The organism is Eubacterium sp. BL-380-WT-2B, from assembly GCF_009696115.1.
Classification (GTDB): domain Bacteria; phylum Bacillota; class Clostridia; order Eubacteriales; family Eubacteriaceae; genus Eubacterium; species Eubacterium callanderi.
This window is the reverse complement of sequence record NZ_VUMP01000008.1, coordinates 1-55,493: the sequence shown is the minus strand read 5'-3', so window position 1 is coordinate 55,493 and position 55,493 is coordinate 1. Positions and strand designations below refer to the sequence as shown.

General features: G+C 51.0%; 63 protein-coding genes, 2 tRNA genes, 1 pseudogene and 1 riboswitch (1 of these 67 running past the window's edge). Of the genes and pseudogenes, 9 read left to right on the top strand and 57 right to left on the bottom strand.

The window, feature by feature from the left end; all coding sequences use genetic code 11:
• The 11 genes from FYJ53_RS16325 to FYJ53_RS16275 form a co-directional block, all read right to left on the bottom strand.
• A protein-coding gene (locus FYJ53_RS16325) for a nitrate/nitrite transporter (protein ID WP_013381129.1) crosses the window boundary here: on the bottom strand, positions 1-503 show its 5' end (the start). It extends 772 nt beyond the left edge of the window; 503 of the gene's 1,275 nt are visible here — the first part of the coding sequence; its start codon is at positions 501-503; the stop codon falls past the left edge of the window.
• Positions 504-552: 49 nt separating this feature from the next.
• Entirely contained in the window at positions 553-1,857 is a 1,305-nt protein-coding gene (locus FYJ53_RS16320) for a nitrate/nitrite transporter (RefSeq protein WP_013381130.1), read from the bottom strand.
• Positions 1,858-1,934: 77 nt separating this feature from the next.
• Entirely contained in the window at positions 1,935-3,341 is a 1,407-nt protein-coding gene (locus tag FYJ53_RS16315; protein WP_148429346.1) for a trimethylamine methyltransferase family protein, read from the bottom strand.
• 221 nt (positions 3,342-3,562) lie between these two features.
• Complete coding sequence (locus tag FYJ53_RS16310) at positions 3,563-4,264, bottom strand: GntR family transcriptional regulator (RefSeq protein ID WP_013381132.1); 702 nt, start codon at positions 4,262-4,264, stop codon at positions 3,563-3,565.
• Positions 4,261-4,977 (bottom strand): GntR family transcriptional regulator, encoded by a 717-nt coding sequence (locus FYJ53_RS16305; RefSeq protein ID WP_013381133.1) that lies wholly within the window; start codon positions 4,975-4,977, stop codon positions 4,261-4,263. Before FYJ53_RS16305 ends, FYJ53_RS16310 begins: the two co-directional genes overlap by 4 nt.
• Positions 4,950-5,594, bottom strand: coding sequence for a B12-binding domain-containing protein (locus FYJ53_RS16300; RefSeq protein WP_177190813.1), 645 nt, complete (start codon positions 5,592-5,594; stop codon positions 4,950-4,952). Before FYJ53_RS16300 ends, FYJ53_RS16305 begins: the two co-directional genes overlap by 28 nt.
• Positions 5,595-5,740: 146 nt before the next feature.
• Positions 5,741-6,574 (bottom strand): energy-coupling factor ABC transporter ATP-binding protein, encoded by an 834-nt coding sequence (locus FYJ53_RS16295; protein ID WP_013381135.1) that lies wholly within the window; start codon positions 6,572-6,574, stop codon positions 5,741-5,743.
• Positions 6,575-6,585: 11 nt separating this feature from the next.
• Positions 6,586-7,473, bottom strand: coding sequence for a cobalt ECF transporter T component CbiQ (cbiQ, locus tag FYJ53_RS16290; protein WP_148429348.1), 888 nt, complete (start codon positions 7,471-7,473; stop codon positions 6,586-6,588).
• 80 nt (positions 7,474-7,553) lie between these two features.
• Positions 7,554-7,874: an energy-coupling factor ABC transporter substrate-binding protein gene (locus FYJ53_RS16285; protein ID WP_013381137.1), complete on the bottom strand. Its 321-nt coding sequence runs from the start codon at positions 7,872-7,874 to the stop codon at positions 7,554-7,556.
• Between the two features lies 1 nt (position 7,875).
• Entirely contained in the window at positions 7,876-8,628 is a 753-nt protein-coding gene (locus tag FYJ53_RS16280) for an energy-coupling factor ABC transporter permease (RefSeq protein ID WP_154557488.1), read from the bottom strand.
• A gap of 148 nt (positions 8,629-8,776) precedes the next feature.
• A riboswitch (cobalamin riboswitch) is annotated at positions 8,777-8,894 on the bottom strand.
• A gap of 154 nt (positions 8,895-9,048) precedes the next feature.
• Positions 9,049-9,759: a TetR/AcrR family transcriptional regulator gene (locus FYJ53_RS16275; protein WP_090414304.1), complete on the bottom strand. Its 711-nt coding sequence runs from the start codon at positions 9,757-9,759 to the stop codon at positions 9,049-9,051.
• Positions 9,760-9,922: 163 nt separating this feature from the next.
• Here FYJ53_RS16275 and FYJ53_RS16270 point away from each other — a divergent pair, with 163 nt between their 5' ends.
• Positions 9,923-11,080 carry a uroporphyrinogen decarboxylase family protein gene (locus FYJ53_RS16270; protein WP_227930335.1) on the top strand — a complete coding sequence of 386 codons (1,158 nt, stop codon included), beginning with the start codon at positions 9,923-9,925 and terminating at the stop codon, positions 11,078-11,080.
• A gap of 8 nt (positions 11,081-11,088) precedes the next feature.
• Complete coding sequence (locus FYJ53_RS21695) at positions 11,089-11,223, top strand: hypothetical protein (protein WP_256168571.1); 135 nt, start codon at positions 11,089-11,091, stop codon at positions 11,221-11,223.
• Between the two features lie 61 nt (positions 11,224-11,284).
• Here the strand turns inward: FYJ53_RS21695 and FYJ53_RS16265 are convergent, their stop codons facing one another.
• The 7 genes from FYJ53_RS16265 to FYJ53_RS16235 are packed head-to-tail and all read right to left on the bottom strand — an operon-like array spanning position 11,285 to position 15,930.
• A complete protein-coding gene (locus FYJ53_RS16265; protein ID WP_013381142.1) occupies positions 11,285-11,671 on the bottom strand; it encodes a VOC family protein in 387 nt (128 codons plus the stop codon).
• Positions 11,672-11,685: 14 nt separating this feature from the next.
• Positions 11,686-12,432 carry a DNA repair protein RecO gene (gene recO, locus FYJ53_RS16260; RefSeq protein WP_013381143.1) on the bottom strand — a complete coding sequence of 249 codons (747 nt, stop codon included), beginning with the start codon at positions 12,430-12,432 and terminating at the stop codon, positions 11,686-11,688.
• A gap of 3 nt (positions 12,433-12,435) precedes the next feature.
• Positions 12,436-13,350, bottom strand: coding sequence for a GTPase Era (gene era / locus FYJ53_RS16255; protein ID WP_148429351.1), 915 nt, complete (start codon positions 13,348-13,350; stop codon positions 12,436-12,438).
• Positions 13,351-13,371: 21 nt separating this feature from the next.
• Positions 13,372-13,749, bottom strand: coding sequence for a diacylglycerol kinase family protein (locus FYJ53_RS16250; RefSeq protein ID WP_013381145.1), 378 nt, complete (start codon positions 13,747-13,749; stop codon positions 13,372-13,374).
• A gap of 28 nt (positions 13,750-13,777) precedes the next feature.
• Positions 13,778-14,248, bottom strand: coding sequence for an rRNA maturation RNase YbeY (gene ybeY, locus FYJ53_RS16245; protein WP_013381146.1), 471 nt, complete (start codon positions 14,246-14,248; stop codon positions 13,778-13,780).
• Between the two features lie 33 nt (positions 14,249-14,281).
• Entirely contained in the window at positions 14,282-15,283 is a 1,002-nt protein-coding gene (locus FYJ53_RS16240; RefSeq protein ID WP_090414298.1) for a PhoH family protein, read from the bottom strand.
• 17 nt (positions 15,284-15,300) lie between these two features.
• On the bottom strand, positions 15,301-15,930 hold the full coding sequence (locus FYJ53_RS16235; protein ID WP_013381148.1) for a histidine phosphatase family protein: 630 nt from the start codon (positions 15,928-15,930) through the stop codon (positions 15,301-15,303).
• A gap of 156 nt (positions 15,931-16,086) precedes the next feature.
• Here FYJ53_RS16235 and FYJ53_RS16230 point away from each other — a divergent pair, with 156 nt between their 5' ends.
• The gene (locus tag FYJ53_RS16230; RefSeq protein ID WP_013381149.1) at positions 16,087-16,992 is read left to right on the top strand and encodes a DMT family transporter; all 906 of its coding nucleotides are present in this window, start codon (positions 16,087-16,089) and stop codon (positions 16,990-16,992) included.
• A 382-nt stretch (positions 16,993-17,374) separates the two neighbouring features.
• Here the strand turns inward: FYJ53_RS16230 and FYJ53_RS21540 are convergent.
• Positions 17,375-17,590: pseudogene (locus tag FYJ53_RS21540) on the bottom strand (macro domain-containing protein); the annotation flags it as partial.
• A gap of 12 nt (positions 17,591-17,602) precedes the next feature.
• Positions 17,603-17,809 (bottom strand): appr-1-p processing enzyme family domain protein, encoded by a 207-nt coding sequence (locus tag FYJ53_RS21535; RefSeq protein ID WP_013381151.1) that lies wholly within the window; start codon positions 17,807-17,809, stop codon positions 17,603-17,605.
• Between the two features lie 273 nt (positions 17,810-18,082).
• On the opposite strand from FYJ53_RS21535, the gene FYJ53_RS16220 reads away from it, so the two are divergent.
• Positions 18,083-18,418 (top strand): helix-turn-helix domain-containing protein, encoded by a 336-nt coding sequence (locus FYJ53_RS16220; RefSeq protein WP_154557487.1) that lies wholly within the window; start codon positions 18,083-18,085, stop codon positions 18,416-18,418.
• Between the two features lie 48 nt (positions 18,419-18,466).
• Here the strand turns inward: FYJ53_RS16220 and FYJ53_RS16215 are convergent, their stop codons facing one another.
• The 16 genes from FYJ53_RS16215 to FYJ53_RS16140 form a co-directional block, all read right to left on the bottom strand.
• Positions 18,467-18,724, bottom strand: a complete 258-nt coding sequence (locus tag FYJ53_RS16215; protein WP_090414294.1) for a hypothetical protein — start codon at positions 18,722-18,724, stop codon at positions 18,467-18,469.
• Positions 18,725-19,105: 381 nt separating this feature from the next.
• Positions 19,106-20,458 carry a butyryl-CoA:acetate CoA-transferase gene (locus tag FYJ53_RS16210; RefSeq protein ID WP_154557486.1) on the bottom strand — a complete coding sequence of 451 codons (1,353 nt, stop codon included), beginning with the start codon at positions 20,456-20,458 and terminating at the stop codon, positions 19,106-19,108.
• Between the two features lie 313 nt (positions 20,459-20,771).
• Positions 20,772-21,506, bottom strand: coding sequence for a hypothetical protein (locus FYJ53_RS16205; protein ID WP_148429357.1), 735 nt, complete (start codon positions 21,504-21,506; stop codon positions 20,772-20,774).
• A 111-nt stretch (positions 21,507-21,617) separates the two neighbouring features.
• The gene (locus FYJ53_RS16200; protein ID WP_148429360.1) at positions 21,618-21,881 is read right to left on the bottom strand and encodes a hypothetical protein; all 264 of its coding nucleotides are present in this window, start codon (positions 21,879-21,881) and stop codon (positions 21,618-21,620) included.
• A gap of 17 nt (positions 21,882-21,898) precedes the next feature.
• The gene (locus FYJ53_RS16195; RefSeq protein ID WP_148429362.1) at positions 21,899-22,318 is read right to left on the bottom strand and encodes a hypothetical protein; all 420 of its coding nucleotides are present in this window, start codon (positions 22,316-22,318) and stop codon (positions 21,899-21,901) included.
• 72 nt (positions 22,319-22,390) lie between these two features.
• The gene (locus FYJ53_RS16190; protein WP_038351213.1) at positions 22,391-22,765 is read right to left on the bottom strand and encodes a DUF2089 domain-containing protein; all 375 of its coding nucleotides are present in this window, start codon (positions 22,763-22,765) and stop codon (positions 22,391-22,393) included.
• Positions 22,766-22,968: 203 nt separating this feature from the next.
• Positions 22,969-23,505 carry a hypothetical protein gene (locus FYJ53_RS16185; protein WP_013381160.1) on the bottom strand — a complete coding sequence of 179 codons (537 nt, stop codon included), beginning with the start codon at positions 23,503-23,505 and terminating at the stop codon, positions 22,969-22,971.
• 193 nt (positions 23,506-23,698) lie between these two features.
• Complete coding sequence (locus FYJ53_RS16180) at positions 23,699-24,568, bottom strand: class II fructose-bisphosphate aldolase (RefSeq protein ID WP_090414286.1); 870 nt, start codon at positions 24,566-24,568, stop codon at positions 23,699-23,701.
• A 2-nt stretch (positions 24,569-24,570) separates the two neighbouring features.
• Complete coding sequence (locus FYJ53_RS16175) at positions 24,571-24,942, bottom strand: DUF1667 domain-containing protein (RefSeq protein WP_038351206.1); 372 nt, start codon at positions 24,940-24,942, stop codon at positions 24,571-24,573.
• Between the two features lie 4 nt (positions 24,943-24,946).
• Positions 24,947-26,203: an NAD(P)/FAD-dependent oxidoreductase gene (locus FYJ53_RS16170; RefSeq protein WP_148429364.1), complete on the bottom strand. Its 1,257-nt coding sequence runs from the start codon at positions 26,201-26,203 to the stop codon at positions 24,947-24,949.
• A gap of 13 nt (positions 26,204-26,216) precedes the next feature.
• Positions 26,217-27,665, bottom strand: a complete 1,449-nt coding sequence (locus FYJ53_RS16165) for an NAD(P)/FAD-dependent oxidoreductase (protein ID WP_148429366.1) — start codon at positions 27,663-27,665, stop codon at positions 26,217-26,219.
• A 183-nt stretch (positions 27,666-27,848) separates the two neighbouring features.
• Positions 27,849-28,607, bottom strand: a complete 759-nt coding sequence (locus FYJ53_RS16160) for an SDR family NAD(P)-dependent oxidoreductase (protein WP_148429368.1) — start codon at positions 28,605-28,607, stop codon at positions 27,849-27,851.
• Between the two features lie 265 nt (positions 28,608-28,872).
• A complete protein-coding gene (locus FYJ53_RS16155) occupies positions 28,873-30,372 on the bottom strand; it encodes an FGGY-family carbohydrate kinase (RefSeq protein ID WP_148429369.1) in 1,500 nt (499 codons plus the stop codon).
• A 211-nt stretch (positions 30,373-30,583) separates the two neighbouring features.
• On the bottom strand, positions 30,584-31,138 hold the full coding sequence (locus FYJ53_RS16150) for a glycerol-3-phosphate responsive antiterminator (protein ID WP_148429371.1): 555 nt from the start codon (positions 31,136-31,138) through the stop codon (positions 30,584-30,586).
• A 231-nt stretch (positions 31,139-31,369) separates the two neighbouring features.
• Positions 31,370-32,854 carry a glycerol kinase GlpK gene (gene glpK, locus FYJ53_RS16145; RefSeq protein WP_013381169.1) on the bottom strand — a complete coding sequence of 495 codons (1,485 nt, stop codon included), beginning with the start codon at positions 32,852-32,854 and terminating at the stop codon, positions 31,370-31,372.
• A 310-nt stretch (positions 32,855-33,164) separates the two neighbouring features.
• Positions 33,165-33,932 carry a ZIP family metal transporter gene (locus FYJ53_RS16140; RefSeq protein WP_013381171.1) on the bottom strand — a complete coding sequence of 256 codons (768 nt, stop codon included), beginning with the start codon at positions 33,930-33,932 and terminating at the stop codon, positions 33,165-33,167.
• Positions 33,933-34,071: 139 nt separating this feature from the next.
• Here FYJ53_RS16140 and FYJ53_RS16135 point away from each other — a divergent pair, with 139 nt between their 5' ends.
• The gene (locus tag FYJ53_RS16135) at positions 34,072-34,392 is read left to right on the top strand and encodes a nucleoside triphosphate pyrophosphohydrolase (RefSeq protein ID WP_013381172.1); all 321 of its coding nucleotides are present in this window, start codon (positions 34,072-34,074) and stop codon (positions 34,390-34,392) included.
• 281 nt (positions 34,393-34,673) lie between these two features.
• Here FYJ53_RS16135 and FYJ53_RS16130 read toward each other — a convergent pair whose 3' ends face one another.
• Genes FYJ53_RS16130 through rplS form a run of 5 tightly spaced genes read right to left on the bottom strand, consistent with a single transcriptional unit; the run spans position 34,674 to position 37,607 of the window.
• Positions 34,674-35,045, bottom strand: coding sequence for a YraN family protein (locus FYJ53_RS16130; protein WP_148429373.1), 372 nt, complete (start codon positions 35,043-35,045; stop codon positions 34,674-34,676).
• Between the two features lie 20 nt (positions 35,046-35,065).
• Positions 35,066-35,854: a ribonuclease HII gene (locus FYJ53_RS16125; RefSeq protein WP_148429375.1), complete on the bottom strand. Its 789-nt coding sequence runs from the start codon at positions 35,852-35,854 to the stop codon at positions 35,066-35,068.
• Positions 35,841-36,671 carry a ribosome biogenesis GTPase YlqF gene (gene ylqF / locus FYJ53_RS16120; RefSeq protein ID WP_013381175.1) on the bottom strand — a complete coding sequence of 277 codons (831 nt, stop codon included), beginning with the start codon at positions 36,669-36,671 and terminating at the stop codon, positions 35,841-35,843. The genes FYJ53_RS16125 and ylqF overlap by 14 nt, the downstream gene beginning before the upstream one ends.
• A gap of 1 nt (position 36,672) precedes the next feature.
• Entirely contained in the window at positions 36,673-37,212 is a 540-nt protein-coding gene (lepB, locus tag FYJ53_RS16115) for a signal peptidase I (protein WP_013381176.1), read from the bottom strand.
• Between the two features lie 53 nt (positions 37,213-37,265).
• Positions 37,266-37,607, bottom strand: coding sequence for a 50S ribosomal protein L19 (gene rplS, locus FYJ53_RS16110; protein ID WP_013381177.1), 342 nt, complete (start codon positions 37,605-37,607; stop codon positions 37,266-37,268).
• A gap of 274 nt (positions 37,608-37,881) precedes the next feature.
• Between rplS and FYJ53_RS16105 the strand changes: the two genes are divergently transcribed.
• Positions 37,882-38,322, top strand: coding sequence for a GNAT family N-acetyltransferase (locus FYJ53_RS16105; protein WP_013381178.1), 441 nt, complete (start codon positions 37,882-37,884; stop codon positions 38,320-38,322).
• Between the two features lie 63 nt (positions 38,323-38,385).
• On the opposite strand, the gene trmD is transcribed toward FYJ53_RS16105, so the two are convergent.
• The 14 genes from trmD to FYJ53_RS16035 all read right to left on the bottom strand — a co-directional run bounded on the left by trmD (position 38,386) and on the right by FYJ53_RS16035 (position 50,858).
• Positions 38,386-39,075 carry a tRNA (guanosine(37)-N1)-methyltransferase TrmD gene (trmD, locus tag FYJ53_RS16100; RefSeq protein WP_013381179.1) on the bottom strand — a complete coding sequence of 230 codons (690 nt, stop codon included), beginning with the start codon at positions 39,073-39,075 and terminating at the stop codon, positions 38,386-38,388.
• Positions 39,072-39,590: a ribosome maturation factor RimM gene (rimM, locus tag FYJ53_RS16095; RefSeq protein WP_081474230.1), complete on the bottom strand. Its 519-nt coding sequence runs from the start codon at positions 39,588-39,590 to the stop codon at positions 39,072-39,074. The genes trmD and rimM overlap by 4 nt, the downstream gene beginning before the upstream one ends.
• Positions 39,591-39,658: 68 nt before the next feature.
• Positions 39,659-39,889 carry a KH domain-containing protein gene (locus FYJ53_RS16090; protein ID WP_013381181.1) on the bottom strand — a complete coding sequence of 77 codons (231 nt, stop codon included), beginning with the start codon at positions 39,887-39,889 and terminating at the stop codon, positions 39,659-39,661.
• Positions 39,890-39,904: 15 nt separating this feature from the next.
• Positions 39,905-40,150 (bottom strand): 30S ribosomal protein S16, encoded by a 246-nt coding sequence (gene rpsP / locus FYJ53_RS16085; protein ID WP_013381182.1) that lies wholly within the window; start codon positions 40,148-40,150, stop codon positions 39,905-39,907.
• A gap of 49 nt (positions 40,151-40,199) precedes the next feature.
• A complete protein-coding gene (gene ffh / locus FYJ53_RS16080) occupies positions 40,200-41,546 on the bottom strand; it encodes a signal recognition particle protein (protein WP_154557485.1) in 1,347 nt (448 codons plus the stop codon).
• Positions 41,547-41,554: 8 nt separating this feature from the next.
• On the bottom strand, positions 41,555-41,920 hold the full coding sequence (gene ylxM, locus FYJ53_RS16075; protein ID WP_041689894.1) for a YlxM family DNA-binding protein: 366 nt from the start codon (positions 41,918-41,920) through the stop codon (positions 41,555-41,557).
• Between the two features lie 161 nt (positions 41,921-42,081).
• Positions 42,082-43,017: a signal recognition particle-docking protein FtsY gene (ftsY, locus tag FYJ53_RS16070; RefSeq protein WP_013381186.1), complete on the bottom strand. Its 936-nt coding sequence runs from the start codon at positions 43,015-43,017 to the stop codon at positions 42,082-42,084.
• A 97-nt stretch (positions 43,018-43,114) separates the two neighbouring features.
• Positions 43,115-46,693 (bottom strand): chromosome segregation protein SMC, encoded by a 3,579-nt coding sequence (gene smc, locus FYJ53_RS16065; RefSeq protein WP_154557484.1) that lies wholly within the window; start codon positions 46,691-46,693, stop codon positions 43,115-43,117.
• Between the two features lie 17 nt (positions 46,694-46,710).
• A complete protein-coding gene (gene rnc, locus FYJ53_RS16060; protein ID WP_013381188.1) occupies positions 46,711-47,379 on the bottom strand; it encodes a ribonuclease III in 669 nt (222 codons plus the stop codon).
• Positions 47,380-47,501: 122 nt separating this feature from the next.
• Positions 47,502-47,726, bottom strand: a complete 225-nt coding sequence (gene acpP / locus FYJ53_RS16055) for an acyl carrier protein (RefSeq protein ID WP_013381190.1) — start codon at positions 47,724-47,726, stop codon at positions 47,502-47,504.
• Positions 47,726-48,742: a phosphate acyltransferase PlsX gene (gene plsX / locus FYJ53_RS16050; RefSeq protein ID WP_090414276.1), complete on the bottom strand. Its 1,017-nt coding sequence runs from the start codon at positions 48,740-48,742 to the stop codon at positions 47,726-47,728. Before plsX ends, acpP begins: the two co-directional genes overlap by 1 nt.
• A gap of 57 nt (positions 48,743-48,799) precedes the next feature.
• Entirely contained in the window at positions 48,800-48,976 is a 177-nt protein-coding gene (gene rpmF / locus FYJ53_RS16045) for a 50S ribosomal protein L32 (RefSeq protein ID WP_013381192.1), read from the bottom strand.
• A gap of 30 nt (positions 48,977-49,006) precedes the next feature.
• A complete protein-coding gene (locus FYJ53_RS16040) occupies positions 49,007-49,477 on the bottom strand; it encodes a DUF177 domain-containing protein (protein ID WP_090414274.1) in 471 nt (156 codons plus the stop codon).
• A 190-nt stretch (positions 49,478-49,667) separates the two neighbouring features.
• Entirely contained in the window at positions 49,668-50,858 is a 1,191-nt protein-coding gene (locus FYJ53_RS16035; protein ID WP_090414273.1) for an acetate/propionate family kinase, read from the bottom strand.
• Positions 50,859-51,003: 145 nt separating this feature from the next.
• On the opposite strand from FYJ53_RS16035, the gene FYJ53_RS16030 reads away from it, so the two are divergent.
• The 3 genes from FYJ53_RS16030 to FYJ53_RS16020 are packed head-to-tail and all read left to right on the top strand — an operon-like array spanning position 51,004 to position 55,066.
• Positions 51,004-52,245 carry a nucleotidyltransferase family protein gene (locus tag FYJ53_RS16030; RefSeq protein ID WP_148429381.1) on the top strand — a complete coding sequence of 414 codons (1,242 nt, stop codon included), beginning with the start codon at positions 51,004-51,006 and terminating at the stop codon, positions 52,243-52,245.
• A complete protein-coding gene (locus tag FYJ53_RS16025; protein WP_148429383.1) occupies positions 52,242-53,825 on the top strand; it encodes a carboxylesterase/lipase family protein in 1,584 nt (527 codons plus the stop codon). The genes FYJ53_RS16030 and FYJ53_RS16025 overlap by 4 nt, the downstream gene beginning before the upstream one ends.
• Before the next feature lie 11 nt (positions 53,826-53,836).
• Entirely contained in the window at positions 53,837-55,066 is a 1,230-nt protein-coding gene (locus FYJ53_RS16020) for an aminopeptidase (protein WP_148429385.1), read from the top strand.
• A 216-nt stretch (positions 55,067-55,282) separates the two neighbouring features.
• Here FYJ53_RS16020 and FYJ53_RS16015 read toward each other — a convergent pair.
• Together FYJ53_RS16015 and FYJ53_RS16010 are read right to left on the bottom strand one after the other, a co-directional pair.
• A tRNA-Lys gene (locus FYJ53_RS16015) sits at positions 55,283-55,358 on the bottom strand.
• Between the two features lie 8 nt (positions 55,359-55,366).
• Positions 55,367-55,451: transfer RNA gene (locus FYJ53_RS16010), tRNA-Tyr, on the bottom strand.
• Positions 55,452-55,493 lie beyond the last annotated feature (42 nt).

Genomic DNA, 55,493 nt, shown 5'->3' with positions numbered 1-55,493 from the left:
ATAGATAGCGATACAAAGTGTGTAAACATCCAAGCCGCAAAGGTTCCGACAAGCACCTCAAAAAACGAAGCCCCTGCCTCACGTCCTCCATACGCTTTGCTTTCACTGCCTACATTTCGTCCAAACTGTCTTGTCGCTTTAATTAAAGCGGCCCAAAAGGTGAGTGTTGTAGTGATCCCCAGCAACGCATAGATCACAATTGCCACATTGTAGGGTGGAAAGGTGCCAAACCAGAGGTTCAGCAGACCTGTTCCCAGAAAAGAAATTGTCAGAAGTTTTCGCGGTGAAAATTTATCAGCCACAATGCCACCCAGAAAGTATGTCAAAGTTGCTACCCATGCATAACAGCTGAATAAAACACCGAACTGCTCATTCGTCATCGTGAAAGCTTCTAGAAAAGCATTGTAATAACTGCTCCGCATGTAAACCACATAATAGATCGCGTTTCCGCCGGAGCACAATACTATAAACTGCAAAACACTTCTGATCCTTTGCCTTTTCATGATTAACTCCCTTTAATTAAAATCCACTGTTTTTTTCTAACACATGGATTCAGGCCCGGGCGCTTTTTTGTTTGGCCTCTTTGCGAAGACTTTTGGCTTCTTTCTCCTCAACTAAAATCTCTTTAATATTGTTTTTATTGCGATATCTGAAAATCAGACACAATACAACAGACAACAGTCCAAATCCTGCCAGAATCAGCATGGTGTAGCGATAAGCAGTAACGGAGTCATAGGTATCCAGGAAACGGCCGATCACTGGTGGCAGGAAAGCGTCTGACGCGTAAATAATAGTGGCCATAAAACCAAAAGCTGTCCCAGATAAAGACATGGGCACCCGCGCCTCCTTGATAGTTGCGTATTTCTGGCTTCTAAAAGCGCCAGTACACACAATTTCGACTGCGAAAAGGACTAAGAACAGCCAGATATATTCCGGACCTGTTGGCAGGAAGGCGAAAACAACGGCAAAGCCTGTCAGAACAATACTCAGGATTAACAGAACCGCACTCGGTCCAAATTTATCGCCAAACCAGCCGGCGCCCAATCCGCCAAAGGGTTTGAAATAAGCGGTCATAACCCCAACATACCCCATAACAGCGACAGTGGCGCCATAGTTTGAGCCGACAATGTCACCGCAATATGAACCCAGGGTACTCCCGATTGCATAGGCTCCGGCTCCCATCAGAGCACAAATCCAGATATCCACATTTTTCAAACATTGGAGAAGCAGCTTAAAGGGGCTTTCCTCACTAATGACAGCTTCGTCACCCGTACCGTTATCAAAAACAAACAGAGAGATGATCGCCAGAAGAATGAGAATGCCACCGTACATAAAGATGACAAAGCGGAGTCCCGCCGACATAACGGCAAATTTTGTAAACAGAAACACCGCCAATGTCCCGAATATGACTTCAAAAATCGCTTTACCGGCTTCCAGCCCGCCAAAGGCCTTACTCTCACTTCCTACACTCTGTCCAAACTGTCTTGTTGCCTTCAACAGTGCAGCCCAGAAGGTCAAAGTTGTTGTGACGCCCATCAGCGCATAGATTAACAACGCCGTCTCGTATTTCGGAAAGGTGCCAAACCAGATATTGAGCAAGCCGGTTCCCGCAAAAGATATGACCATCAGCACCTTTGTGGAGACCTTATCGGCCACAATCCCTCCCAGAAAATAGGTTGCGACTGCTACCCAGGCATAGCAGCTGAATAAAACGCCAAACTGCTCATTTGTCATTGTGAAGGCTTCCAGAAAGGCTTCATAGAAGCTGCTTCGCATAAAAATAACATAAAAAATTGCATTTCCCCCTGCACAGAGTACAATAAACTGAAGGATGCTTTTTAACTTAGAATTTTTCATTTTTTACTCCTTTTTAATTTAACAAACCGGTGCTTATCAGGCGGCCAGGGTCATCCGGCCGCCCGGTAAGTCCAGTATTAACGGTATTCTTCGGGGATGAGCGTGTCAAGAATTTTTGCCTGCTCCCCGGACATATCAGGCATTGTGTATTCCTCCAGCCGCCGCAGCCATTCCTTTGTGGCCAGCGACTCAGCAGATGGACAACCTGCCTGCATCCAGCTGTTGTGGTTGTCACGGATCGAAAGCTTTGGCATAATAAAATCTCTCCGGTAGGACTTCTGAGTTCTTTCAAAATGCTGTCCCGTCGGCCCTGTCCTTAAAATCGAATCAAACATAATCGTCGAGTCATCAATCTCATACCCCTTTATCAGATGCTTCAAAGATTCTATTTTTTCTTCGTCCAGAATAAACTTCTCATAGCCGATGGAGTTCATAGAGTCCAGCAATCCGCAGGCATGTACCTGGCATTCAACCTTCAGCAGATAAGCGGTCAAAAGATTCATAAATGACTCAGCCCCTGCCTGGTAATCCATAAGCTTAGAATCCGTATTGCTCGTGCCGCTGTGCAGCGGCACACCGTAAAAGTCAGCCATTCTTCTGGAGGTGGCGCAAGCAAGCATGGCCTCTATTCCCCCATAGGCCGCTGCCGAACGCAGCCGCATATCCGACGAGTCAAACTTCCCGCAGTAGACAACCGGCGTGCCAGGATGAGCAAGCTGCGCTAAAACCATAGCTGCCAGAATCATCGCATTGCCCAGAGCATAGACACCGGCCATGGACTGCGGCGTGGTAACGCCAAAGGTCTGCCCCGCGCAGATAATTACCGCCTGCCCCAGCTCGGCGTATGTGATCAGAGCCTCAGACATTGCTGTGGACATCTGCATCGGCCCCATCGTGTCGATAAGCCCGGTTGCGATGATCTGTCTTCTGACATCCTCCAGTCCATAAAAACGGCACATTGTCTCAAGGCTCTCTGTCGCGACAGCTTTGCCTTCCACCAGACCCATCAGAGGCTTCTGGCAGTATTTCAGGGCAATGCCCAAACGGTACTTTTCCCTTGCCTCTCCATGAACATAGGACACGTCAATGACATTCGGGTTTGAGATATCAATGACCTTACTTGTCTCATGCAGCTTGTGAAAATTGACCAGATGTTTATGGTTCGACAGCTCGTACTTCCCATTCTGGCAGACATACATCGGTCCATAGGACGGCGCATTATGCGTAATCTTATTGCCGATGGTAATCTTGTTCCCCAGCCGGTCATACCAGTCATAGGTCTTTGGCAAAGTGGACAGTGCCCTCTCAACAAGCTTTTCATCCATATGGACAATTCCGTTCTCAACCCTGGCCCCGTGTTTTCTGAAAATATCAAATGCCGCTTCACACCGAAAGGACACGCCCACCTCAGATAAGATCTTCAGACTTGTCTCGTGAATACGCTGCACCTCTTCGTCTGTTCCAATTGAATAATTTAATTTCATGATTCTCCCCTAAATTTTAATCATCAATCAACTTAATTTGTCAAGATATTATAAATATCATGTTATACTCAATTGCTATAAAAAAATAATCCTTTTAGAAAACCATCTCCTTTTTATTCAAATATATATAACATGTTATACTCAATTGAATTACACTAATAGTAATTTCTGAAATAAGATTAACATCTTTTGTATGCGTTGTCAAGAAAATTTACAAATTTTTACGAAATCCGAAAATCGATATCGTCACAGCTGGCAAAGCTTACAGAGATACCAGCAAACCGGTTCTGCTTAGTGTAATACTCAATAAGGATTCGGAACATACTGTCCTCCTCCTCCAGATAGAGCTTATCCTTTACCGTCTTGCAGTGGTTATCGACAGACAAATAAAATTTTTTATTGATGTCATAATTGTTAATAACGCCGATACCGTCATTGATCCAGCGCTCCTCATTAAATGAATGGATATTGAGACGTGGATTGTGCAGGATGAAAATCAGCTCATACATAACAGGCAGCTGTCCAAAACAGTGTATACGGGCGATTTTAATACACTTTGCACGACGGTTTGGCCGTACCTTAGTGTACTGCTTCATCTCCTCGAGATCGACCGAATCGACCGAGAGGACTTTTACATCTTTTGGCTCATGCTTCATAGAGGTTCTCTGGTTATAACGCAGGGCGTATACCTCATTTTTGATTTCATTTACAAAATTACCGACTCTCGGCCTAGAGTGGACATAGCCGTTTTGACGCAGCAGTTCAATACTTTTGCGGACTGTTATATTACTCACATTATAGAGCTCACACAGTTCACTGAAGGAGGGCAGCTTTTCCCCGGGCTGAAACGTTTTATCCAGAATTTTATCCTTTAAATCCTCGTAGACAACCTGATAGGTTGTAAACAGTTGTTCATTACTCATACACTAAAAACTCCTTTGATACAGCTCTCATCCGCATTTAAATACAAACGGTCCAGACCAGTGGGGGTTCCCCGGTCATCATAGATTTTTCGCTCCACTAAGAGTACCGAGTCTGTATTTTTACTGTCAATATCCATTTTTTCCTTCAGCCACGCCTCAGGAATAATGCCGTTAATGACAATCTCCTCTCTGAAATCCGTCTGAGAGCCCTTGATCATATCCTTCAGGCCCGTGTAGGTCAAATCCTTCTCATCAATGGGAAGGCCTCTGAAATAAGGGATAAAGCGCCTGTCATACCCAATAATTAACTCATCCCTAAAAATATGCCAGTCCATAAAAACAATCTTACTCTCCCTTGAAACCTTGAGCTCATAAACCAGGTCGATATCAGGCTTGATCATTTTAGCCTTAATCAGCTCCACCCGGTCATACCCGCCGTTGAGAATGCTGTTAATGTCCATATCAATCCGGTACAGATCAGTGGACACACCCTTGACAAAGGAGCCCTTTCCCGCCTTCGTATAGATATAGCCCTCATTCTCCAACAGATTAAGCGTGTTTCTGATGGTCAGCCGGCTCGCACCATACTTCTCACCCAGCTTTTTTTCTGATGGGAGCATCTCATTCCGGGCATAGATCCCACCCAGTATTTTTAAGCGGATATCGTCAGCAATCTGCTGATACTTTACCGATTGGCTCTTTCTTCCATCCATCGTTGACACAGCTTTACACCATCCAAAATATTATTTGCATAACCATCTGCCCCGCAGCATCGGACAATCTCATCATCAATGAAACTGCCCCCGAGAATAATTTTCAAATTCTGCCTCAGCCCTTCGCCTGTTATAACGTCAATGGTCCGCTTAATGTAGTCCACGGCGCTGGTCAGGACAACGCTGATTCCCAAAATATCTGGCTGATACTTGATGATATTCTTTATAAAAATATCGGAGGAGACATCTACTCCCAAGTCAATGATCTTGAAGCCTGAAATAATCGCCCCACTTTTAAAAATCGACTTTCCGATATCATGAATGTCCGACTCTATGGTCCCCAAGAGAATCAGGCCAGAGCTGTTGGTCCGCTCAATCTGGTCATAAAGATGCATCTCTTTTGAGTTGATGATCTGCTCATAGAGAATGCCAGACATCATCAGGTCTGAAAGCGTGGCCTCCCCTGTCTCAAATCCCTTCCCGATTTCCCCAAGCGCAAAATTGACCGCCTCGATAATTTCATAGGGCTTTATGCCGCTCCGCAGCGCCCGTTTAGTCAATTTATTGACGAGCTCCTCATCAAGCTCTACAAAAGCAGTAATTAATTGTTCAATCATTTCCGCCTCACTGGTATTGTAATCTTTTTTAGTATAACATAGCATACTCATAAAAAACAACCACGACAGGCTAAATTGATGACAAAAAAGAACCAGCACATTCAGGGCTGGTTCTTCTGTACATTTTCTGCTTTGGCTGCTGCCCTTTAGGCCTCCAGCAGGTGTTTAAACGCCGCCACATCCTTCGGATAAGCCTGGTCATCCGGGAGCATCCCTTTTGCCACCATGGCGTCGTAAACCTCCAGCATCATAGGCTTTTTCAGGTTGGCCCGTTTCAGGATTTCCGCATCGCTGAAGATTTCGACCGGCGGGGCGTCAGCGATAATCTGCCCGTCACAGAATACCAGGGCGCGCTCTGCCCAGCGATAGGCAAAATCGACATCGTGGGTGGAGATCAGCATGGTTTTTTCCTGAGCGGCCAGCTTCTCAAGCACCTCCTCCAGCATTTCCGCATTCAGCGGGTCCAGGGCCGCGGTGGGCTCATCAAAGACAATGACCTCGGAGTGCATGGCAATGATGTCGGCAATGGTGATCCGCTTTTTTTCTCCACCGCTCAGATAATGGGGCGGTCGGTCCTTAAAATCCGTAATATTCATATATTCCAGAGCTTCATCAACCCGGCGGACCACCTCTTCCCTGGGAAGCTTGAGATTCATAGGACCAAAGGAGACCTCCCCCATGACCGTCGAGGCAATGATCTGATTGTCCGCATCCTGAAAAACGATCCCGATGGACTTCCGCAGCGTATTCAGATCCTTCTTATCCCGGGTGAGCTTCTGACCTTTAAAGTAAATTTCACCGCTGTCCGGTGTGAGCACACCATTAAGGTTCAGGAAAAAAGTCGACTTTCCTGCCCCGTTAGAGCCGATAACCGCAATACGCTCGCCCTTTCCGATGGTCACATCAATGCCCCGAAGGGCCGGCTTATCCCCAGTGTATGCGTACTTTAGATTTTTTATTTCAATGATTGTTTCTTTCATGTTGCCTTCTCCTAGAATTTTAAAATCCAAACAGCTGCCAACAGCAGCACAACCAGCGCCGCCGCCATTAACTGTTCTCTGCGAAGGGGCTTCTCAGCCTCTAAAAACAGCAGATCGCCATCATAGCACCGGGCCTCCATGGCGTCATAATACTGGCTGGCACGCTTCATGGAAACCACAAAAAGATTACTCATGGAGTGACCAAAGGAATAAACCGCAGTCTTAAAGTCGCAGTAACCCAGCCGCGACTCCGCCGAATTTTTCATTTTGACCTGGGTATCCATCAGAATAAAAATATACCGATAGATCATGTTCATCAGCTCAATAACAAGCTTGGGGACATGCACGCGGCGTAAAACCCCAAAGACCTCGGTAGATGGGGTGGACAGAGACATCATATACATGGCGCTGACTGCGCCAAAAGCCTTTCCCCATAAATACAGCGTTGTCATGAGGCTGTCATGGGAAATATAAACATAAAAGAAATGGCAGTTAAGGAACCAGAGGCCAAGAGGCTCACTTGAAAAATTAAAAAGGATAGCAATACTCCCAAGTATAAGAAACGCCACCGGCACTCTCAGAAAGCTCAGGTAATCTCTAAAATGCACACCGCCCATGACCACTGTAACATAGGCCGTGATCAAAATAACCAGAACCGATACATAAAGGTTATTGGCAATGACACAGATGAGCAGAAGCAGCAGGGAAAACCCTACCTTAAAGCCGGGATTCCAGCCGTTGATCTTTGAATTGTAGGCGAGCACATCAATGGAAAAAAACGCCCCACCGTGGGAATGGCTGTGATGTCCGCCGTGTCTGTGGGCGCATTCCCGGTGGCGCAGCCAATATACCAGGCCACATACACACAGAACTGCAAGTGCTACTAAAAATACCTTCACGAACAAGCTCCTTTACTCTAAGGAATTTTTTACTCTTAATCATAAAAAGAGGGCAGGTTGCCCTACCCCCGGAAATGCGATTACAGCTCTGAATCTTCTTTGCCGAGCTTTTTGCGCTCTACCAGACGGCCCATGAAAAAGGCCAGAATGCCAACGCCGATACCGGTCTGGAGACAGAAGATCAGTGATTCAACCTCACCCGGCAGTTCACCGTTGATCAGTGTTTCGAGCACTGGTGTAAACCAAGGCTCATATTCGCCGCCCTGAATTTCTTCGATCATAGTGCTTCCCGCATCATCGGAACCGCCAAACTCTGCGCCCTGAAGGGCAAAAAGCGGAACGACCACCAAAAGTGCGACGATTACCAGCAGAACAATAACTAGTTTTTTATTTTTGCTCATCTTACGCTTCCTCCGCTGCTAAAAATCCAATTGATTTTAACTCTGGGCTCGCATAGGTTTCCAGAGCAATGACAATAATAACCGTTAAAATCCCTTCAATGATGGCCAGCGGCAGCTGTGTAGGGGCAAACACACCCAGGAACTTAACAGCAGAAGCTGCCACGCCGCCTGTTTCTGAGGGATAGGCAAAGGCCAGCTGAATACTGGTGACACAGTAGGTAAACAAGTCACCGATGCAGGCTGCCAGAAACACGCCGATTTTGCGGTTTACCTCCATTTTCTGGCACAGCTTGTAGATCCCAAAGGACACAAATGGACCTGCGATGGCCATGGAAAAGGTGTTGGCACCGAGGGTCGTGAGACCACCGTGAGCCAGAAGGATTGCCTGGAATAATAATACAATAATACCCAGAATACTGACTGCGCTGGGTCCGAATAAAATGGCGCCCAGGCCTGTACCTGTCATGTGCGAGCAGCTGCCCGTAACGGATGGAATCTTTAGAGATGAGATCACGAAGATAAATGCGCCCGCCATCGCAAGTAAGGTGATCGCCCTTCTGTTGCCTGTCAGAGTCTTTTTAATGGAGAAAAAGCCAGCTGCAAGAAAAGGTATACATAAAACACCCCACATAATACAGTAGCCAACTGGTAAATAACCTTCCATGATGTGCATTGCGTTTGCCGCGGGCACAATGCCGAAGACCAACGCCCATGCACCAAGCATGGTCACAACTTGTTTTTGTCTCTTTGTCATTTTCTACCTCCTCAAACTTGTTCCCAATGTACTTTCCCATAAAAAAATCGCTCATCAAAAAAGATAAGCGATGAAAGTACGAAATGGGTGTGCCAAAGATACACACAGCCTCGTCCTTACATTCAGTTATCTCTCGTAACCAAATGCAGCTTAAAATCCTATGGTCAGCAATCTGACTTGACTTTCGTCTTACAGCGGCGGGACCGTTTGGGATTTTCACCCAATTGTGCTCAAACCATCGTGAGGCCGATGGACAACCACAGGACAATAATAACAATGCCGAATTTACATTTATTATATGCTTGTAAGCCTGTTTTGTCAATACCTCTGTTGCATTTATTTGAAAACCATCAGCGTTCCTTATACCCATACCCCTTATAGGTATACTTTGACTCGCCTAACTTTATCATCCAGCCCTTACTAAAGCTTCGCGTCTGGCCGCACCGATAAACTGATTTCAAATACCGGGCTGATCTCAAAGGTAAAACGGCTGACAACCTTCCTCGACTTTTCGATATTTTCATGGATGTAATCCCCATCAGTGAAAAGAAAACTATAGTAGTCAAAGAAGAACCAGTCGACAGCATCCTGGAGCTCCAGATCAATCTGCTTTTCAAGCACATCCCTGAAAACCTGAATTTCCATTCCAACCGTCAGTGATTTCAGATACTCAAAATACCTGCGTTCCTTCAGCCTGGGGTTAATACCCATGTAGGCCTCACCCTCAAGCTCCAGATTAAAGAAATAGTCCCGCAGATCCAGCATGCTTCTTGCAAACAGCGGCAGTTTTGAAACCTCCGCATAAAACCGTGTGACAGAAGCATCTGTAAACAACGCCTTAAAATATGCCCGATAGCCGATCATATCGAACAGCAGCCCCCGGGGCAGACTGCCCAGCTCAGCCTTCCGCTCATCCACACAGAAAACAACATCGTTGCAAAAGTCTTTATAAATCTGAACTGCCAGGTTCTCTTTCGCCCCAAAATAGTAGTTCAAAAGCCCCTGCTTTGTCCGGGCATCGGTGATGATGTCCTTGACTGTTGTCTTATCATAGCCCTTCTGGTAAAAAATCTTTTTGGCGCTCTGGTAAAGGCTCTCCTTTGTCTCGAGACCATTTTTATAGTTTGCCATGGCTCCTCCACGTTTTTTATTTTATTATAGCATCCACCATAAAAAAAATAAAGGAACGAATTTTGAACGTTGACAAATTTTAAAAAAAGGTGTATATTGAACGTATTCAAAATATGTGCACATTTTGTTTAAATCTGTAAAAAATAAGGGAGAACAAAATAAAATGGAAAATGTTCAGGCAAAGCTGGATAATTTTATGCGCGGTGTTCGCGGCGAAAAAATGGACTATGTTCCCATTATGATGGACTTTGAGCCCACCTATATCTGTGAATACACAAAGCAGGACTGTATTCGTTCCTTTTGGGATTACGACGGCTTCATCAAAGGTTATGAACAGGTCATGAAGGACTTTGACATCGACCTGACCCAGAGCGTGGTTTTCCTGCCGCCACAGAAAAACGCCCTGTTGGGATCAAAAGTATGGGTTCAGAACCGTGTCAACGGCTATATGCAGCATCCAGAGGTAACCTCACTGCTTCCGGAGGAATACCCCGAGCTTATCGAAGATCCCATCCACTGCATCGCATCCCGCGTGCTGCCCCGGATGTACACCGAACTGGGGCGTGAAGCCCCTTACAGCACCATGGCCTTTGCCAAGGCGCTGCTCTATGAAAAGAATCAGGTCCACCACTTCTATGATCAGATTTTTGAGAAAACCATGGCTAATGACGCTCTGCTCTACTATGGCACCATGTTCTACGCTCCCTTCGACCTTCTGGCCGACCATCTGCGGGGCATTACCCAGATTTCCATGGACCTGCGGCGGAGAAAGGACGATGTTGAAGCCGCCTGCGACGCGCTGCTAAACGTCATGGCCCGCTATGTCGAAACCACCAGCATGGCGGATGAAAGCGGCTTCCCGCTGGCCTGTACCTGGTCACATCTTCCGCCGATGATCAACCAGAAGCAGTTTGAACGTTTTTACTGGCCCACCTTTAAAAAGCTGTGTGAAATGCTGACCGCCAAAGGCGTTACCCTTTATGTCAACTTCCAGGGCGACTACCGCGACGGCCGGTTCTTCGATTTTTATCAGGAACTGCCCAAAGATAAAATCGTCATTGCCGTGGAATACCAGGATTTTGAACAGGCGACTGCCACTCTTGGCCAGGACCATATGCTCAGCTGCTCCTATCCGCTGAACTATTTTTCAGATTACTCCACCGAGGAGTGCATTGACAAAGCCCGCGAGCTCATGGATATCGGTATGAAAAACGGCCGCTTTTACTTTGGGCTGAACAAATCCGCCCTGGATTTTCATGATGCTGACCCGGATAAGCTGAAAGCTGTATTGAATTTTGTCCGTGAGTACGGACAGTATTGAGGTGAAACATGAAAGATCAATTAACACAGTTGGACAAAGAAATTGTTGAGAGCTACCCTGAAGAATACCGTCCCATGATCGAAAGCAATCTTGAGGTAACAGAGACCGAGCTGGAAATGTTTATTCTCAGCCTGATCATGTAAGGCGGCAAGCTGCAATAAAAAAGCTCCCGGCAGGCCGGGGGCTTTTTTCTGTGCTCTTCGCTTATTTCAGGCGGATAATCTCAATTTTATACCCGTCTGGATCCTTGATGAAATAGTAGCTTTTAACGCCGTTGTCCAGGCCGCTGAGGTCGGTGACGTCGTAGCCTTTGGCTTTGTGCTCTTCATGGCTGGCTTCCAGGTCTTCGACCTCTACCGCCAGATGTCCATAGCCATCGCCAATGACATAAGGCTTTTCAGGGTCGTAGTTGTAGGTAAGCTCCAGGGTGAAATCGGTCTGGCCGTCGCCCAGGTATACCAGGGTAAACTTACCTTCCGGTTTATCCTTTCTGCGGACTTCCTTAAAGCCCAGTGCATCCTGATAGAATGCCAGTGATTTTTCAAGATCCATTACACGGATCATGGTATGTGCCATACGGTATTTTCCCATAATGTTGTTCCTCCTTATAAATTTAAGTCCCGGTAGAAGTCATAGGTTTTGAGGTTTTTCGCCAGCTGGTAGGAAATATAGTGGTTCATCATGTCCATGATGCGCCGCACCACCGCCGGGTCAAACGCCCGCTGTCTTATCGCCTTAATGGGGGTGACGAGGAGATAGACCATCTCCGAGAGCACCTCCGGGGTAAGCCGGTAGCTATAGCCTTCTGTCCGATGACAATTTTCGCATAAAACGCCGTTATTTTCAATACTGAAATGTGTTAAATGTTCGGTGCTGCCGCAGAGCGCGCAGGTGTCAAAAACCGGACGTATGCCGTGCACCTCCGTCAGCTTGAGCTGAAGAGCTGCCACCAGCGCCTCATTGCTCTGACTCTTATCCTCCGATAGATAAAACAGGATGAAATTCACCAGCCGCAGTACAGCCTTATTCCCCTGGTAGTAATCATAAAAGGCGTCCAACAGCTCTAAAACATAGGAAGCCAGAGACATCTTCATCAGATCATTGCGCAGCGGATAAAAAGACTGTATAAGACTGGCCTGATTGATATTGGCAAAATTTTTGCCGGGATAATAGACAAACTCGCTGTAGGCAAAGAGCTGGGTCGCTGCCACCAGCGGGCTGCGGTTCCGCCTTACCCCCTTGGCGATGGCCTTGATCTTTCCCTCCTCCTCCGTGAAAAGAGTGATGATCTTGTCCTGCTCCTGAAAGGGCTGCTCTCGGATCACGATGCCCTTCGTCTTTACCAGTGCCATAAGCTACTCAGTATATCCCAGATCCTTGAGGTCATAGGTTTTCTCACGCCAGTCTGCCCTTACCTTGACCCAGAGCTGAAGGTTAACCGGTGTTTTCAGAAAGAATTCAATATCCTTTCTGGCGTAAGTTCCAATCTTTTTGAGCATGGAGCCCTGCTTTCCAATCAGAATCCCCTTGTGGGTTTTGCGCTCACAGAAAATAGTAGCGTCGATGTCGATGATGTTCTTATCCTCCCGCGCCTTCATTTTTGTGACCTCAACCGCCACGCCGTGGGGCACCTCATCCTTGAGCAGGTGCAAAACCTTTTCGCGGATCAGCTCGCCCACGATAAAGCGTTCGGACTGGTCCACCACCATATCCGGCGGAAAGTACATGGGGCCCGGCTCCAGATGCTTTTTAATGGCTGCCAGAAGCTCCTGTACCCCATCACCGTTCCAGGCCGAAACAGGGATAATACTGTCCAGGAAGGTGTTATCCTGATAGGCCGCAATGGTCTTAAGCAGTTCCTCCTTAGGCACTGTGTCAATCTTGTTGATGATCAGGAGCACCGGTGTCCGGCTGCCTGCAAGCTTATCCAGAATGTACTGGTCACCCGGGCCAATCCTGTCCTCAGGCTCCACCAGAAAGAGCACCACATCCACGTCGGAGATCGTATCCTCGGCAGACTTTAACATAAAGGCTCCCAGCTTGTTCTTTGGCTTGTGCATGCCCGGCGTATCGATAAAGACCATCTGGCTGTCCGCGTCAGTGTGGATGCAGCGGATGGCGTTTCTGGTGGTCTGAGGCTTGTTAGCCGTGATGACCAGCTTTTCCCCCATGATGCTGTTAAGCAGCGTGGACTTGCCCACATTGGGGCGGCCGATGATGCTGATAAAGCCTGATTTAAATGGTTGTTCTGTTTTTTTTGTTTCCTGCATAAATTTTCCTTTACTTTTGTTTTACTTAAAGATAAGTGGTGCGATCATATCCCAGATCTTTGGCAGAAAAATGATCAGCCCCACCACCACAGACACAATGGCCATGAGCAGTACCGCGCCGGCCGCTGTATCCTTGGAGACCTTGGCCAGATGGTGGTATTCCTCGGTGTAGAGGTCCACCAGTGTTTCGACAGCAGTATTAACCACCTCTAAAATAAGTACAAAGCCAATGACAATGACAATGGCCAGCCATTCGGCCTCCGACAATTTGAAAAAGAAGCCGGCCAAAATGGCAAACAGGCCGATCACACTGTGTATCTTCATGTTGGGCTGGGTCTTTAATACATATTTAATACCCTCAAATGCGTACCCAAAACTGCTTGTTAAACGTCGGCGCATTTTCCTCTCCCCCTTAACTGAAAAATGGTCAGTCGTCGCCCATAATGGCCTTTTCCCGGGCGCGCATCACTCTTTTTTCGTCCTCTTCCATATGGTCGTAGCCCAGCAGGTGCAGCACGCTGTGCACACTCAGGTAGCAGATTTCCCGCTCCAGGCTGTGCCCGTACGCCTCTGCCTGCTCCGCTGCCCGCGTGGTTGAAATCACGATGTCCCCCAGCATAACCGGGATTCCCGTCTCATAGGTGAGCATATCCTCATCCTCAGGGAACTCCAGCATGGGAAAGGACAGCACGTCGGTTTCCTTATCAATGTTTCGGTACTCGGCGTTGAGCTCCTGGATTTCCTCAGGTATCACCAGCGAAAAGCTTATCTCACAGGGCACCAGAACATTCTCCTGCTGAAGCGTGATTATAATGTATTCCTCAACCTTTTCATAAACCGATGCGTCGAGCTCGACCCCGCTCCGGTTGTCAATTTCCAAATCCAGTTCTAATGGCAATTTTTCTCTCCTCCTTCTTAAGGCCTGACCATCTTAATCTGGCTGTTCAGCCAGTTCAAGCTCCTGCTTCTTTTCTCTCGCCTTATCATTCCGGTCATAGGCCTCGATGATGCGCTGAACCAGACGGTGGCGCACCACATCGTCCTGTGAGAACTCGATAAAGGCAATGTCCGGAATGCCGCGCAGAATCCTGCGGACCTCCTTAAGGCCGGAGCGCTTGCCGCCGGGCAGGTCAATCTGGGTAATATCCCCGGTCACCACGATTTTAGAGCCCTGGCCAAAACGGGTCAGAAACATTTTCATCTGCTCTGGCGTGGTGTTCTGGGCTTCATCCAGTATAATGTAGGCATTTTCGAGTGTACGTCCGCGCATGTAAGCCAGCGGCGCCACCTCGATAAGCCCTTTTTCCATATTCTTTTCAAAGGCCTCGGCGCCCATGATTTCAAAAAGCGCATCGTACAGCGGACGCAGATAAGGGTCTACCTTATCCTGCAAATCACCAGGCAGGAAGCCCAGCTTTTCACCAGCCTCCACCGCCGGACGGGTCAGGATCAGGCGGTCCACCTCGCCGTTTTTAAAAGCCGTGATCGCCATGGCCATGGCCAGATAGGTTTTGCCTGTGCCTGCCGGGCCAATGCCAAAAACGATGTCGTTATGGCGGATGGCGTCAATATAGCGCTTCTGCCCCAGGGTTTTGCTGCGGATAGGCTTGCCCCGCATGGTATAGCAGATAATGTCATCATTCAGGGCGCTGTATTCCTTCTCCAACCCCTTTGACTGAAGTGTAAGGATATACTCCGTATTATCTTTTGTTATGCCGCCTTGGCTTCCGATGGTGCGGATCATTTCCTCAATGACCCTTACCGCCGCCTCTACCCGCCTGCCCTCGCCGCGGATTTTGAGCGCACTGTCGCGCACCAGGACGTCTACCTTCAGACGCCCCTCGATGAGCTTGATATTTTCGTCATATTTACCGAAAACCTTAGATAGGGTCTCCGGCGATTCAATCATAATGTCCTTTGTAATTTCTTCCAAATGAACCTCCTGATATTTTACGGATTTAGTTTAATACTGTCATAATCTGGTGTGTAAAGTGCCTCCAGCATGCCAAAACCCTCTGGGCAGTCCACCACAGTAATGCTGCCAAGCTTAATATTAAAATGCCATTTCGACTGAAGCGGCAGGTCCAGCAGATTAACCAGCAGACTGTGCACCGTGCCGCCGTGGGCGATGATGAGCACATTTTTATCCGCGTGGGCCTCGGCATACTCGGCTAAAAAAGCGCTCATGCGGTTGTGATATTCAGTATAGTTCTCGCCCCCGGGCAGGGTAACATGGTTGTAGTCGTCCATCCAGCGATCCCACATCTTTTTGTCCAGCGCGATGGCCTCGTCGGCAGTCAGTCCGTCAAAAATACCAAAGTTAAATTCCTTGAGGCGGTCGTCCGGGGTAAAAGACCTGTCCAAACGTTCTGCCACTGCCTCCCCAATTTTGTATGCCCGCGAAATAGGGCTGACATAAATTTCATCAAAGGGAATTTTTGTGTTCAGAGCGACCAGCTCATCCACCAGCATTTCCTTCATCTTAACCCCGAAGTCCGTATAATCGGATTCGGTATGGCCGTTTAGACGGTGTTCTGCGTTGCCGAAGGTTTCTACGTGTCTTACTAAAATATATTTCATTTTTCACCTGACGTGTACATAATTATTTATATCCATTATATACGATTTTACAAAATAGTAAAAGGCAGGAACCGTGAATTTTAAAATTTTACTTATACTTGTACTTTAAATGTATTTTTATTATAATAGACCTTATATCTCAGAAAGGAGCTTTTCATGGACAAAACAAAGAAAACAGGCCTGATGGCGGATCTTGGGCTGCTGGTAGTGGCGGTTGTCTGGGGGACAGGCTTTGTAGCCTCCAAAAACGCCATTGCCGCCACCACTCCCATGATGGTGATGGCGATCCGTTTTACAGTGGCCTTTTTAATAGCGTTTATTGTCTTTTTCAAGCATCTCAGAGGCATTTCGAAGGACACGCTTAAGGCCGGGTGCATTATCGGGTTCTTTCTGTTTACAGCCTTCGCGGCCCAGACCATTGGCCTGCAGTTTATCCAGGCTGGTAAGCAGGCGTTCCTGACCGCCACCAATGTGGTGATGGTACCCTTTATCTTCTGGGCCGTTAAAAAGCATCGTCCTGACCGTTACAATTTTGCCGCTGCCTTTATCATGCTGCTGGGCATTACCCTGCTGACCACAGATTTCAGCACAGGCTTCAGCTTTGGCGCGGGTGACGGCCTTACCCTGCTGTGCGCCTTCCTGTTTGCCTGCCATATCGTCTCGGTGGGCGTGTTCTCAAAGGATCACGACCCCATAGCCCTGACGGTTATTCAGCTGGGCTTTACAGCGCTGGCATCGCTGGTCTATGTCATTTTCTCCGGTGAGCTGACCACTGACATCTCGCCCGCAGGCTGGCTCAACGCCGTCTATTTGGGCCTGTTCAGTACCTTCCTGGCATTCCTGCTTCAGACAGTGGCCCAGAAGTACACCAGCTCGACCCATGCGGCCATTCTCATGAGCCTGGAATCCGTCTTTGGCAGTATCTTCTCCATCATTCTGCTGGGGGATCATTTTACGCTGATGATGGCCATCGGCTGTGTTGTTATTTTTCTTGGTGTCATTACCGCAGAAACCAAATGGGCTTTTCTGCGGCGCGGAGCCGTGAACGACAACCCAGAATAGACCAAAAAGAAGTCTCAAAAACCACGAGACTTCTTTTTTATTCTCAGTTCCAGATTTCGCAGTGGTCAAACTGCCGGTCTGGGTACTCGATGACCCCAGGCCCCAGTTCTCTGGCCGCGCCGGCCACCTCGTCATAGGTACCCACGGACAGGACATGCCGGAGACTTTGGATGATGACCAGTTTTTACACAGCCATCGGCTCTACATCATCAATCTGGACCATGTGCTAGCTGTGCAGCGCCATGCTGAACGACACACAGCTGCCCATCCTGCTAACCTATCCATCATTTTTTCAGCAGAGACTGGTAGATTTTCAAATTCTCGCCCTTATAGACGTTAAATACAACTTTTTTCAGGCTCCTGGCACCCTGCATAAACGCTTTTACTGTCTCCACAGCAATGGCGGCGGCTTTTCCGGTGGGAAATCAAATTCCCCAGTAGAGATACAGTAAAAAGCCAGGCTGCGCAAGCCCTTTTCATCAGCCAGCGCCAGACAGGCCTGATAGCAGTGTCCATCTGTCAGCCCGCCGCTGACAATGGGGCCGACAGTGTGAAGCACCCAATCCGCGGGAAGGTTATAACCCGGGGTGATTTTAGCTGCTCCGGTGGGTTATGGCGTCTCCTGCCGAACCATAAGCTCGTGGCAGGCCTGGCGCAGCTGGACGCTGGCGTAGGTGTGGATGACGTTATCGATACATCTGTAGCTGGGTACAAAGCAGCCTAGCAGCTGACTGTTGGCCGCATTCACAATGGCGTCGGCCTGAAGGGTGGTGATATCGCCCTGCCAAAGGTACAGCCCCTCCTGCACAGGCGCCACCTTTCTTCCCCTGTCTCCAGAATTTTGATATTGTTATATTCTGGCCGCAGAGCGGTGATCAGCCAAAGCATTTACTCGTTTCGGTTTATATTGGCTCCTTTCTTCTTTCCTGTATTGTAATGCACAGAGGACCCTTTGTGAAGCAGGCACAAAATAGTAGCCTGGTTTCCTGAAGGATACCAGGGTTGAAATCTTATCCAAAAGCTGATATACTTTTCTATGCAAGTATCATTAAGATACCAAGCGGTTAATCCAAGGAAAGCTGGTGAAAAAATGAACGACCGACCTCTTCCGGCCTGTCCTGTCGAAACCACGCTGATGCTCATCGGCAGTAAATGTAAGGTTTTAATTTTGCGGGACCTGATGGACGGCACCCGCCGTTTCAGTGAGCTTAAAAAATCCATCGGGACCATTACCCAGAAGGTGCTGACCTCTAACCTGAGGGATATGGAGGCCTGCGGCCTGCTCACCCGCACTGTCTATCCCGAGGTGCCCCCAAGGGTCGAATATACCCTGACCCAGACCGGCTACAGCCTGAAGCCCATTCTCGACTCTATGGTGGACTGGGGAACTGCCTATAAAAACCTGGCCGATTCTGCCAGGCCCTGAAACAAAAAAGAGATGAGGCGCCCTTTTGGCACTTCATCTCTTTTGCGTTTAGATTTTCTGGCAGGTATGCTTCAGTCCTGGCAGTATGGCTCCTGGCTTCTTTGTATATTTTCTGTCTTTCTGTTTTTTAAAGCTGACTTCGATTTTTCCGGTTTGCCCGTTGACAACAGCGGTTTTAAAAATAATGGTGACCCTGCTTTTCCTGGTTTTTTCCACGTTATTCATCACTGCCATATCATGCTCAAGCCTGTCTTGAAATTCTTCCCAGGTTGCATATTCCTTCTTGATTGTATTATCCGTTTTCATTTTAAATTAAAGGCTCCTAACATTCCAACATCACGCGGGACAAATTTGATCATCTGCCTCCGCCGTACTGGCAATCGCCATACAAATGAACTTTTCTCTTTATCTGTCAATATGCGCTTTGGCTGTGTCTATTATTATAGTCGGTTAATCCTTTAAAATCAAGGAATTTCAGATAAAAGTTTCTTTTGTTAGTTATCTGTTTAACAAGGAAATATTTCTGTTCATCATAGGCCGCTGTCTTAGCGGGCTTGCGGATACTGCATCTTTTTACATACATTAAAGCTTTCTTAAACAACGGGATCAAATTCGTCCATATCGGACGCCGGCAATGCGGGCATCCACAAAAAAAGACCAGCCGGTTTAGGCTGGTCCTTAAATGTTTTAGTTATCCTTGTTGGTTCTTCTCCAGATGTGCATTTTTTCGGCTTCTTCGATGAGCTCGTCGCGGAAATCCGGGTGGGCGACGGAAATGATGGCGTCACATTTTTCCCAGGTGGACAGGCCCTTGAGATTAACCTTGCCGTATTCGGTTACCAGGTAGTGGATGTTCGCGCGGGTGTCGGTAACAACGGAGCCTGGCTGCAGGGTCGGTACGATACGGGATTTCATTTCGCCGTCTCTGGTCATAAAGGTGGAGGAGCAGCAGATAAAGCTCTTTCCGCCGTTTGACAGGTAAGCGCCCAGCACAAAGTCGAGCTGTCCGCCGGCGCCGCTGATGTGCTTGATCCCGGAGGATTCTGAGCTGACCTGACCAAAGAGGTCGACGTCAACAGCGTTGTTGATGGACATGAAATTATCAATGGCAGAAATGGAGCGGATATCGTTGGTATAATCTACCGGCGCGCTCATGCACTGCGGATTGTCGTGGATGTAGTCATACAGCTTCTGGGTACCTGCGCCAAAGGCATAGGTCTGGCGGAAGCGGTCGATGTTTTTCTTGGAGCCGTTAATTTTGCCGGCTTTTGCAATATCGACAAAGGCGTCGACGTACATTTCGGTATGAACGCCCAGATCCTTCAGGTCGGATTCGGCGATGAGTGACCCGACAGCGTTTGGCATTCCCCCGATACCAAGCTGGAGGCATGCGCCGTTGGGAATTTCTTCTACAATCAGCTCTGCGACTCTTTTATCAACGTCGGTTGCAGGACCGCCGGCACCCAGCTCTGCCATGAGGGGATTGGGGCCTTCGACGATATTATCAACCTGAGAGATGTGGATGGCTTCTTCAAAGCCGCCAAGGCATCTCGGCATATTTTTATTGACTTCAACGATGATTGTTTTTGCACGTTCGCACATTGCCATCATGTGTGAGGCATTGGGGCCGAAGTTGAAATAACCGTGATCATCCATCGGTGCGACCTGGAACATGGCCACGTCCACATCCTGCTTGGAATCTCTGTAGTATCTCGGCATTTCGGAGTAACGGATTGGTGTGTAGTAAGCGAAGCCCTGGGCAATGGCTTTTCTTTCGACGCCGCTCATGTGCCAGGAATTCCAGGTGATATGGTCTGCCGGGTTTTCAATTTTAAAAATCTCGGGCACCCACATCAGGATACCGCCGCGAATTTTGAGGTCAACCAGGTCGTTTTCGACCATATAGGCTGCCAGTGCCTTGTCCAGCTCTCTTGCTGTGGCGGAGCACCAGCCGTAATCCAGCCAGTCGCCGGATTTTACAACCTTGACCGCTTCTTCTGCCGTTACCAGTTTTTCAGCATATTCTTTAATAAAACTCATTTTTCCCTCCCATTTGGAATTGCTCTTAGTTAAACAATTGTCAATGTTTACTTATCCCTTATTATAACATACTATCCGCTGGTTTTTTAAAAAAAGCGAGAAATTACGTGGAATTTTTTGTCATTCGGGGCTTTTCGCTTATTTCTTTTTACTGCTCCTGCCGCCTTTTTTAATCCAGACCTCTGGCAAACCCCTTAAAAAAGCCTTGAGGAGGTAGAGCCCCGAAAATACAGGCAGGGTGACGGACAGTGACACGCAGGCGCTCTTTACAATTTCAATTTTATACAGATCTGGCAGGCTTTTCGTCATTGAATCAAAAAAACTGTCCGTCCAGTATCATATAAACTATTCCTCCGTAAAGCACCAGACAGACCAGGGCAAAAAGCAGATGCCTCACGTCAAAGGCTGGCCGCGGCATGCGGAACCAGGCAACAAAGCAGGCGCCAGCGGCCATGAGCAGGGTCAGCAGCGGCGTGACCAGAAAATTGTAGTACACAATTACCCCGACTCTTTCCTCCATGCTCACAGCTGCCATGGCCCCTGTCATATAGGCCTGGAGCTGATCGTAAGCAACGACAAAGAGCAGGATCAGAATAATGGCCAGGATCAGGTTCATGATTTTTTTGGAGACCGGCTCAGGGTTGGGGGCGCTGCGCAGCCCCTTATACAAAAATACCCCGCCGAAAAGGAAAAGGCCGCTGGAAGCATTGGCGAGGGAAGCCCGCATAGGGACGACAGCGATAAGGGTGGTGAGGGACGCGCCCAGAGCCACCATCACAATACCCACGGTCAGGTTGAAAACCGACAAATGGGCTTTACGGCGTTTAAAATCATTGGCAATGCCGCCGACCAATCCCTCTAAGAGCACCAGGTACACCCAGAACATGGCCCGGAGATAGCTGGGCACTGCCACCACACCGCCATTCTCTGAAAAGCTTTGATTTGCCGCGCTAAGATATACGGCATAAAAAGCCTCAATCGCCGCGTACAGCAGGATAAACATAATGGCCAGCAGGCCGCCCCGTATACGGTGAATTTCCTGTTTCATTGTTCACACCTCTTTCCAAAACAAAAATACTAAAGCAGCTTTTGCTTTAGTATAGCATTTTGCAATCGTTTTATCGAGGATAAATATTTATCTTGGCCCTGTCCCCATCCGTCAGATGCGGATGGAGACATAGGTGCCGTCCTTAGCCTCGACATGGACGATTTCGAGGCCCTTATACTGCCTTAAAACAGAAACACAGTCCCGCACGACCACCTTAAAATACTCCTTTGTGAGCAGTTCCTGAAAGGGCTCGGGAACCGATTCCCGCATTTTGACAAAGGCCGCCTCCGGTACCAGATTAACGGCCAGCGAGGCCAGCCGCAGCGGAATGGGCAGCCGCAGCCTCAGGCTGCCTTCGTGCACTATAACGCGCATAGGTTCTTCCTCCCGGGTCAGCCGATGTAGACTTTAACGGTTGAGCCGTCGGATGCGCTCACATCCACAATGGTCCCCAGGGTTTCATTATCAATACATTCCAGAATGGCGGTAGTCAGGGCTTCCAGGTCAATTTTCTCAGAGCCTTCCCACTGGATTGGCAGTTTCCCGGTAACCTTGAGCATCTGCTGTACAATTTTAACTGGAAGCTGTACGTTCACCTTGTCCCCCTCCGGGGTGTCCACCACCACCCGCAGCATTTTATCATCGTAGCCTCCTCCTAGGGCGCTCACCGGTTCGACCCAGCCGCCTGCCGGGGCTTCTGCCGGGACTTCGGCCGGGACTGCCTGGCCCAGCGCGTCTAACAGGCCCACTGCCTGCTCGGCAGAAATTTTGCCTTCTTCTACCATTTTTAATATTCTCATTTTTTCTTCCATTGTTATTCCTCTTTTCTGCAGCCCTGTCCGGGTCTGCGTTCAAATTTTAATGCCTGCTTTGCCTTGTCTCTGCTACTCGGTTTCCTTCATCTGTTCCAGCGCTTCCTCGGGCGTGATCTCTCCGTTTTCCAGAGCGTCCAGTATCTCTTTTTTCCGCGCTTCGGAAACCGGCGGCGGACTCTCGGGTTTTCCGCCAAGCTTCTCGATGATCCCGTCCAGACGGGAGCGGACAGTCGGGTAGGAAATCTTCAGTCGTTTTTCCACTTCCTTGATATTACCCCGGCAGACCAGAAAGGTCTCGGCGAAAAACAGATCCTCTGCGGAAAGATAATCGAATTTGCTCAGGCAGAAATCATTTTCGATGGCGGTATCGCAATTTTCGCACTGGAGCTTAACGGCTTTAAGCCTGCCGCCGCACACAGGGCATCGGCTAATTACCTGGTACATCACATCACCTTCTCTCTTTGATATCTATAATATAAACCTAAAAATCAATATTGTCAATTATTATTTTAATAATATTAATATAGCTATTTAAAAAATTAATTTTCTTGTGAAATATCTTAAAAATTTAACTTTCAAAATGAATTTTAAGTCCCAAAAATAAAAAAGCACCCTCACGGATGCTTTTAATCATTTTTTCCCTGGTTCTACTTTTCTTCGTCCTGGTCGTCCTCAATGATTTCGACTTCGACTGTTTCTATGGCTTGCGCGGCGGCCATTTCGGCTTTGGCGTCATCGTTATTGAGCTTGGCGCCCAGGAAGTACAGGCCGGCGAGCACGATAAAGGCCAGGTCCATAAAAACGCCGCTCATGCTGGCGCCGTTAATAATATTGATCACGGTGCTGACAATGGCCAGAACGGCTACGATCCCGCCGAGAACCATTAAAAGCTTGGCTTTTCCGGTGTTCTTGGCAAAGATAACGCCTAAGATGCCAACGACCAGATACAAGATCCCCATTCCCAGCAGCATGCCGCCGCTGATCATGGCCATACGCGCGAGCTCGTCTGTAGAAACCGATGAGCCTGCCTGTGCGAGGGCGTCCTGTACAGCCGGGTCGTTTGCCACAGAGCCCATCATGCTGCTGCCAGCCATGGACAGTGCCCCGGTTAAAGCAGAAAAGGCACCTAAAATAATAAGAATAATTGCTGTAACCTTGATAAAGGTTTTTCCGCTTGCTTTCATATTCAACCTCCTTAAACTGATTGAAAAAGCTCTTTGTTGAAAACAAAGAAGATTAATATCTCTTTAATTATACCGGAACGCCCTTGCCCTGTAAAGTAAAGAATTCTTAAAGAAGCCTGCGTAAAAGCCGCCGGACTGATCGGGGAGGATGCGCCGGCGGCTTTCACAGGGTTTATACTAACAATGATTTGGATTAGGCTTGTTTTGTAAAGATCCCAATGGCATGCTCGGCATGGGCCTGCATTGCGATCCTGGCGGCTTCGGCCAGCTCGTCGTAACGAACCTCGGCCCGGGCCGCGTTTTCCTTTAAAAAGGCCTTGACGGCGTCGCCGCCGGCTAAGGACATATAGGTAAAATAGTTAACCTTGGTAATGCCGTTTTTAATGGCCTCTCTAAAGTCAGCATCGCCGACGCCGGAGCCGCCGTGCATAACCAGAGGCATGTTCACAGCCCTGCGGATTTCCGCGATGCGGCTAAAATCCAGCTTTGGCTCGGCTTCGTACACGCCGTGGGCTGTGCCAAAAGCGATAGCCAGAGCGTCGATGCCTGTGGCCTCCACAAAGGCCTGGGCTTCCCCGGGCTTGGTGTAACAGTCCTCTGGTGTGAGGTCTGCTTCTTCCCCGGAGGTTTCTCCGCCGCCCTCTGGCCGCAGGACGCGGCCCAGCTCTGCCTCGACAGAGACATTATAATTGGCAGCGGCCTGTACCACCGCGCGGGTTCCTGCCACATTTTCATCATAGGGCAGGGCCGAGCCGTCAAACATGACAGAGGTAAAGCCCATTTCCATGGCGGAGAGCAGGTAGTCGATGTCTTCGCCGTGGTCCAGATGCACACAGACGGGTACCTGGGCCGCCTTGGCCATTTCCAGCATGACGGGCCCGATGACCTTGAGGGGCGCAATGCGCTCATGGATCTGGGCATGCTGTAAAATAACCGGCGCATCCAGCTTTTCGGCCGCATCCAGCACCGCGCGGATACTGGCGAGATTAACGGTATTGAAGGCCCCCACCGCGTACTTTTTGGCGTAGGCATCCTTCATGATTTCGTTCAGGGTTACTAACATCTTCAGGCCTGCCCTTCCATCGACTTACAGGCGACAATATCAACGCCGCAGTCCACAATATTCGGGATAATGACCTCGCCCATTTTAACCGGGTGATCCAGGCGCACCGCTTTGATGGCGGTCATGGCGTCCAACATTTTATCCTTTGGCATGGGCTCCTTCGACTTGATGGGGATCAGGCATTCCTGGCCGCCGCAGCGCACCAGAATAGTGCTGGTGAGCATTCTTTCAGGCGCTACCAGTTCCTTTTCGGCAAATTTGATCCCGCGTTTGCAGGTGTTTCCTTCAACCTTTACGACCTTGTCACCGTCCACTGTCACCACCAGGGCGCAGCCAGACGGGCAGGTTGTACAGCACATTGTTACTTCTTTCATATTTTTACGCCTCCTTTACAATCACTACCAGGGGCTCTGTAAGCGCCTCCAGCTGCTCTGCTTTCAGCTTGATTTCTTCCATGATGCTCGGGATAAACTTCCGGTCTTTCCTGCTTTCAAAGACTACCTCGCCGCCGCTTGTGATTACGGCTCTGGCATTGTCCACCGGGCGGCCCACACGGAACTTGACAATGACATGGTCATTTTCACCTTTATAAATTTTTGAAGGCACAGTGTAACGCACAAGCCCTTCCGGCTTAACAGCGATGGCGTCTCCTTCCTTCGCTTTAGCCGCCTTGGCGTAACGGGCAGCGCTCGCGCCGGCCTCCTCTGCCTCCATGGTAACATTGTCGACGAGGTCGTGGACATGGAGCACATTACCGCAAGCAAAAATACCGGCGACGTTTGTTTCAAGCGAGTCGTCGACCAACGGGCCGTTCGTAACCGGGTTCAGCTCTACGCCCGCTTTCTTTGACAACTCATTTTCCGGGATCAGACCAATGGACAGTAAAAGTGTATCGCACTCTATGGTTTCTTCAGTCCCCTCTACCGGCTGAAGGTTTTCGTCAACCTTGGTGACCTCAATGGATTGAACCCGGTCACTGCCGTTGATTTTGGTAACCGTAGTGGACAGGTGCAGCGGAATATTAAAATCGTCCAGACAATTTTTAATATTACGGTACAGGCCGTTGGGGTACGGCATCAGCTCGTACACACCCACAACGTCGATGCCCTCCAGGGTCAGGCGTCTGGCCATGATGAGGCCGATATCGCCGGAGCCCAGAATGACAACCCTGCTGCCCGGTTTAAAGTTTTCCATATTCACATAGCGCTGAGCCAGGCCTGCCGTAAAAACACCGGCCGGTCTTGATCCCGGGATCTTAATTGCCCCTCTTGTTCGCTCGCGGCAGCCCATGGCTAAAACCACGGCTCCCGCATTGAAAATGACTGTGCCTTCTTCATTGATCGCTGTGACCTTGCGGTCTTCTGTAATATCCAGGACCATGGTCTTTAAATAGCAGTCAATACCGGCTTCTTTGGCTTTATTGATAAACAGCTCGGCATATTCCGGCCCTGTCAGCTCCTCTTTAAAGTACTGAAGACCGAAACCGCTGTGAATACACTGGTTTAAGATACCGCCCAGCTCATCGTTTCTCTCGATGACCGCTACCCGGGCGCCGTTTTCCTTTGCTTTAACTGCAGCGCCCAGACCCGCAGGGCCGCCGCCGATAATGACGACATCATAATCTAAAATTTTCATTGCTCTACTCTCCTTAACCCTTCAGTTTTCCAAACAGTACCTGCGAAGCTTTTTCCTCGAAGTGGACTTCTTCTTCTGGAATCCCCAGCTCTCTGGCTAAAATCTGCATGACGCGGTACTGGCAGAAGCCGCTCTGGCAGCGTCCCATACCGGCTCTGGTCCGGCGCTTAACCGCCTCGACTGTCTTAGCGCCCACGCCCTCGTGAATGGCAGCGACGATTTCGCCCTCGGTCACCGTTTCGCAGCGGCAGACGATACGGCCATAGGCCGGGTCTTTTCGGATGAGCGCGTCCTGTTCTTCAACGGAAAGCTTGCTGAAATCCGGCGCGGGCTCACGGTAAGGGTTGTAGCCCTCACGTTTTTTGAGCTCAAGGCCTGCGTCTGCCAGCAGATCGCGGACATACTCGGCAATGGCTGGTGAGGAGGCAGCTCCGGGTGACTGAATACCGGCTGCATGGATGAAGCCTGGCACGGTCTCGGACTCTGCGATGTAAAAGTCGTTGCCGTTGTCCAGCGCTACAGGGCGCTGGCCGGCAAAGGTACGGATAATTTTGCTGATGTCAATATCCGGCACCAGATGTCTGGCGCCAGCGATCAATTCATTAATGCCCTCGGCGTCGTTGGTCACATCTTCTTTGTCGTCCTTCATGGTGGCAGTGGAACCGATGAGGGTGTTGCCAGAGACGGTCGGGATCAGGGCCAGGCCTTTGGTTTCCGGGCTTGGGCACGGGAACATAACCGTGCTGATGGGGGTAGAGAGCTCCTTGTCCAGCACACAGATATTGCCGTGACGGCCCTGCACGCGGTACTCGTGAATGCCTGCCAGGGCGGCCACATCGTCGGCGTGGACACCGGCGGCGTCGACCACGTAGCGGGTTCTGTAATCTCCGGCTGAGGTGTGCACGGTAAAGAGGCCGTCCTCATCCTTGGTAATGCCCAGAACCTCATGGTTTGTCAGAATGTCGGTGCCGTTATCCTTGGCGTTGTCGGCAAAGGCGATGGCGACCTCGAAGGGGTCGATCATGGTGGTGGTGTGGGCCAGCAGCGCCCCCACTGCTGCCGGGTTCATGAACGGCTCGCGGTTTCTGAGCTGCTCGCCGTTGATTTTTTCTACCTGGTCAACCCCATTGACTTTGGCGTTGTCCAAAAGCTCGTCCACCTTTTTCAGGTCGGCGTCGGAATATGCGACGACCAGGGTGCCGGTATGGCGCAGGTCAAAGCCCAGTTCCTTGGAGAGCTTCGGGTACATTCTGGCGCCTGCCGGGTTCAGCTTGGCCTTCAGGGTGCCCGGATGCGGGTCGTACCCCGGGTGGACGACTCCGCCGTTTCCCTTGGTGGCGCCAATGCCCACATCCATTCCCCGCTCCATCAGGGCTGTTTTCACATCATACTTTGCCAGCTCGTGGGCGATCCCGGTACCGGTGATGCCCCCGCCGATAATGATTACATCGTAATTTTTCATTGCAAACTCCTTAACTATACTCTTTAATACTCGTTTAACCAATTAAATAATGCCAGAGCCCAAAACTGCGTCAGAGGCCGTAAGCGCAAGGCGTCTGCCGGATAAGGGCAAGGGCGCATATTGCGCATATGTAACCGCACCCGTTCAGGCAACAACGCAGCGATGGCGGTCTCTGGCCGGTTTTTACCGCATAAGCATGCCGCCAGTGGCGTCCAGCGTGGTCCCCGTCAGGTACCCGGCTGGCTCTGAGGCCATGAACACGACAATGTTTGCGATGTCCTCGGGCTCGGCCACACGGCCCAGAGGGATACGGCTTTCGTAGTAGCCGGGCTTGTTCTCGCGGGATTCCTTTGTCATGTCGGTGGCGACGATACCTAAGGCAATGCCGTTAACCGTGATCCCCCTGGGGGAAAGCTCTCTGGCCATGGAGATGGTCAGGGCGACCATGCCGGCCTTGCTGGCCGCGTAGTGGGCATGGCCGGTGGTGGAGCCGTTAAAAGCAGCCTGGGAATTGATGTTGATAATCCTGCCCGGACGCCCCTTGCCCAGATTGGATTTTGCAAAATACTGAGAGGTTAAAAATGGCCCAGTCAGGTTGACATCCAGTGAACGCTGCCAGTCTTCAAGCGGGATTTCCTGGCACCAGCCCTGGAGCCAGATGCCTGCGTTGTTGACCAGAATGTCCAGATCGCCCAGAAGCCGTTCGGCTTCCTGCATAAAGGCCAGCGTGCTCTCAGAGGACCCGAGATCCGCCGCCAGCGCGGTCGCTTTGACACCGTAGCTTTCTGCTTCCTTTGCCACTTCTTCGATGGCAGCTCCCATACGGCTGGCGCAGATGACGAGGTTAACCCCTTCCTTTGCCAGTCCCAGTGCAATGGCCCGTCCCACACCCCTGGAGGCTCCGGTGACCACTGCGTTTTTTCCTTTTAATTTTAAATCCATTTTTGCACCCCTTTTTTGTCAATTGGAAATTGAAAGTGGAAAACGGACGGCTTGGTGCTGTCCTTTTCCATTTTCAGTTTTCAACTTTTCTGTGAGGGATGGTGTGCCGGACCGGCACGCCATCCCCTTTCAATTGTTTACAGATAATCCAGAAATTTTTATTTCAAACTTGGAGCATTTCTGGATTATCTGCATTTGCTTCATTGCCGGACGACCGCTCACGCTCCTTCGTCCTACCGGTTTCTTTCAGAAACCGGATTCAGCTTCAATACTCGTCCCAGATCGGGTCAAGGGCTTCGATGACTTTTTTGTACCGCGCGTATTTTTTGTCATACTCGGCGAATTTTTCCGGGTTTGGTTCGGCGGTGTACATAATGTCGACCATGGACTCGGACGCGGACTGGAAGGAATCAAAGGTTCCAGTCGCGATACCGGCGCAGATGGCTGAGCCTAAAGCACCGAGCTCCTGGCTTCTGGCCACTTCAATAGGCACCTGAAGGATATCGGCAAACATCTGAACCCAGATTTCAGATTTGGCGACGCCGCCGGCCATACGGATCATCTTGGGCTGGTCTCTGAACTTGAGCAGCTTTTCGATGTGGTATTTGTGGCAGAAGACAATGCCTTCGTAGACAGCGCGCAGCAGGTTTTCGCGGGTGTGCCAGGATTGCAGCCCGATAAAGGCGCCCTTGGCGTTAATGTTAACATTGCTGCCGAACAGGAAGGGCAGGAATACCACGCCGCAGTCCTGGTCGCCGATGCCGTCTACACACTTGTTGGAATATTCGTAAATGTCCTTGTCGCCCAGGTTCACGTCCTTCAGGATTTCTGCCAGGAACCATTCGAGGTTGCTGGCAGAGGTCGGGCTGCCTTCCAGGATCATCCAGTAGCCCGGCATGGTGTAGATTGAGGTCATAAACAGATCCTTATCCACCACTGGCTTTTTGCTGATGTACTCATTAATGCTCCAGGTACCTGCTACCACACACATTTTTTCTTCATCGGTGATGCCCACAGCCATGGCGGAGGCATGGATGTCCATACAGCCGCCGGCCACTGGCGTTCCAGCCTTTAAGCCTGTCAGCCCTGCCACGTCCTCGGTGATATAGCCGCAGATTTCGCCGGAATACTTGAGCGGCGGCAGCTTGTCATAAATGCTTTCGAGGCCCATATCGGCCAGCAGGTCCTTGTCGTAGCACACATCGCGGACATTCATGAGGCTGGAGCCCGACATATCGGCGATTTCGCCGTAGGCTTCGCCGGTCAGCTTATAACGGATATAGTCCTTGCACATGAAAATCCACTGGGTCTTTTCCAGCACATCCGGACGGTTATCCATGAACCAGCGGAGCAGTGTGGTCGGCTGGCCGGCCCATACTGACTGCATGGTCTTTGGCAGGATTTTTTCAAAGGTGCCGTCCTTCATCCAGTCAATGGCGTACTGCTTGCCTCTGGAGTCGGTTGAGATCATCCCGTTGTAGGGTGCTCTCCCGTCATAGCCCATAAGGTACATGCCGTTACCGTGGCCGGTGGCGGCCACGCCCAATACTTCTTCGCCGCTGATGCCGGACTGTTCCAGCACTGCGCGGATCGCGCCGACATTGGCAGCCCACATTTCTTCACAATCTCTTTCGGTAAAACCAGGCGCTGGCTGGTACATTTCTGTTTTCCGGCTGGAAACCGCGATTTCCTTACCGTTCAGGTCGTACAGCGCCGCCTTTGTCATTGTCCCCCCGTTGTCTAAACCAAGTAAATATTTTCCCATTGTTTTTAAACCCCTTTCATGGATCTATATTTTCGGCTTTTAGCCGATGGTTCACAATTTCCGGGCCTGTCTGCAGGCCCGGTCCCCCAAAATAATACGAAAAAAAGTCCCGCTTAATAAACCCACAGTCTTACACCCCTTGTACACTGTGTGTCTATTAAGCAGGACTCACCAAAAACCATCCATGCATTACTATTTTGTTTTTAAAAGTTTACCAGAAAGCCCTTTTGCTGATGGTGATCCCTGCGAAACCGGCACGCTGTACCTTTTCGATCATCTCAGCGGTCTGGATAAAGCCTCCTGCCAACAGCGGAATCCGGGATACCCGTTTCAGCTCGTCTACAAAGCCGAGGGCCGCTACAGCGGGCAGCACTTCGGCTGCATCGACCTTGGCGGATTCCAGAATCCTCAGGCTGGTATCAAAGCCCCTTGAATCGACAATAAAGAAACGCTGCACTGTTACCAGGCCGCACCGCCTGGCCATGCCGAGCTTGGTGCTGTCGGTCGACATAACGCCGTCCACCCTGTAATAGTTTTTCAGCAGCTTCATGCCCACCTGGTCACGTCCAAAGCCTCCGAGAAGCTCCAGGTTTACCCAGGCGTCCTTGCCGTTTTGGTGGACCATCTCCACCAGGGACTGCAGATTGGCGATATTGGCTTCGGTCAGGAGGACGATCTCCCTCGAACTTTTGAGGGCCACCTCTAAATCATTAAGCCGTCTGATGGACGGAATCATTTGAAATTTTCCAAAGTCAATTTTACTCATAGTCACTCACCAATTGTCTAAATATTATCACAGAAAAAAATAAACGTCAAGGAAAAAGTTGAAGGTGGAAGGTGGAAAGTGGAAAGTTAATGCGCGCTTTAGCTGACGCAAAAACGATTTAAACTGCGGTCACAGGCCACATCTGATCAAATGTGCAGAGCATATTTGTACCAAAACTTTCCACCTTCACCTTTCAACCTTCTACCTAAAAAAAGCCCCGAAGGGCTTTTTTTATAACCAGTCTTTTGATTTTTCGACGGCTTTGCACCACTGGCTGTACAGGGCTTCTCTTGTCGCTTCGTCCATCTGCGGGGTGAAGACGCGGTCGGCTTCCCACAGGGCTTTGATCTGGTCTTCGTTTTCGAAGATGCCGCAGCCGAGGCCGGCAAGGTAACAGGCGCCAAGGGCGGTGGTTTCAATATCCTTTGGTCTTATAACGTTACAGTTCAGGATATCGGCCTGAAACTGCATGAGGAAATCGTTCTGGGCAGCGCCGCCGTCAACTTTGAGCTCTTTGAGCTTGACGCCGGAGTTCCGTTCCATTTCTTCGAGCAGGTCACGAGTCTGGTAGGCCATGGACTCGAGGGCCGCGCGGGCCATCTGTTCCTTGGTGGTGGCGGCGGTGATGCCGATCATCATGCCGCGGGCGTTCATGTTCCAGTGCGGCGCGCCCAGCCCGGTGAAGGCAGGTACAAAATACAGGCCGCCATTGTCCGGAATGCTTTCGGCCATGGCTTCGGTGTCCGCTGCCTTTTCGCAGATATTGACCTTATCGCGCAGCCACTGAATAACCTGTCCGGCGATAAGGATGCTGGCGCCCATGGAATATTTTACCTTGCCGTCCTTACCCCAGGCAACGGTCAGCAGGCCTTTTTCGGTTTCCGGTGCTTTGTCGCCGGTAAACATAAGCGGCACTGCGCTGGTGCCGTAAGTATTTTTCGCGGTTCCTTCTTCAAAACAGGCCTGTCCAAACAGGGCTGCGGACTGGTCACCGGCAATACCGGTGATTGGGATTTCTGCGCCAAACCATTCAGGATCGGCATAGCCGAAAAGCCCTACGGATTCCTTGACTTCTGGGAAGATCTTCCAGGGCAGATCCAGCATGTCCATAAGCTCGTCGTCCCATTTCAGTTCATAGGAATTAAAGACCATGGTTCTGGCAGCATTGGAGTAATCGGTGGCGTGTACCTTACCCTTTGTCAGGTTCCACAGCAGCCAGGAATCAATGGTGCCGAAGAGCAGGTCTCCGTTTTCAGCTTTTTCCTGGGCGGCCGGAACATTGTCTAAGACCCAGCGGATCTTGGTAGCCGAGTAGGTGGGGTCGATTACAAGACCCGTCTTCTTATTGACCATGTCGTTGCAGCCCTTTTCGATCAGACCCTGGCAGATTTCGGTGGTACGGCGGCAGCCCCAGACGATGGAATTGTGCACAGGCACGCCAGTGTTCTTATCCCACAGAGTGGTGGTTTCACGCTGGTTGGTGATGCCGATGGCTGCGATGTCTTTTCCTTCCAGGCCAGCCTTTTTAATGGCGTTGCGCGCGGTTTTCAAAGTCACATTCCAGACGGTCAGACCGCTCTGGTCCCACCATCCGGACTGCGGAAAAAACTGTTCGTATTCTTCGTAATCCAGCGCGATGGCCTTCCCCTGTTCGTTGTAAACAATCCCCCTCGAACCAGTGGTTCCCTGGTCCATAACCAAAATATACTTGCTCATACTTACAACCTCCTATAGCTCATAAATAATCTTTTTCAAGATTGTATATCATAAACCCGGATTTGTAAACGCTTGTTTTTCAGAAATTCAAAAGCTATTCCGCTGAAACCCTGATAAACACTTGTTAAATTTGCATTTTATTTTTTTTAGAACAAGAAAAAAGAGCCATGATGGCTCAGATTTTAAAAAATTGGGTTGCGGCGAAACCGCCAGTGCTTTGTCTTTCATCCCGACAGATAAAAAGGGGCAAGCCCCTCCTCCGGCTCCTCTTTTTTACGCTTAATAAAAAGGCGCTGCCGCTCTGGGATTCTTAATGTCCCGCGAGCTGAAGAAAGACATACATGAGCAGTACGCCCAGAATAATCATATAATTGACATGGTGCTGTTCCTCGTCCTGGTAAATTTTGGGAAGCAGCTCGTCGAAAACCAGGTAGAGCATGATGCCGCCTGTCATGGCGAGAAGCACTCCCTGAAATGCAGTTGTAATAAATGGCATTAATATTAAATAGCACACAATGGCCAGCAGTGCCTCGGCTACCGCCAGGCCGCCGATGAGCAGAAGGCACTTTTTCTGGCTGCATTCGAGGGTTTCAAGCTGGGCGATGATGACAAAGCCAATGGGAATATTGTGCAGGCCGATAACAAGGATCATGAACCAGGCAAGAACCGGATCTGCATTTCCTGCAACCAGAATGGACAGCAGCTCGAAGAGACTATGAAACCCAAAAGCCGCCAGAATAATATAGACCAGCTGGTGATGCCCATGGTGTTCCCGCTCGCCGGGCACCAGGTCATGGTGGTGCTGAACCGGGATCATTTTCTCAAACAGGATAATAAACAGGGCTCCGCCGGTCAGGGCCGCTGCCATAACCCACAGTGGAGTGTCAAAGGCCTCTTCTAATATCTCGTGAGCCTCGGGGATAATTCCGAAAAAGATAATGCCCAGCAGAAAACCGCCGGACAGGCCCAGCAAAAGACCGATGCTTTTTGGATATTTTTTGTTTAAGGTGACAAATATGTAGCCGCCCACCAGCATCATAGCGGCCGCTACTAAAACGCCAAAATAGATCTGTATCATAAAAACTCCTGTTGTTTTCTTCGTCTTATCTTAATTATATGCCTTTTTGGGGACGGTTAAAAGAGAAAATATTGCGTTTTTGGGGATGATCTGTTTTAAATATACCCCAAATAGGATATAATAATAACGAGGTGATGATATGAAACACGAATATAACAAATTAGTACGAGACAAAATCCCTGATATCATTCGAGAAAGCGGCCGAAGCTGTGATTACAAAATTCTTAGTGATGCAGAAGTTTTAGATGCCTTGAAGGATAAGCTTATCGAAAAGGCCAATATTTTCGCCGAACGTCCTTCTGAGGATGAAATCTCCGACATCTACGAGCTCATCGACGCCATTGTGGAAAAATTCGACTATGAACCCATGCACATCGATTATCTCAAGCTCCAGAACAAGGAGACTAAGGGCACCTATTCCGGCAACACTTTCCTGATTTCCGCAGATGACGGGAAGTGAAAAAAGCGGTCTTAGACCGCTTTTTTGCTATCAAAAAACCTTATCATTAGGAGGCAAAGTGTTAAAAAGAGGCTTGTTTAGTTGAAAGTTGAAAGTGGATAGTGGAAAGTTCAGGTGCAAATTCGCTTTGCGAATTTGATTGGAAGCGGCCTACGGCCGCCCTTTTAACCGTTTTTGCTTTAGCAAAAGCGTTCATTAACCTTCCACATTCAACCTTCCACTTGAAACAGCCTCTTGTATTAATTTTGCTGCTGCCTTTCAACTTTTTTAACCGCTTATTTTCAATTTTCCATTAAAAACGCGTTCTCAATATGATTCACGCTGTACCCGCTGTCCGGGTCGCCTGAAACCTCCACCACGTCGAAGCGCACATTCCAGTCAAAGAGGCTGTTCTCCTGCAAATACCACAGCGCGGTCTTGATCATACGCTGCTGCCTGCGGTAGTCCACCGCCTGGGCCGGGGTGCCGTAGGCATCGGTAGTCCGCAGCTTGACCTCTGTAAAGACCACTGTCTCCCAAACCTGGCTGATCAGGTCGATCTCCCCGGTCGCCTTGCGGTAATTGCGCGCCCGGAGAACATGACCTTTTTCTTTAAGATACTGAGCCGCGATGGCCTCACCGCGGTCGCCCTTTTGCTTATTGTATTTCTTCACGCTGTTTTCCCTGCTCTGCCCTATACAAAATTCTTAACAAATGACCGTCTATGTATAGGGGTAAGTCCGTACTTTTTGATGGCGGCAATGTGCTCGGCGGTGCCGTATCCCACATTTCGGTCAAAGCCGTATTCGGGATACTGCTCGTGGTACGCGTGCATGAGCTTATCCCGGTATACCTTGGCCACAATGCTGGCCGCGGCGATGGAATAGCAGGTGGCGTCGCCGTGTATAATCCCTCTTACTTCGGCCTGTGTCTCAATGGTGAGGGCGTCGATGAGCATGAGGTCGGGCTGGGGGTCCAGCTGGCTGACAGCCTCGCTCATGGCACTTTTGGTGGCCTCAAGGATGTTCAGGGCGTCAATCTGCTCCGGAGTACGCAAGCCAATGGCGACGGACAGAGCCTCGGCGCGGATCTGCGCATCCAGGGCTTCGCGCATTTTTGCGGAGAGCTTTTTGGAGTCATCTACATACAGAATGGCGGAGTCCCTAGGCAGGATAACGGCCGCACATACCACCGGGCCTGCCAGCGGGCCGCGTCCCACCTCGTCGCTGCCGCCGATCCTCTGGAAGCCCTCGCTGTAAAAACGTTCCTCGACAGCCTTCATCTGGGCAGTTTTCCGAACAGCGGCGCAGCGCTTTTCGTACTGGCGCTCTAAGCTCTGTCCCTGCTTTTTAACAGCGGCGCGGCTGTCCTGTGAAAGCACCTGTGCCAGGGCGGGATAGTCGTCTATATCCACACTCTGGCACAGTTCTCTGACAGCCTTGGCCGTCATGCTTGCAATTTGTTCTGGGTTAACGCTGGTCAATGGTGATTCTCCCAACCTTTCCATTTTTAAAATCATTCAGGAGCATTTCACTGGTCCTGAAGTAGTCGTACTCGCCCCCGCGCAGAAGGAGCCCCCGGCTCTTTGCGACCGCGTCGAAGATTTCGGGCAGGCGCTTGTCCTCCAAGTCGATTTTATACAGAGCGGCTACGTCCTGCGGGTAGTGCTCGACCAGGAATTTGAGCAGGTCGGCGGCGATGTTTTCTTTTTCAAAAATGGTGTCTTTGATGGAGCCGATCCAGGCCAGGTGAACGCCGACCGCGGGGTCCTCGAACTTAGGCCAGAGGATACCCGGTGTATCGAGCAGCATGAGGCCGTCGGGCGCGGTGAGCCACTGCTGGCCTTTAGTCACTCCAGGCTTGTTGCCGATCTGGGTCTTTTTCTTACCGATCAGGGAGTTGATGATGGTGCTCTTGCCCACGTTGGGAATCCCGCAGATCAGGCATTTGAGCTGCTTTTTATCCTTGGGGTTCAGGCTTCTGAGTTTGGCGACCAGCTCGGGCTTTTTCTTCTGGTCGAAGGCGTTGTAGAGCATGACCTCGTCCACGCCGTCTCTGCCCTTCAGGTAGTCGGCCCATTTCTGGTTCTGGTCGGGGTCGGCCAGGTCGGCCTTGTTCAGAAGCACCAGGTGCCTTTTATGCTCGGTGTACTGGTCGATATCGGGGTTCTTGCTGGCGATGGGCAGGCGGGCGTCCAGCACCTCCACCACGATGTCGATGAGCTTGAGCTTCTCGCGGATCTGGCGGCTGGCCTTGGCCATATGGCCCGGGTACCACTGGATTGCATCGTTCTTTTCCATATCAGCTCACCGATCCAAACTTGTCAAAGGGCCAGAACCTAAAGAACACGTGGCCCACGATGTCCTTGCGGTCCACAAAGCCCAGGCTTGTGAAGCGGCTGTCGGAGCTGTTGGCCCGGTTGTCGCCCATGACAAAATAGGTGCCCTCGGGCACCGTTACCTCTGGAAAATCGCCATAAGGGTCGGTGTTGACATAGGGCTCATCAATGGGCTCCCCGTTAACGTAAACGACCTGGTCCTTGATGGCGATGGTATCGCCGCCCTTGGCGATAACACGCTTGACGTATTCCACGCTGCTTGAATAATTTAAGATCACGATGTCGCCGTAATCGGGCTCGCCCAGGCGGTACTCAATTTTATTGATGATGAGGCGGTCGCCGTTTTCCAGCGTGGGGTGCATGGAGCTTCCCTGCACCAGTACAAAATCAAAGAGAAACATCTTGATGACGAAGGCCAGCACCACAGCAATGATGATGGACTGTATCCACTCTCTGGCTTCGGAATGTTCCTTTTTCACTTTGCGGTTTTCATTCTGACTCACAGAATCACTTCCTTTACATACAAAATAAGGGGCCTACAGGCCCCCTCTCGTTTTTACCGTCTTTCTTTGACTTTTGCTGCTTTACCAACTCTGTCGCGCAGGTAGTTGAGTTTTGCTCTTCTGACCTTACCACGTCTGGTAACTTCAACTTTTTCAATTTTTGGTGAGTGTACCGGGAAGGTTCTTTCGACGCCTACGCCGGAAGAAATCTTTCTTACGGTAAAGGTTTCTTTGACACCGCCGTGCTGTTTTTTCAGTACAACGCCTTCAAAAATCTGAATTCTTTCACGCTTACCTTCAATAACGCGTACGTGGACCTTTACGGTGTCCCCTACGTTAAATTCCGGTTTTTCTGCTTTCATGTTTTCCTGTTCGATTTTTTTGATAATATCCATCTCACAGCCTCCTTCAGTTCGTTTTTTGATGTTCGTATATGAAGCCCATACAGAGGACCATCTCTTGATTTCGCATACTATGATAGTATACCCTAAGACAAAATATTTGGCAAGCTGTTTTTGAAATTTTATGGCGGAAAATCTGGTAATCTCGTCGTGGACATAGCACTCGCTGTAGTAGGGCAGGATAGGTTTTTAGCACTAAAAAGATCTTTTCTTGACAATCGAGACGACGTTTGTTAAACTGGCAAAAAATTGGGAAGGAGTGGGTGCAATGCAGATAAAACCCTTGAAATATCACGAAAAAAACACGGCAATGGAGCTGGTATGGACCACCTTTTTAAAATTCGAGGCTCCGGATTACAGCGCGGCGGGCACACAGCATTTTAAAGCCTTTATTCGGGACAGCCGGGCCATCGGCGCCCTGGATATGCTGGGTGCTTTTGAGGGCAGCGTTCTCACAGGTCTCATTGCGCTGGACCCGGCTCGGCGTCACATCAGCCTTTTCTTTGTGGATGAAAGATGGCAGGGCCAAGGTGTCGGACGTCAGCTTTTTGACTGCCTTGCCCGGGAGGTACCGCACTGCCCCATCACGGTCAACGCTTCCCCCTACGCTGTCCCCATTTACAGGTGCCTAGGCTTCACCCCCACTGCTCCCGAACAGCTGACCAACGGTATCCGCTACACGCCGATGATTTATAGGCGCGAAAAATGACCGGCTCTTTCAGCCAACTGCCGCGGTTTTAGAGCGTACTCACCAGCACCCGGACGCTTTCTTTTACTTCTTCCGCTTCCACTTCTCATACAAATCCGGACGCCGGATCCTTGTCTTTTCGACGGCTTGTTCGTGCCGCCAGTCCGCGATGGCTTTGTGGTTGCCGGAGAGCAGCACCGGGGGCACCTCGCGGCCCTCAAACACCGGCGGCCTTGTGTACTGGGGGTACTCCAGCAGGTCGTTCTCAAAGGATTCCTCGCTCAGGCTCTCGTTATTGCCGAGGAAGCCGGGCAGGTGCCTGGCGATGCAGTCGGCCATGGTGAGAGCCGGCAGCTCGCCGCCGGTGAGCACGTAGTCGCCGATGGAGTATTCGTCGGTGACATAGGCCTGGATAAAGCGCTCGTCAATGCCCTCGTAGTGGCCGCAGATAAAGATCAGCCCCTCTGCCTCTGACAGGGCCTCGCCCTCCTGCTGGGTGAAGGTCCTGCCGCCTGGGCTCAGGTGGATAACCGGATAATGGGCGCCGCCCTCGATGCTTTTAAGGGCCGCAGCGATGGGCGGGGCAGCCATGACCATGCCCGCTCCGCCGCCGTAGGGGTAATCGTCCACTTTTTTATGCTTGTTGCCCGAGTAGTCCCGGATATCGATGACCTCGTAGTCCACCACGCCGCTGTCCACAGCCCGTTTCATCATGCTGTCCCCGAAATACTGGTGAATGAGGCCCGGGAACAGGGTCAGGAAATAGTATTTCATAGGTTCATCAGTTCCTCTGGAATGTCGGCGGTGATACGTTTATTCTCAAAATCCACCTTCAGGAAATAGACTTTGCGCGCCGGCACATAGACCAGCTTTTCCGGGGTTTTGATCTCAATATTGTCCACACTGCCGGCGGTCTGGATCACGTCCTTTACGACGCCGACGGGCGCGCCGTCTGTGTCTGTAACGTCCAGGCCGATGAGGTCCTCAATGAAGTATTCGTCCTCCTCCAGAGCCACTGCGTCCTCACGGTCTACAGCAACGGTGCGGCCGATGAGCTTTTCGCTCTGGTTGCGGTCGCTCACGCCTTTCAGGGTCAGGAGCACGTTGCCCTTGTGCAGGCGCACCAGCTCTACCTCGCAGCACTCCTGCTTCTGCCCGTCCTGCACATAGACGGTGTCCAGCCCGTAAAACCGGCCGGGATCATCGGTCAGGGGGTAAACCTTGAGCTCACCGCGGATGCCGTGGGCGCCCAGGATTTTACCGATCACCATGGTTTCTTTTTTCATCATTTCCTCCAAATTAAAATACGATTAAAAAAAGGGATCGTTCGGCTTTGAACAATCCCGTTTTTCCATGTCTATTGAACAATTTCCAGTACAACGCGTTTATCGTCTTTTGTAGCCGCTGCTTTGAGAACCGTACGGATTGCCTTGGCAATGCGGCCCTGCTTGCCAATCACCTTACCCATGTCCTCGTCGGCGACTTTGAGCTCCAGAACAATGCTCTGTTCCTTGTCAATTTCGTTGACGACGACTGCGTCTGGATGATCGACCAGCGCTTTAGCAATGATTTCTACAAGCTTTTTCATTACCACTCTCCTGGACTATCCAATAATATTTTCTTTTTTCAGTAATGCCTGAACAGTGTCGGTCGGTTTTGCACCATTAGCTAACCAGCCTTTGATGGCTTCAGCGTTCAGTTTTAATTCTGCGGGTTCTACGCATGGATTGTAGAAACCTACTTCTTCGATGAATTTACCATCTCTTGGTGCGCGGATGTCCGCAACGACGACTCTATAGAAAGGTTTTTTCTTTTTACCCATTCTTTTTAATCTGATTTTAACTGCCATTTTATTTCCCCCTTTCTGTGAAATTGCTAAATTAATTTATAATAAAAGCTTACATAAACGGTAGCTTGAACCGTCCTTTTTTGGCCTTGCCCTGCATGGCGCCCATCTGCTTCATCATCTTTTTGGTCTGCTCAAAGCCTTTGAGCATCCGGTTGACGTCGGAGACTGTGGTGCCGCTGCCGAGCGCGATGCGCTTCCTGCGGCTACCGTTAATAATTCCGGGCTTCAGCCTTTCCTCGGGCGTCATGGAACGGATAATGGCCTCGGTCTGTTTGGTCTGTCCCTCGGCGGCGTCCATGTTCATGCCCTTCAGCATTTTTTTGTTGACCCCGGGCATCATTTCCATCAGATCGCCGATGGAGCCCAGCTCCTGGAGCTGCTGCATCTGGTCCAGAAAATCGTTGAGGTCAAATTCCTGGGTTCTCAGCTTTTCCTCGAGCGCTCTGGCCTTTTCCTCGTCGATCATGTTCTGTGCCTTGTCAATGAGTGACAGGACATCGCCCATGCCCAGAATCCGGTTGGCCATGCGGTCGGGGTAAAAAAGCTCAATATCGGTCAGTTTTTCGCCGGTCCCGATGTATTTGATGGTTTTCCCAGTGGTGTAGGTGACGGACAGCGCCGCCCCGCCACGGGTATCCCCATCCAGTTTGGTTAAGACAACGCCGGTAATTTCCAGCTGCCTGTTAAATTCGTCGGCCACATTCACGGATTCCTGACCGGTCATGCCATCGACCACCAACAGGATCTCGGTTGGTTCGAGCAGCTCCTTGAGGTCTACCAGCTCGTTCATCAGGGTTTCGTCGATCTGGAGGCGCCCGGCGGTATCAATGATCACCAGGTTGTAACCCTCAGTCTCGGCAAATTCCAGGGCCTTTTTGGCAATGACTCTGGGATCCTTCTCGTCCTTGTTTAGGTAAACGGGAATGTCCAGCTCCTTGCCCAGTATTTCTAACTGGTCGATGGCCGCGGGACGGTAGACGTCACAGGCTACCAGCAGTGGTTTAAACTTCTTTTCCTTGCGCAGAAGGTTCGCGATTTTGGCCGCGGTGGTGGTTTTACCCGCCCCCTGGAGCCCCACCATCATAAAGATGTTGATGCCCTGCTCCACAAATTCCATTTTCTGGAGCTCACCGCCCAGCAGCTTGGTCATCTCGTCGTTGACGATTTTAATGAACTGCTGTCCCGGGGTCAGAGATTTTAAGACCTCCTCGCCCACGGCGCGCTCGCTCACAGCCTTTGTGAACTGTTTGACAACCTTGAAGTTGACGTCGGCTTCCAAAAGCGCCAGCTTGATTTCGCGGCTGGCAGCCTTAATGTCCTCTTCGCTCAGCTTGCCCTTGCGTTTTAAGTTTGAGAAGATGTTTTGAAATTTTTCATTCAAGCCTTCAAAAATCATGATATCACCTAATAATCTTCGCTAATTCTGTTCATTTTCTCTTTGATGGCTGTCAGCTCACTGCCCAGAGCCGGATGCTCTGCGACCAGCTCGGTCTTGAGAAGCGCTTCCAGCTCGAGGATCACACCGTCGATGAGCTCCTGGCTTTTTAAAAACCGCTCAACCAGCTTCAGCTTGTCCTCGTAGGCCTGCATCTGCGCTTTGGAACGCTTGACCACGTCGTAGACGCCCTGCCTTGTGACATGAACCACATCGCCGATTTCGGCCAGATTATAATCATCGTTATAATAATAATCCATGATCATTTTCTGCTTGTCTGTCAGCAATTCTCCGTAAAAATCAAAGAGTAACCGCTCCAATACGTTCTTTTCCATAAGCACCTTCAACAGCGCGTAAAGTCTCTTCCCTTTACGCACTTACCTATTTTAAGGTTTTTCCATCGGCTTGTCAAGCCTTTTTCGCCTTTGTCAAGAAAAAAACTTGACAGGTTAAGCAACCGAAAGGTTTTTGGACCTTAGCTTTCCACTTTCCAGTTTTAATCTTCCATTTCTTCATTCTGTCCGCCGCCCTCATACAGCATGCGCACAAATTCGCCGGCGTCAAAATCAATGAGGTCTTCGGGCTTTTCCCCGATGCCCACATACTCGATGGGCACCTGAAGCTCGTCGATGATGGCAATGGCCACGCCGCCCTTGGCGGTACCGTCCATTTTGGTCATGACAATGCCGTCCAAGTGTACGGCGTCGTTGAAGGTTTTGGCCTGGTTCAGTGCGTTCTGGCCTGTGGTCGCGTCGAGCACCAGCAGGTTATGCACGCTAAAGCCCTGCCCCTCCCGTTCTACGACCCGGGTGATCTTTTCAAGCTCTTTCATCAGGTTAACCTTGTTGTGCAGGCGCCCGGCAGTGTCGCAGAGCAGGATATCTGCGCCCCGGGCCCGTGCGGCGCCGATGGCGTCAAAGACGACGGATGAAGGGTCCGCTCCTTGCACACTCTTGATAATGTCCACACCCACGCGGTCAGCCCACACGTCCAGCTGTTCGGCCGCGGCGGCTCTGAAGGTGTCGGCCGCGGCCACCATGACCTTTTTGCCCTGGTCCTTGTACTTCTGGGCCAGCTTGGCGATGGTGGTGGTTTTGCCCACACCGTTGACGCCCACCACCAGCATGATCACTGGTAATTCGGTCTGGTGTTTTTCCACCTCGACCATCTCGGTCATGATCTGCCTGAGCAGATCCATGACGTCCTGCTTGGCCTTGGTCTTGGTCTCCTTGATCTGCTCACGCAGGGTTTCGGTGATCTTGGTGGCGGTTTCGATGCCCAGGTCGGAAAGGATAAAGGTTTCCTCCAGCTCATCGAAAAAATCATCGTCGAGGTCGCCGTAGTACACAACGTTCTCGACCTTCTGTATAAAGCTATCTTTTGTCTTTTTGAGCTTTTGGCACATCCGCTCATAAAGGGTCAGTTCTGACATTTCACACCTCGTTTTCTAAATTAAAAATTAAAAATGGAAAATTCAGGTGCGAATTGGCTTTGCCAATTCGATTGATATTCTAAAATTTTCCATTTTGTTAAGCTCCCGGCTCAATATAATCCGACAGCCTTACCGCCACCAGCTTGGAGATCCCATTTTTGGCCATGGAAACGCCGTATATGGCGTCGCAGGCCTCCAAGGTGCTCTTACGGTGGGTGATGATAATAAACTGGTTGTCGGTGGCAATATGCTCTAAATAGCTAGTGAACCGGTAGATGTTATGGTCGTCCAAAGCGGCGTCGATCTCGTCGATGACGCAGAAGGGCGACGGGTTCAGCTCCAGGAAGGAGAACAGCAGCGCGATGGCGATCATGGATTTCTCGCCCCCTGACAGCAGGGAAATGTGGCGCAGGTTCTTGCCTGGCGGCTGGGCCACCAGCTCAATGCCGCTTTCCAGCACGTTTTCGGGGTCGGTATACTCGATGTGGGCCTTGCCGCCCTCAAAGAGGATGCCGAAGATCCGGGTGAATTTCTTCTGGAGCTCGGCGAACTGCTTTGCAAACTGCCGCTCCATGGATTCGTACAGGCTGTCAATAATGCGCTCCAGCTCGCCCTTGGCCTTGGTCAGGTCCTTGTATTGGGCGCTCATAAAGCCGTAGCGCTCGTTCAGCTCTAAATATTCCTCGATGGCCCCCACGTTCACATTGCCCATGGCGGCCATGCGGCCCTTTAAGCTGCGCTGGTTCTCGGGGCTCAGGTCCAGGTCCTCCTGGCTCAGGGCCTCGTAGATGTCCCCCACCATGACAAAGTTCATGTCATAGCTCTCGAAGATATTTTCTTCCCAGTGGGTCATCTGCATCTCCAGCTTATTCTTTGCCATCTCGGCGTTGTTCTTTGTCTCATTCTGCAGGATGAGCTGATGGTTCAGGTCCTTGATCTCCTGCTCCAGAGCCTCGCTGATGGCGGTCTGCTCTCGCGTCTCGGTGGAGAAGCTCTCTAAGGCCGCGCGCTTTTCATCCACGGCTGCCTGCAGCTCCTCGGTCTCGACCTTCAGGACCTCACAGCGGGTGCGGTGCAGGGCGCTGCTCTCGCGGCAGGCCCGGATCTCACTCTCGACCTTTTTCTCACGGCTGATGCAGGTCTCGATCTGGCTGTGGATCATGGCCATCTGCTGCTCCAGGGAGCGGATGCCCTCATTGTCCCGGGCCAGCTTGATCCGCCCCTCGGAGATTTTGCGGTTCAGGCCCTCGATGGCCCCGCGGACCACCTCGATGTACTCGGCGCTGCCGGTATCGTCCTGCTCCATTTCCGCCTCCAGAGCGGCCAGCTCGGCCTCCTTCTGAGCCACCGTTTCCCGCAGGCGCTTTTCATTTTCAAGCGAGCTTCCCGCATCGTCCTGCAGGCTTTTAAAAATGCGGTCGCTCTCGGCCATGCGCTTTTTGGTGGTCTCCAGGTTCTGGGTAATTTTCCAGTGCTCCTGCTCCACGCTGTTCAGGCGCAGCTCGGCCTTTTTGGCGGCCTCTTTCAGGGCCTCATAGGCCTTAAAGGCCTCGCGGTAGGCGGCCTTGATCTTGAGTTTTTCGCTGTCCTGCCGTTTCATCTCGACTTCCAGCTTTTCGATCTCGGCCTTTTTAAACAGGGGCGACTGCTTGCCGCTCTTGGTGTACCCCCCCACGATGGCGCCGCCGGGGTAAAAGATTTCGCCCTCCAGGGTCACCACCGTATATTTGCCGAATATGGCTTTCTGGATGGCCCGCCCGGCGTTAAAATCGGCGGCCACCACAATGCGGCCCAGCAGGCTCTCGATGACCCGCTTAAACCGGGGTCCGTACTCTACCAGCTCGGAAGCGATGCCCTCAAAGCCCGGCGTGCGGGACAGGATCTCTAGATCCCTGGCCTCTACCCGGCCGTAGCGCAGGTTGTCCAGGGGCAGAAAGGTCGCCCGGCCTGCCCGCTGTTTCTTCAAAATATTGATGCACTGGTTGGCAGTGGTCACGTCCTCCACCACAATGTTCTGGCTTTTGGCCCCCAGGGCCACGTCCACAGCCATGGTAAAGCAGTCAGGGATGGACAGGAGCTCTCCGACCGGGCCGTAGACCTTGTTGATCATATCGCCCAGGTGCTCCCGGGAGTTCATGATGGTCCGGATGCTCGGGAAGTAGTCGCTGTAATTTTTCTGGACGCTCTTTAAATAATCGCGCTGGGAAAGGTTAACCTTGTAATTATTTTCCAGCACGCTGTAGTCATTTCTCAGGCCCTGGGCTTTTTTCTCAGCTTCCTCGGTCTGGTCCCTGAGGCTCTCGGTCTCTGCCGCCAGACGGGCACGGGTGCGCTCGTTCTGCTCGGCCTCCATCAGGGTATCGGAGAGCAACTGGCTGCTGCGCTCCTGCTCTGCGCTCACGCGCTTTAGCTGGTCCTCGTGAAAGCTTTTCTTGGTGGTAAAGCCGGCCAGTTGGGTTTTCAGGTCCAGCAGGGTATCGTTCAGCATAGCCCGCTGCTGCTCCCGTTCTTCCCTCAGGCTCACACCCTCGGCCTGCTTCAGCTTTTCGGCTTCCAGCTCGGCCTGGTGCCGGCTTTTCTCGTCCACCAGCTTCTGCAGGTCGGCGTTCTCGGCCTCGTAGGCCTGGGCCGCCGCGTCGCGGGAGGCGGTCAGCTCATCATACTCGGCCTGGAAGCGGCCGTGCTCGTCCAGGTGGGCGTTCAGGTCCTGGGTAAGCCGCTCGGCGTTGGCGGACTCGTTCTCGCTTTTGCCCTGGGTTATGAGGAGCTCACGCTCGCACTCGCCAATGCGCTTTTTCAGCTGCTCCAGGGCCTCTGCCATGGCGTCGGCCTGCTCGGTAATGCCCCGGATATTGCCCCGGGCGTTCTGGAAATCGCGGTCCTTTTCCTCGGTCTTTTTCTCGATCTCAAAAATCTGGAACCGGATCTCGGCCAGCTGCTTCTCGTAGGCGGCCAGCTGCTCTGAGGCGTCCTTCATATTGTGATAGAACACCATGAGGTCGACCTTTTTAAGGGCCTCCCGCAGCTCCAGGTACTCCTTGGCCTTTTCGGACTGGGCCTTCAAAGGCTTCAGCTGTTTTTCAATTTCTTCCAGGATGTCCTTCAGTCGCTCCAGGTTATTCTGGGTGTTCTCAAGCTTTTTCTCGGCCTCCTGCTTTTTGGTCTTGTAGTTAACAATGCCGACAGCCTCCTCCACAATACCGCGAAGCTCCTGGGGGCTGGCGCCGATAATATTCTCAATCCCGCCCTGGCTGATAAGGGAATACCCATTTTTGCCAAGGCCGGTGTCCATAAACAGCTCATGGATATCCTTGAGCTTGCAGCTTTTCTGGTTCATGCGGTATTCGCTCTCGCCGGAGCGGAAAAGCCGCCTGGTGATGACAATCTCGTCCAGATTGTCCAGGGTAAAGCCGCTGGTATTGTCTAAGGTCAGGGTGACCTCTGCGTAGTTGAGAGGTTTCTTTTTCTCGGTTCCGGAGAAGATAACATCCTCCATCTTCTTACCCCTCAGGGACTTGGTGCTCTGTTCACCCAGCACCCAGCGGATCGCGTCGGTTATATTACTCTTCCCGCTGCCGTTGGGGCCGACAATGGCAGACACCCCCTTGGAAAATTCCAGCTCTACGGGCTCCGCAAATGATTTAAACCCGGCCAGGGCCAGTTTTTTCAGGTACAACCGCACACCTCCTCTTTTTATTCACTCTTTTTGTCTTTAAACAGATAGTTTTTCGCCGCGTTCTGCTCGGCTTCTTTCTTACTCTTACCGGTCCCCTTGCTCACGACCACGCCGTTAAAGGTCAGGTCGATGAAAAAGGTCTTGTTGTGCTCCGGCCCCTCGGATTTTTCCAGCACATACTCGATGGCGTTGTCACTGTGCTTCTGGATCTGCTCCTGAAGCTCGGTTTTGTAATCCTTGATGAGCCCGCCGCTCAGGGCCAGCTCGATGTTTTTTTCAAGGGTTCCCAGCACGACCTTTTTGGTGGTGTCATAGTCGCTGTCTAAAAATACCGCGCCCATCACTGCCTCAAAGGCGTTGGCCAGATTGGATTTGCGTTTTCTGCCCCCGGTTACAATTTCCCCCTTGCCAAGGAGCATATATTCCCCCAGATTCAGGTCAGAGGCGGCCTGGGACAAGGATTCGGCACATACAATATTGGAGCGGATTTTCGTCATCTTTCCCTCGGAAAGCTTGTTGTATTTATACAAATACTCGCTGATAATCAGTTCCAATACTGCATCCCCCAAAAACTCCAGGCGTTCATTGTTCGTGGTCGTTCCTGAATGTGAGCTGTGGGTCAGCGCCACCTTCAGAAGTTCCTTGTCCTTAAATGTGTAAGCAATGCGATCTTCAATTCTCTTCATTCTTTTCCACCTCACTTTTTAGTGCGGCGGCCGCCTTCCCCCGGGCGGCCAGCCTTTTCATATAAGTAAAACCTGTTAAATTCAGGCCAAAACGAAAGAAAAGTCCGCAAAGGGACTTTTGTTTAGTTTAGTGCGTTTACGATATCACCAACGGTTTTAATATTTTCAAGCTCTTCGTCCGGCATTTTAACGCCGAATTCTTCCTCAAAGGCCATGACCAGCTCAATGACGTCCAGAGAGTCTGCTTCCAGATCCTCCATCAAAGAGGATTCCATAGTGATCTTTGCCGGATCAAGCTCCAGCTGTTCCGCGATAATTTCCTGAACTTTTGCAAATTTTTCTTCCATTATTCTTTCTCCTGTTCCTTAGCTGCCTTTTCTTCCTGTAATTTGGCAGTGATTTTGCCCAGAACATCGTTGTCAATAAACTTAATGCTCTGGTTAATGGCGTTTTTGATGGCATAGGCGCCACTGCTGCCGTGGGCCTTGATGATGCCGCCCTTCACGCCCAAAAACGGTGCTCCGCCGGCTTCGTCTGAGTCAAACTGCTTCTTGAACTGTTTCAGGTCGTTTTTGATGAGCGCCCCGCCGATCTTGCCCTTGGCAGAGCCCATGATGGATTTTTTGATCCCTTTCATCAGGTAGCTGGACAGACCCTCGAGCAGCTTGAGCACAATGTTGCCTGTAAAGCCGTCACACACCAGTATATCCACATCGGTCGTGGGAATATCCCGGGCTTCGACATTGCCCACAAAATTCAGGTCACTGTTTTTAAGCAGCTGGTAAGCTTCCTTGACCATGATGCTGCCCTTTTCCTCCTCAGAGCCAATGTTGACCAGGCCTACCTTAGGATTCTTTTTACCCAAAACGCTCTCAAAATAGACATGTCCCAGCATGGCGAACTGTTCCAGATACTCGGACTTGCAGTCTGCATTGGCCCCGGTATCAATGAGCAGCACCACGCCGCCGTCCTTTGGCAGCGCAGCCGCCAGCGCCGGACGCTTGATCCCCTTGATCCTCCCCAGTTTAAGAAGCCCGCCGGAAAGCAGCGCGCCTGTGCTGCCCGCTGAAATGAGCACGCTGTCAGGATCGCCCTTCATGGCGTTTAAGGCCACCACCAGTGAGGAATCCTCTTTTCTGCGGATCGCCATTGCCGGCTCCTCGTCAAAACCGATGACGGTCTGCGCGTGGAGCACCTTTATCTTATCCTGTGGATAGGGATATTTTGCCAGCTCCTGCTTTACGATGTCCTCCTTACCCACAAGGGTGAGCGGCACACCGTATTCCTTGACGGCGTCCACCGCGCCTTTGACAATCTCGACCGGCGCGTTGTCGCCGCCCATTGCATCGACGAATATATTCACGTTAACACCTTCCTAAAAATAACTCCGTATAGAGAAAAAACAGAGTCGGAACTCTGTTTAGTCTTCAATCATTACATTTACATCTTTATAGGTTCCGCAGGATTTGCATACGCGGTGTGGTAATTTGATTTCACCACATTTTGGGCATACGCTCATACCAGGGATATTCAGTTTGTAATGTGTTCTTCTCTTGTCTCTTCTAGATTTAGAAATTTTACTCTTTGGTACTGCCATCTTTTACACCTCCTATGTTTAAGTCACATCTTACAGTAGCTCTTTAAGGGCTTCCATCCTCGGATCAATATCCGTGTCATCCCCGCAACTGCATTGTTCTTGATTTAAGTTTGCTCCACAACTTGGACATAACCCCTTACAGTCTTCGTCACACAAAACCTTAAACGGCTCGTTGATAAAGAGACACTCCTCAACATAGGGCACCATATCAATGGTCTCCGTACCCGGGTCCGTTTCGATCGTATCCTCGAATTCAAAGACACTGCTAACGGGGGTGGGTGTAAGACAGCGGGCGCAGGGATAAACAATCACTCCGGTCAAAGTAAACTTCATCAAAAACTCAGTAGCCCCGAGCTTTTTAATGCTGCCCTTCACCAAAGCGCCGTTTTCATCCAGCTTTCCCTCATAATCGTCCCCATATCCTTTGAGATCATCCTGAAACAGACGAAATTCATAATTCAGGGTTTCATCATTTAATAATTTTAAAACATTAATAATCATTTCATAACTCCAAATGGGCAATCCTCATTATATATAGGATTGCCCATTTTGTCAAGTAAAAATCTTTACAAACGGGCCACAAATTTCAAAGGCTGACGAAAGCTTAAAAATACGGGATTTTTATGCCTCCGGACACAGAGATGGCGTGCCCATACGACACGCCATCTCTGTGTGATTGTTTTATTTATGATTAACCAACTAATTCAACGGTATCGCGGGCGATCATTAATTCTTCGTTGGTCGGGATCACCATTACCTTGGTTCTGGAGTCCGGAGTCGAGATCACAAGCGCTTCGCCGCGTTTGCTATTCTTTTCTTCGTCCAACTGGATGCCCAGGTATTTTAAGCCGCTGCAGACCGCTGCGCGGTCCTTGGAAGAGTTTTCACCCAGGCCGGCTGTAAAGATAATGCCGTCAACGCCGTCCATGGCCGCTACATAAGCGCCGATGGTGGTTTTTACACGGTAGATAAAGATATCCAGGGCCAGCTTAGCGCGTTCATTGCCCGCTTCAGCCGCCGCTTCAACATCACGGAAGTCCGAGCTTACGCCGGAAACGCCCAGCACGCCGGATTCCTTGTTCATCATGGTGTTGACCTGATCCACAGTATAGCCTTTGTCACATAAGAAAGGAATGATGGCCGGGTCAATATCGCCGCAGCGGGTACCCATTTCAAGGCCAGCCAGCGGGGTTAAGCCCATGGAAGTGTCAATACATTTGCCATAGCGGATCGCAGCCACACTCGCACCGTTTCCTAAGTGACAGGAAATTAATTTCAAGTTGCCGATGTTTTCACCCAGCAACTCAGCAGCCGTCAGGCTGACAAAACGGTGGGAGGTGCCGTGGAAGCCGTATTTACGGATTCTGTGTTTTTCGTACATTTCATACGGCAGCGGGTAGATATAAGCTTCTGCCGGCATGGTCTGGTGGAAAGCTGTGTCAAACACGCCGACCATCGGTACGCCCGGCAGCAGTTCTTCACAGGCACGAATCCCGATTAAGTTGGCAGGATTGTGAAGCGGCGCCAGCTCAGAGCAGTCTTCCATTTTCTTAATCACTTCATCGTTGATAACAACAGAGCTCGCAAAAGTTTCAGCGCCGTGAACGGTTCTGTGACCGACAGCGTCAATTTCCTTAAGATCCTTGATCACGCCGTGGTCAGCGTCAACCAGGGCCGCCATAATAATATCCAGAGCTTCCTTGTGTGTTTCCATTGGCTGTTCAAACTTAACCTTATCTTTACCAGCCGGCTGGTGAACCACAACAGCGCCGTCAATACCGATTCTCTCAGCTAAACCTTTTGCCAACACTGTTTCAGTGGCCATATCCAGCAACTGATATTTCAGTGATGAGCTGCCGCAATTAATAACAAGTACATTCATTTTTAAATTTTTTCTCCTTTTATTGTCTTTTTCAGATAAACAATTTATAATTGAACTACACTAGTATATAATAACAGTAACAAACCAATAATGCCATTATTTTTTTGTTTTTTTGGGCTAAATTATTGCTCAGTTGGAGGAAAGCATGCAAACTCAGGCCATCATCTGCGAATACAATCCCTTTCACAACGGCCACGCCTACCAGATACAGGCGGGAAAAGAGGCCGCCGGCAGCACCCACACCCTGGCGCTCATGAGCGGAAGTGTGGTTCAGCGGGGCACCTTTGCCATAGCCGATAAATGGCTGCGCGCCCGCACCGCCCTGCTGTCCGGGGCCGATCTGGTCTGCGAGCTACCCTTCTGCTACGCCGCCCAGAGCGCCGAGTACTTTGCCGCCGGCGCTGTCAAAATCTTAAACGCCACCGGCGTGTGCGACACCCTCTGCTTTGGCTCAGAGGCCGGCGACCTCGAGGCACTGAGTGCAGTGGCCCAGAGCCTCGCCTTTGAGACGCCCGCCTTCAGAGACGCTCTCAAGGCCTTTCTCGGCAAGGGTCTGGCCTTTCCAAAGGCCCGGGAGCTTGCTTTTAAAGCCATCGATGGCGAAAAATCCGCATCTTATCTGCGGGAGCCCAACAATATTCTGGGTATAGAATATCTCAAAGCCCTGCGCCGCACCCACAGCGCCATCCGGCCCGTCACCATAAAGCGGCAGGGAAACGCCTACCACGACACCCAGGCCCAGAGCCGCTACGCCAGCGCCACCGCCATCCGGCAGCTGCTGGCCGCCCCCGGCGCTGGCGCCCAGGCGCTAAAACCCCTGCTCCCCTACGACCCCGCCCTGCTCTTAAGCGATCTTAAAGAAGCGCGCGTCCCCTGGGAGGAAAGCTACGCCAAGGCCCTGCTCAGCCAGATCCACTCCCAGGATCTGGCCCGCTTCAGAACCCTGCCCTATATGGAGAAAGGCCTCGAATTTAAGCTTAAAAAGGCCCTGGGCGCAAGCGGGAGCTACGACAGCATTGTGGATACCCTCACCTCAAAACGCGCGCCCAAAAGCCGGATACGGCGGATTTTAATGAACCTGTCCATGGGCTTTGAGGCCCGCGACCTCCGCCGCTTCGCAGCCCCCGGCTTCGTGCCCTGCCTCCGGGTTCTGGGCTTTAACGAAAAGGGACGGGCGCTGCTAAAGGCCATCCGCGAACAGGACGGCCTGCCCGTCATCACCAACACCCGCGCCAACATCACAAGGCTGAGCCCCGACCAGCGCGCCTGCTTCGATTTCGACGCCCGCGCCACCGACCTGTTCAGCCTGTTCTGCGAAAAGCAGTACCGCTACCACCGCGATTACACCCAAAACCCTGTCATCATAGCCGAAAAGGAGGCCTTATGAATCTGAATTTTAGCATTATCCCCAACGCAGAAGCCCCCCTGCCCCCCAATCCCACCATCTATCCGCCCTGCGGCCCCGTCACCGGCGTTTTCCGAAAAAACGTCACCAGCTACAAGGGCATTCCCTTTGCCAAACCGCCGGTGGGCCCCCTGCGGTTCCGGCCGCCAGAGCCCGCCCCGGCCTGGATCAGCCCGCGCGAATGCTTTGAATTCAGCGATAAATGCCTCCAGTTCGGCGGCATTCTGGCCGATCTCCCGCCCATGTACAGCGCCTTCGGAAAAAGCGAGGACTGCCTGTACCTCAACGTCTGGACCCCGGCCACCGCGCCTGGGGAAAAACGCCCCGTTTACGTCTACGTCCACGGCGGCGGCTTTGCCACCGGCTCCGGCTCCGAGCTCATGTTCGACGGCACCAATATGGCCGAGCGGGGCGTGGTGGTCGTTACCTTTAACTACCGCCTCGGCGCCTTCGGCTTTTTAACCCTCGGGGCCATGGAAGAGGAATCCGGCAGCATCGGCAACCTCGGCCTCCTCGACCAGATCCAGGCGCTGAAGTGGGTGCGGGAAAACATCGAAGCCTTCGGCGGCGATCCCGAAAACATCACCCTGGGCGGCGAATCCGCCGGCGCCTTCAGCGTGACCGGCCTGCTGCTCAGCCCCCTGGCCAAGGGCCTGTTCCACCGGGCCATCGTCGAGAGCGGCTCCATCCTGTCCATCGGAGCCTTCTGCACCCGGGCTAAGGGCAACCTTGCAAAATCCATTGCCATGGGAAAAGACTTTGCCCAGATCTTCGGCGCAGACGACAGCCCAGAGGGGCTTGAAAAACTCCGGGAAGCCCCGGCAGAGGCCATGGCCTACCTGTCCATGATCAAGGCCGACCGCGCCCTGCCCCTGCGCTTTTCCTTCTGGCCTGTATTTGACGGCGCCATCCTGCCAAAAGACCCCATGCAAGCCTTGAAAAACGGAGACTATAACGCCGTCGATCTGCTCATCGGCTACAATACCAATGAGGCCACCCTGTTCTTCAAAAGCAACAACAACTTCGGCTCCTACCAGATGATGATCTATGATCTCTTCGGCGCCGACAACGCCCCCGCTGTGTTTGAACGCTTCCCCATCAAGGACGAGCGCAAAGCCGAACGCCAGCTCGAAGCCATCTTTACCCATACCGGCTTTATTCTAGGCATGCGCATCATCGCCGACTACTTTGCCGACGCCGGGCGCAATGTGTTTTTTTACAATTTTAACTACGATCCCGCAATCCTTAAAATCGTCGGGCTCGACACCGCCCACTCCCTGGAGCTGCCCTTTGTTTTCGGCAACGCCATCGGAAAAATGCGGATCAGCAAAATCAGCATTCTGTCCGACCAGATGCAGACCCACTGGACCAATTTTATGAAAACCGGCAATCCCAATACCGGCGGCGAATACAAAAATATGATGTTCTGGCCCTTCTACAACACCAGAACCCGGCAGCTCATGGTTTTTGACAAGGAACTTTCCAACAAAACCATGCCCGATGCCGATACCCTCGATTTTTTACAGAATTTACTCTATGGTGAAAAACCCTACTATTTATAAAGGAGATAATCATGCAGAAAGAAAATTTACAAAAGCTGGCTAAACTGGCTGTCCGCATCGGCGTCAACATTCAAAAGAACCAGAACCTGGTCGTCAATTCCCCCATTGAGTGCAGCGAGTTCGCCAGAGCCCTGGCTGAAGAAGCCTACAAGGCCGGCGCCAGAGACGTCAGCATCAATTACAGCGACGAAAAATTCAGCAAAATCCGCTATACCCACGCCGATCTCGACGTGTTTAAGGAAGTGCCCGACTGGTTCGTGGCCAAGCAGAACGACGCCGTCGAAAAAGGCTCAGCCCTCATCTCCGTCTACGCCGACGATCCCGACCTCCTGAAAGACGTTGACCCCGAAAAGATAAAAACCGCCTCAGCCGCTATCCAGAGTGCCACCGAAGCCTACCACATGGCCATGATGAATAATGAGTGCCGCTGGTGCGTGGTCTCCGTGCCCACAGTCGGCTGGGCCGCCAAGGTATTCCCCGGCGTCGAACCCGAAACCGCTGTCGATATGCTCTGGGAGTCCATCTTCAAAGCCACCCGGGCCGACCAGGATGACCCCATTGCCGCCTGGCACCAGTTTAATAAAAGTTTTGAGGATAAAACCCGCTTCCTCAATCACAGCCAGTTTGTCAAATTCATCTATAAAAACAGCCTGGGTACCGACATTGAAGTCGGCATGCCCGAAAACCATATCTGGGCCGGCGGCAGCGAAAAAGCCGCAGACGGCGTCGAATTCTTCCCTAATATCCCCACCGAGGAAGTGTTCTCCGCTCCGCATAAAGACAAGGTCAACGGCACCTTAGTCAGCTCCCACCCACTCGTCTACAACGGCCAGCTCATCGACAACTTCTCGCTGACCTTTAAAGACGGCAAGGTCGTAAGCTACCAGGCCGAAACCGGCGAAGAAGCCCTCAAAAACCTCGTCGAAGCCAGCGAAGGCTCCAACTACCTGGGTGAGATCTCCTTCGTTCCCTACCACTCCCCCATTTCCGATATGGATACCCTGTTCTACAATACCCTGTTTGACGAAAACGCCTCCTGCCACTTCGCTCTGGGCGCCGCCTACCCCACCTGCGTCAAAGACGGCTCCAGCATGAGCGTGGACGAACTCAAAGAAGCAGGACTCAACTACTCCACCACCCACGTCGATTTCATGGTCGGCACCGAAGACCTCAGCATCACCGGCATCCAGGCCGATGGCACTCAGGTTCCGATCTTTGTAAACGGCGACTGGGCCATCTAGCCCAAGCTATCAAAAAAAGAAGAACCTTTGGCATATCCAGCCAAAGGTTCTTTTTAAATGGAATAAAACGACATGCCAAAACGACACACCACCGCCCGGCACTCAGCCCAGCGCAAATTTTTCACCAAACCCTCGTGAGATAACGTACCAAAACAGCGCGCCATGTCCAGCAAATAAAAAAAGCAACTGTTTTCACAGCTGCTCTATCTTCTAAAATGGTGACCCATGGGCGACTTGAACGCCCGACACCCTGATTAAAAGTCAGATGCTCTACCAACTGAGCTAATGGGTCATAAAAAGTGGTGGGGAGAGATGGATTCGAACCATCGTAGACTCCGTCAACGGATTTACAGTCCGCCCCCTTTAGCCACTCGGGCATCTCCCCAAAATAAAAATGGAGCTGATGATAGGACTTGAACCTACAACC

Bases quoted from the DNA above. Each gene is read 5' to 3' on its own strand.
- FYJ53_RS16320 (WP_013381130.1), bottom strand. From the start codon at position 1,857: ATGAAAAATTCTAAGTTAAAAAGCATCCTTCAGTTTATTGTACTCTGT.
- FYJ53_RS16315 (WP_148429346.1), bottom strand. From the start codon at position 3,341: ATGAAATTAAATTATTCAATTGGAACAGACGAAGAGGTGCAGCGTATT.
- FYJ53_RS16310 (WP_013381132.1), bottom strand. From the start codon at position 4,264: ATGAGTAATGAACAACTGTTTACAACCTATCAGGTTGTCTACGAGGAT.
- FYJ53_RS16305 (WP_013381133.1), bottom strand. From the start codon at position 4,977: ATGGATGGAAGAAAGAGCCAATCGGTAAAGTATCAGCAGATTGCTGAC.
- FYJ53_RS16300 (WP_177190813.1), bottom strand. From the start codon at position 5,594: ATGATTGAACAATTAATTACTGCTTTTGTAGAGCTTGATGAGGAGCTC.
- FYJ53_RS16295 (WP_013381135.1), bottom strand. From the start codon at position 6,574: ATGAAAGAAACAATCATTGAAATAAAAAATCTAAAGTACGCATACACT.
- FYJ53_RS16285 (WP_013381137.1), bottom strand. From the start codon at position 7,874: ATGAGCAAAAATAAAAAACTAGTTATTGTTCTGCTGGTAATCGTCGCA.
- FYJ53_RS16280 (WP_154557488.1), bottom strand. From the start codon at position 8,628: ATGACAAAGAGACAAAAACAAGTTGTGACCATGCTTGGTGCATGGGCG.
- FYJ53_RS16275 (WP_090414304.1), bottom strand. From the start codon at position 9,759: ATGGCAAACTATAAAAATGGTCTCGAGACAAAGGAGAGCCTTTACCAG.
- FYJ53_RS16270 (WP_227930335.1), top strand. From the start codon at position 9,923: ATGGAAAATGTTCAGGCAAAGCTGGATAATTTTATGCGCGGTGTTCGC.
- FYJ53_RS21695 (WP_256168571.1), top strand. From the start codon at position 11,089: ATGAAAGATCAATTAACACAGTTGGACAAAGAAATTGTTGAGAGCTAC.
- FYJ53_RS16265 (WP_013381142.1), bottom strand. From the start codon at position 11,671: ATGGGAAAATACCGTATGGCACATACCATGATCCGTGTAATGGATCTT.
- recO (WP_013381143.1), bottom strand. From the start codon at position 12,432: ATGGCACTGGTAAAGACGAAGGGCATCGTGATCCGAGAGCAGCCCTTT.
- era (WP_148429351.1), bottom strand. From the start codon at position 13,350: ATGCAGGAAACAAAAAAAACAGAACAACCATTTAAATCAGGCTTTATC.
- FYJ53_RS16250 (WP_013381145.1), bottom strand. From the start codon at position 13,749: ATGCGCCGACGTTTAACAAGCAGTTTTGGGTACGCATTTGAGGGTATT.
- FYJ53_RS16235 (WP_013381148.1), bottom strand. From the start codon at position 15,930: ATGAAATATATTTTAGTAAGACACGTAGAAACCTTCGGCAACGCAGAA.
- FYJ53_RS16230 (WP_013381149.1), top strand. From the start codon at position 16,087: ATGGACAAAACAAAGAAAACAGGCCTGATGGCGGATCTTGGGCTGCTG.
- FYJ53_RS16220 (WP_154557487.1), top strand. From the start codon at position 18,083: ATGAACGACCGACCTCTTCCGGCCTGTCCTGTCGAAACCACGCTGATG.
- FYJ53_RS16215 (WP_090414294.1), bottom strand. From the start codon at position 18,724: ATGAAAACGGATAATACAATCAAGAAGGAATATGCAACCTGGGAAGAA.
- FYJ53_RS16210 (WP_154557486.1), bottom strand. From the start codon at position 20,458: ATGAGTTTTATTAAAGAATATGCTGAAAAACTGGTAACGGCAGAAGAA.
- FYJ53_RS16205 (WP_148429357.1), bottom strand. From the start codon at position 21,506: ATGAAACAGGAAATTCACCGTATACGGGGCGGCCTGCTGGCCATTATG.
- FYJ53_RS16200 (WP_148429360.1), bottom strand. From the start codon at position 21,881: ATGCGCGTTATAGTGCACGAAGGCAGCCTGAGGCTGCGGCTGCCCATT.
- FYJ53_RS16195 (WP_148429362.1), bottom strand. From the start codon at position 22,318: ATGGAAGAAAAAATGAGAATATTAAAAATGGTAGAAGAAGGCAAAATT.
- FYJ53_RS16190 (WP_038351213.1), bottom strand. From the start codon at position 22,765: ATGTACCAGGTAATTAGCCGATGCCCTGTGTGCGGCGGCAGGCTTAAA.
- FYJ53_RS16185 (WP_013381160.1), bottom strand. From the start codon at position 23,505: ATGAAAGCAAGCGGAAAAACCTTTATCAAGGTTACAGCAATTATTCTT.
- FYJ53_RS16180 (WP_090414286.1), bottom strand. From the start codon at position 24,568: ATGTTAGTAACCCTGAACGAAATCATGAAGGATGCCTACGCCAAAAAG.
- FYJ53_RS16175 (WP_038351206.1), bottom strand. From the start codon at position 24,942: ATGAAAGAAGTAACAATGTGCTGTACAACCTGCCCGTCTGGCTGCGCC.
- FYJ53_RS16170 (WP_148429364.1), bottom strand. From the start codon at position 26,203: ATGAAAATTTTAGATTATGATGTCGTCATTATCGGCGGCGGCCCTGCG.
- FYJ53_RS16165 (WP_148429366.1), bottom strand. From the start codon at position 27,665: ATGAAAAATTACGATGTAATCATTATCGGCGGGGGCATCACCGGTACC.
- FYJ53_RS16160 (WP_148429368.1), bottom strand. From the start codon at position 28,607: ATGGATTTAAAATTAAAAGGAAAAAACGCAGTGGTCACCGGAGCCTCC.
- FYJ53_RS16155 (WP_148429369.1), bottom strand. From the start codon at position 30,372: ATGGGAAAATATTTACTTGGTTTAGACAACGGGGGGACAATGACAAAG.
- FYJ53_RS16150 (WP_148429371.1), bottom strand. From the start codon at position 31,138: ATGAGTAAAATTGACTTTGGAAAATTTCAAATGATTCCGTCCATCAGA.
- glpK (WP_013381169.1), bottom strand. From the start codon at position 32,854: ATGAGCAAGTATATTTTGGTTATGGACCAGGGAACCACTGGTTCGAGG.
- FYJ53_RS16140 (WP_013381171.1), bottom strand. From the start codon at position 33,932: ATGATACAGATCTATTTTGGCGTTTTAGTAGCGGCCGCTATGATGCTG.
- FYJ53_RS16135 (WP_013381172.1), top strand. From the start codon at position 34,072: ATGAAACACGAATATAACAAATTAGTACGAGACAAAATCCCTGATATC.
- ylqF (WP_013381175.1), bottom strand. From the start codon at position 36,671: ATGGAAAAGAACGATGCAATCCAGTGGTACCCGGGCCATATGGCCAAG.
- rplS (WP_013381177.1), bottom strand. From the start codon at position 37,607: ATGGATATTATCAAAAAAATCGAACAGGAAAACATGAAAGCAGAAAAA.
- FYJ53_RS16105 (WP_013381178.1), top strand. From the start codon at position 37,882: ATGCAGATAAAACCCTTGAAATATCACGAAAAAAACACGGCAATGGAG.
- trmD (WP_013381179.1), bottom strand. From the start codon at position 39,075: ATGAAATACTATTTCCTGACCCTGTTCCCGGGCCTCATTCACCAGTAT.
- rimM (WP_081474230.1), bottom strand. From the start codon at position 39,590: ATGATGAAAAAAGAAACCATGGTGATCGGTAAAATCCTGGGCGCCCAC.
- FYJ53_RS16090 (WP_013381181.1), bottom strand. From the start codon at position 39,889: ATGAAAAAGCTTGTAGAAATCATTGCTAAAGCGCTGGTCGATCATCCA.
- rpsP (WP_013381182.1), bottom strand. From the start codon at position 40,150: ATGGCAGTTAAAATCAGATTAAAAAGAATGGGTAAAAAGAAAAAACCT.
- ffh (WP_154557485.1), bottom strand. From the start codon at position 41,546: ATGATTTTTGAAGGCTTGAATGAAAAATTTCAAAACATCTTCTCAAAC.
- ylxM (WP_041689894.1), bottom strand. From the start codon at position 41,920: ATGGAAAAGAACGTATTGGAGCGGTTACTCTTTGATTTTTACGGAGAA.
- ftsY (WP_013381186.1), bottom strand. From the start codon at position 43,017: ATGTCAGAACTGACCCTTTATGAGCGGATGTGCCAAAAGCTCAAAAAG.
- rnc (WP_013381188.1), bottom strand. From the start codon at position 47,379: ATGAAGAGAATTGAAGATCGCATTGCTTACACATTTAAGGACAAGGAA.
- acpP (WP_013381190.1), bottom strand. From the start codon at position 47,726: ATGGAAGAAAAATTTGCAAAAGTTCAGGAAATTATCGCGGAACAGCTG.
- rpmF (WP_013381192.1), bottom strand. From the start codon at position 48,976: ATGGCAGTACCAAAGAGTAAAATTTCTAAATCTAGAAGAGACAAGAGA.
- FYJ53_RS16040 (WP_090414274.1), bottom strand. From the start codon at position 49,477: ATGATTATTAATGTTTTAAAATTATTAAATGATGAAACCCTGAATTAT.
- FYJ53_RS16035 (WP_090414273.1), bottom strand. From the start codon at position 50,858: ATGAATGTACTTGTTATTAATTGCGGCAGCTCATCACTGAAATATCAG.
- FYJ53_RS16030 (WP_148429381.1), top strand. From the start codon at position 51,004: ATGCAAACTCAGGCCATCATCTGCGAATACAATCCCTTTCACAACGGC.
- FYJ53_RS16025 (WP_148429383.1), top strand. From the start codon at position 52,242: ATGAATCTGAATTTTAGCATTATCCCCAACGCAGAAGCCCCCCTGCCC.
- FYJ53_RS16020 (WP_148429385.1), top strand. From the start codon at position 53,837: ATGCAGAAAGAAAATTTACAAAAGCTGGCTAAACTGGCTGTCCGCATC.